A 55,715-nucleotide genomic window follows, 5' to 3' on the forward strand; every position below is an offset into this window, starting at 1 on the left:
AGATCATCATCGGCGACCCGTCGGCCGTGGCGCGCAAGATGTCGGCCGGCATCAAGCAGGTGCGCGAACACCGCCTGGCGCAGAAGGACTCGTTCTTCTTCAACTGGTCCATCGACATCCCGTGGGAGTACCAGCAGCCGTTCGAGCCCACGCATGAAGCGATGGCCGGACTGGACCTGCACCACGGCCGTGCCCCGCACGCCCTGGCGGCCGACCTGCGTCGCGCGTTCTCCGGCATCGTGGCCGGCAACGTGAAGGAAGACGGCATGCGCCGGATCGAGGAGTTCGGGCCGTTCCAGATCCATGGCGACGCCGACATGATGCAGGCGCTGGACGCGCTGCTGCGCGCCTTCGTCGACCAGCGCCGGATGAAGATCTCCGGCGAGTACAAGCCGTGCTACCAAGTGGTCACCTGACGGATCGGCAGGCAGGGTAGTGACGGCCGCTGGCCGTCATCCCTTGCCCCGGGTGGGTGACGACCGCTGGTCGTCACGTCTGTCGCCCTTGCGGCGCCGATCTTTTGACGCTTGTCGCCCCCGAATGACCGTTCGTCCTGCACCCTCTTGCGGGTGGCGTCGGCTTGCCTCATCGTGCCGACATCACGCTGGGGAGCGTCCCATGTCTTTACGCCTGTCCAAGGGCTTCACGCTGCTGGAACTGATGGTCACGGTTGCCGTCATGGCGATCATGGCCGCGCTTGCGTTTCCCAGCTTCCAAGGGACACTGCGGTCCAACCGCATGGCCACCACGTCCAACGAATTGATCGCCGCGTTGTCGCTTGCCCGCTCGGAGGCGATCAAGAATACCCGTGGGGCGGGCGTCTGTGCCTCCTCTGCCGGCACGTCATGCGACGGTGCATCCTGGGCCGGGGGCTGGATGGTGTTTGGCGACACGAACCGGAATGGAAGCTTCGACACTAATGAGCCTGTCCTTCGGGTTGCCGAGGGGCGTCCGCGCCTCCAGGGCGTAAGCGGCCAGGACCTGTCCATTGCCTTCGATGGCCGCGGTCGCAACCGTGCAAATGCGGCCCGGAACATCACCCTGCGTCCGGATGAATGCGGCGACCAGCCGCTCCAGCGCCACCTGGTCGTCTCTCCGACTGGCCAAGTCCGGCTCACCAAGGAAGCATGCGCATGAGCGTCAGCCCCCACCGGCCTGCGGGCCGACAACAGGGCGGATTCAGCCTGATCGAGGTGCTGATCGCGATTCTGGTGCTGGGCTTTGGCCTGCTCGGCTTCGCGTTGCTGCAGACGATGAATGTCCGCTACGTACAGAGTGCAAATTATCGTACCCAGGCCACCAACCTGAGCTACGAGCTACTTGACCAGATACGCATCAACCGCGTCGCAGCCAGTGAGTTCGTGGGCGATTACACGGCCACGGTCACCAACTGCGATCCGCCTACCGGCATCAACATCAGCAAGGACAGCTTCATGGGTGACTGGAGGTGCCGCATGGGCAAGGCACTGGGCGAGGCCGCGACGGCAACGGTTGCACAGAACGGCGCCGTTGTTACCGTCAGTGTCAGTTGGGGCGACGAACGCTGGAAAGCGGACGCCGAAGAGACGACGTTCACTGCGAGGACGAGGCTGTGAGCCGCCTGTCGCGCACTCGCCGTCAGATCACCGGTGTATCGTTGATCGAACTGATGATCGCCATGGCCATCGGGCTTGTCATCATGTTGGCGGTAATCCAGGTTTTCGCGGCCTCTCGTTCTGCCTATCAACTCTCCGCCGGTCTCGCCCGCGTTCAGGAGAACAGCCGTTTCGCCATGGATTCGCTGCAGCGTGAGTTGCGCATGGCCGGACATTTCGGCTGTGTCAACGATCAGGCCCATGCCCAGCAAGCAACAAATTCGTTGCACTCCACCTTGATCACCACCCATCCGGCGCTGGACTTCACCCGCTCCATCCAAGGCTATGAGGCCACAGATACCTCACCGGGCGACCCCCTTACCCTGGCGGCAACACCGGCAACCGGCGGCAACGCTTACAGTCCTGCGTTGCCCCCGCAGTACGCTGCGGCGATGACCAACCGGGTCAACGGCAGCGACATCGTGGCCCTGCGCTACCTGATGCCCGATGGCGTGCCGGTAATTTCCACCGGCGGCAGCGCGGACAAGCCGGTGTTCAACTTCGATGCTGCACGACTGTCCGTGCTGCAGAGCGGCTTGACCAATCCGGGCCTCTTCGGGGTGTCCGACTGCCTGTCTGCGACCGTGTTCCAAGCCAGCGCAGTCAGTAACTCAGCCGGCAGCGTCACCTTCAATACAGCGACCAACAATGCGACCAATTTTACTGCGCTGTACACCGCCGGCCAGGCAAATCTCTACCGTGCGGAAAGCGTGGTTTTCTACGTGGGGTATGACGCTGCAACACGCCAATCGCAGCTGTATCGCGTGCGTTTCACCGCCACCCCGGGCGGCGCGCTGACCGCCCAGCCACCCGAGGCGCTTGTCGAAGGAGTGGAGAACATGCAGCTGCTGTTTGGGCAGGACCGCCAACTGGCCGCCACGTCTCCCACCGGTTATATCGACCGACAAGGCACGGCCACAGCCGTGGAGGCATCGCTGGCGGACAAGTCCCAGGCATGGCGCCGCGTGGGTGCGGTGCAGCTGGGTCTGCTGGTTTCCAGCCCGGACCCGGCAGCGGCAAAGCGTCCTACCGGCGATGCGGAGCTCACCTCCCTCGGCGTGACATTCACGGTTCCCAACGACACCCGCATGCGCTCGGTCTACCAGACGACGATCGCGCTGCGTAACCGCCTTTACGGCAACTGAGGTGCCCATGTCTTCGTCCATCGCCCGCACACGCAACCGCTGGTCGCGGCCGAACCAACAGCGCGGTGCCGTGCTGTACGTGGCACTGATTGTGCTGATCCTGCTGGCATTGATCGGCATTGCGGGTATGCAGGTGACCAGCATGCAGGAACGCATGTCCGCCAATTACCTGCGCACCAACCAGGCATTCCAGAATGCAGAGGCTGATGCGAGGGGCGTCGAAACGAATATCGAGACCACCATCGCAGGGGGCGCGACATTCGCTTCGTCACAGGAAGAATGCAGCCCCAGTTATGACCCGCTGACCTGGTCGAACGGGGTGTCGGTGACCGCGTCCAGCTACACCCGCCGTGTCGACAAGTGCTTTGCGGCGTCGAGCCGGCGCGTTGGCGTGCTGTTGAGCGAGGAAACAGGAAACATCTATCAGGTCACGGCCCTGGCCAGTGACGACCCGACCAATGCCTCGGCCAGTGCCGTCATCGACACGATCTTCATCCCATGAACAGTGACCGTCGTCTTCTTCGTTTCTCCCCCTCAAGCTGGGCCCGCGCGGGCATTGCGCTGGCAGTACTGGGCGGTGTCGCCGCGTTGGTCATTCCATCGCGCGCTGCGGTCGGTGATTACGACGTTGCCCAGGAGCCGCTGTACAGCAAGCAGACGCAGCCGCCACTGATGATGATGGTGATGTCACGGGATGAGCAGCTCTTCAACAAAGCGTACAGCGACTACAGCAACCTCGACGAGGATGCCAACAATACACTCGAGACAACCTACCTGGACTCCTTCGAGTATGGCGGTTACTTCGATTCCAAGCTCTGCTATGGCGCCACCGCGACAGGCGACGGCGGGGTGTTCAAGGCGACGACCAAGGCATCCGGTGCCAATGGTCACAGCTGCTCCGGCCAGTGGTCGGGCAACTTCTTGAACTGGATCACCATGAGCCGCCTGGACGTCATGCGCAGCGTGCTCTACGGCGGCCAGCGTTATATCGACACTGACGACAGGACCGTGATCGAGCGCGCGCGTATCCCCAGCGATCTGCACGCATGGGTCAAGGTCTATTCCGGCGGCGACATCGGCAGCTTTGCACCGCTGTCGGGCACACAGTCGTTCTGCAACGTTACTGCAGGCACCGCCGCCGATGCGGTGCCGCGAATGCTGGTGTCGGGCGGCAACTGGTCTGAATGGGCATCAACCGCAGGCTTTCAATGTGGCGTAGGCCGCAGCGGCGAGGGCAGCTCGGACGTCCCGCGCTCGGCGACCACCTACGCGGTGCGTGCCGAGGTCTGCGCGCCCGGCGATAACGCGCTCCGTGAAAGCTATTGCCGCAAGTACAACGACGGTAACCAGGACCGCTACAAGCCCAGTGGTGTGCTACAGACCTACGGTGAAAGTGGGCGGCTGCGGTTCGGGCTGATTACCGGCACCTATGCCAACCCGCGCGATGGCGGCACTCTGCGGCGGAACATCGGGAAGATCGCAGGCAACAGCAGTGGCTTCTGCTCGGCGGGTGACGAAATCGACCTCGCCACGGGGCGATTCTGTTATCTGAAGGCCGGCGCCGCGGCAGGTGCGGAAGGGGTGATCAAGACCATCTCGACGTTCAAGATCGACCAGTGGAACGGCAGCAGCAACTGGAACGACTGCAATACCTACGGCATCCTCAACCGTCAGGACCAGGGCGGCAACGGCAATCTGGCCGACCCGGGTACCGGCGGACAAAAATGCAGCGCGTGGGGCAATCCGCTTGCCGAAATGTACGCGGAGGCGCTGCGGTACGTAACCGCAGGAACGCCTTTGTATGGAGATCTGGGCGACCTTTCTGGTCTGCCGACCGGTATCAAGTGGGCGGACCCGTACCGCCTGCCGGCCAATGGCGGCAACTCCTATTGCGCCACCTGCAACATCCTGGTGATGTCTTCGGGCCTGCCATCCTTCGACAGTGACAACATTGGCAGCGTTCCTAATCTTGCCTCGGCCACGGGCGCGACCGATGCCCTGGGCATCGCCGAGGGCCTGGTCGGAAAGTCGTTCATGGCTGGCCGTAACACGGCGACGCCACGCTACGCCTCGCTTGATACCCATGAAGACATCTGCGAGGGACAGAGGGTCAGCTCGTTGAGCACAGTGCGCGGCATCTGTCCCGACATTCCGTCGATGGAAGGCAGCTACATGCTGGCCGGGTTGGCCAAGGCGGCGGCGGAGACGGATCTGCGACCGGGTGTGCAGGGCAAGCCGTCCACCTACAAGGTAACAGCGACGACCTATACGGTCGCGATGGCCGAGAACCTGCCGAAGTTCGAGATCAACGTAGGTGGCGGCAAGATCGGCATTGCGCCTCTCTGCCAGGCCAACAACAACGGCAATGCCACTGCCGGTTCCAATGGCTGGCGTAGTTGCTTCCTGGGCGCCGTCGGTATCGGAACCAAGGTGTCAACTACGTCGCAGGCAAATGTATACGGGCGCCCCTACAAGGCCGACGGAACCGCGGGCAGCTTCTCGTTGGTATGGGAAGATTCGCTTTGGGGCAATGATCACGACAATGACGTGGTGGCCATGCTCAGCTACTGCGTCGGAGCAACCTGTACTGAGTCCAGCGGCTTCAACAATATCTGCTGGCGTGCGGATTCGCGGGTTTCCAAGAGCTACAGCGCAGCCAACACCAATACCGCAGTCTGCAATGGCGACAACAACGTCGGCACCTCGGTCAGGGGCACGGTGGCGGCTGATGAAGTGATGATCCGTATCGAGAACCTGTCTGCGTACGCAGGCAATGCCATGCTGTCTGGCTATACGATCACAGGCTCCAACTCGCCCAATACCGTGCAGCGGCTTGCGCTGCGTCCTGGTAACCAGAATGCCTCGGTGCTGACCTCGACCAACACCTACCCGAACACCTGGGACAAGCCGGTCGTCATCAAGTACAAGCTGTCTACAGGTGCGGCAGGGCAGCTGGAAAGTCCGCTGTGGTATGCGGCCAAGTACGGCGTGCCGGCCGGTGGCAAGAAGTGGGATAGCAAGAAGGCCGGCGTACCGGACAATTACTTCCTGGCGCGCAATCCGACCAAGCTGAAGGAAGCGCTGGAAGGGATCTTCGACAGCGCAGCTGCGGGGGATGCGCCGGTGGGTGGCAGCGGCACCGGTGCACGTATCACCACCGGCTCGTTCACGGTCAGCTCCAACTTCAAGGTGCCTGAAGGTTCCAATGACTGGACCGGAGACGTCGTCGGAACGGCAGTGACCTCCGACGGCACCGACGGGGCGGAACTGTGGCGCGCCTCGACACGCATCTCAAGCTCCACGCGCCGGATAATCATGGCGACCGCGCCGACCCGCACCAGCTCCGCCGGCGAGGTGACCGCCGTGACGGCGTCTGAGTTTGCAGGTACCAATGTGCCCGGTGCCAATCGCGCCGAGAAGCTCTCTGCACTCGGTTTCAGCAGCTCCATCCCGACCTGGTTCGGAACGCGTAGCGTAGACAGCCTGGTTGGTTACCTGAAAGGCGCGCCGGTCAGCGGTCTGCGTACCCGTTCCTCGCCGCTAGGGGACATCGTCAACTCGTCGACGCAGATCGTGTCCAACCGCGATGATTACGGCTATGGCTCCTGGAAAAACAGCGTCACGTCGTGGAAGCAGACACTGGGTACTGCCTATTCGAACTTCCTGGCCGCCAAGAAGGCTCCCGGCGGGGCGCCGACGGTGGTCTATGTGGGCGCCAACGATGGCATGTTGCATGGCTTCGATGCATCGACCGGTGGCTCTGCAGGCAACGAGGTGATGGCCTTCATACCCTCGGCGTCGCTGCAGCACATCGCCGAGCTCGCCAATCCGACCTACGGTCACCGCTACTACGTGGATGGGTCGCTGACCTCGGCCGACGTCTACTACGGAAACGCTTGGCACAGCGTCCTGGTGGGTAGTACCGGGGGCGGCGGCTCTAGCAAGGCGCCTAATGCGGCCAGCATAGGCAACGGTTCCGTGTTCGGCCTCAACGTGGACAGCCCCACCACCTTCGGTGCCTCCAACGTACTGTGGGAGGTATCGGGCCGGAGCGAATCGGACATGGGCTTCGTGCTCGGCAAGCCCGTCGTCGTGCCGGTAACCGGCGCCGCAGTGGGGGCCGCGCCGCGGTTCGTGGCGCTGTTCGGTAATGGTGTTAATTCAACCAGCGGCAAGGCGGTCCTGTTCGCCGTCGATATCCAGACCGGCAAGATACTGAAGCGGCTCAGTTCCAACAGCGCGACCTACACCGGTCGCAATGGACTGATCAACATTGCGCCGGTGGCGTTGAAGAACAGCGACGGCGTGACCGATACGGTGTACGGCGGGGACATGCAGGGCAACCTCTGGAAGTATGATCTGTCTGATCCCAATCCCGAGAACTGGAGCATCGCCCTCAATGGCGTCCCCTTGTTCACGGCCGTGCGCGACAATGCCAGGCAGCCGATCACCGGTGGTATCGAGGTAACCAGTGGACCCGGTGGCGGTGTCAGCCTGTTCTTTGGTACCGGCCAGTACTTCGCCGCGGACGACAATCAGGTCAATTCAGCATCGCCGGTGCAGTCGCTGTATGGCATCTGGGACGACCTGAAGACGTCGGTCAGCGGACGTACGCAGCTGGTCGCGCAGACGATCGGCAGCGCCGCGAACAGCAGCGGTTATGCAATCCGGACGGTCAGCCGCAACAGCGTCAGCTATACCACCAAGCGTGGCTGGTACGTGGACCTGGCGATCGGAAACGCCATCGAAGGCGAGAGATTCGTGGGCAATCCGAATATCCAGAACGGTATCGTGTTCTTCACCACGTACGTGCCGGGGACGTCCATCTGCGGCAGCGGCGGCGGGGTGAACTGGCTCTATGGTTTGAATCTGTTGTCAGGTGCCGGCAATATGTCCGGACTCAGTCCGAACCGCGGCGGCGATTCACTGTGCAGTGGCAATTGTGGTGGCATCGCGCTGACCAAGAATGGCGACCTCAGCAAGGGGCCGCCGGTGCGTGATACCAGCATCTTCGTTCCGCCACCGCCCACGCCGCTGGTGGGTTGCAAGCCGGGCGAACCCGGGTGCAGTGTCGATGAACGCATTGCACGCGAAGCCTGCACCTTCGTATTGCGCGCACCAGGTGCCGATGGCCTGTTCATGCCGCGACCGTGTGGCCGGCAGTCCTGGCGGCAGATCCGTTGATGAGGCAGGTAAGGGTACCCATGAGCACGATTTCCCAGCATAAGCGCAGCAGAGGCTTCACGCTGATCGAGTTGATGATCGTCGTGGCGGTGGTGGCGATCCTGGCCACGATCGCCATGCCGTCCTACCAGGAGCATGTCCGCAAATCGCGGCGTGCCCAAGCCAAAGCGGACCTGGTTGAGTTGGCCCAGCAGCTCGAGCGGCATCACACCGTACAGAATACCTACGCTGGATTGACCTTGCCGTTTACCCAATCGCCCCGTGATGGAACTGCACGTTATACGGTGTCCTACGCGGGTACTCCGGGCGCGTCCACCTTCACGCTTCAGGCAGTACCAGCCGATAGCCAGTCTGCTGACAAGTGCGGAACGCTGACGCTGGACCAGGCGGGTCGAAAGACCCCCGCTGCCGCGACGGTTGCGGACTGCTGGTAATCCGGCATGCAGGGCTTGCCAGCGCGTCACGTTCTTGGCTAGAATGCGCACCCCGCCCGAATAGCTCAGCCGGTTAGAGCACTTGACTGTTAATCAGGGGGTCGTTGGTTCGAGTCCAACTTCGGGCGCCAGATTCAGCAGAAGGCCGCGAGCGATCGCGGCCTTTTTGCTTTTCGGCTAGTTCAGGCAGCCATCGCTCTTGCGAGTAACCCGGCTGCGTACCCGCCCCGGTACGCTGACGACGACTTCGCTATGCAGGCGGTCGCCGATGTAGATGCAGATGGTCTGGGCAACGCCCGCACTGCGTCCGTCAGGACGGAACTGCATGCGCTGTCGCCACAGGCTGGTCCGGGCTTTGACGCTCGATGCAGCGTGCTGTTCCACCAGGAGGACCCCCTTCGGGGCCTTGCCCGGGCGCAGCGGCGTGTGCGGTGCGGGATACACCACCCAGCCCCGGGCCCAGTCGCGGCCGCAGGTGATGCCGTCGCTGCTGGGACAGGCTTCAATGCGCTGGCGGCGGGTGATGGCGGTGCTGCGTACGGTCGACAGCATCGCATGCAGCTGCATGCGCAGACTGTCTGCGCGTAGCCGCGCCAAGGTCCGTTGGAACGAGGGCAGGGCGGTCGCTGCCAGGGTGGCGACCAGCGCCAGCGCCATGCACAATTCAACCAGGCCGTAGCCGCGGGAACAAGGTGCAGGCAGGGTTGGATGTGGCATGCAAAGGTCCTCCGTGCCTGCATGGTCCGCCTTGTCCCGGTACCGGTCCGTCGCCAGAGCCGTCAACAGCAGGTAGCCGATTCCCTCAACCTGCCGTCACCGGCCTGCCCGCTATAATTGTTCCCCCCGGGACCTGGCAGCACCATGAGCGACCGTTTCCAACTCGTATCGCCGTATTCGCCGGCAGGCGACCAGCCCAACGCGATCGAGAAGCTGAGCAGCAACTTCGAAGCCGGCGTGGCCAAGCAGACCCTGCTCGGCGTGACCGGCTCGGGCAAGACCTACACCATCGCCAACGTCATCGACCGCATCCAGAAGCCGACGCTCATCATGGCGCCGAACAAGACGCTGGCTGCGCAGTTGTACGGTGAGTTCAAGGCGTTCTTCCCGCACAACGCGGTCGAGTATTTTGTCAGCTACTACGACTACTACCAGCCGGAAGCCTATGTGCCGTCCTCGGACACCTTCATCGAGAAGGACAGTTCGATCAACGAACACATCGAGCAGATGCGCCTGGCGGCGACCAAGACCCTGCTGTCACGGCCGGATGCGCTGGTGGTGGCCACGGTATCGGCCATCTACGGCCTGGGCGCGCCGGAAGACTACCTATCGCTGCGGCTGATCCTGTCCAAGGGCGAGCGCATCGACCAGCGCGACCTGATCAACCACCTGACCCAGCTGCAGTACACCCGCAACGAATACGAGCTGCATCGCGGCACGTTCCGCGTGCGGGGCGAAGTGATCGACGTGTTCCCCGCCGAATCGGACAGCGAAGCGCTGCGCATCGAGCTGTTCGATGGTGAAGTGGAGAAGATCACCCTGTTCGATCCGCTCACCGGCGAAACGCTGCGCAACATGATGCGCTTCACTGTCTACCCGAAGACCCATTACGCCACCACCCGCGAGCGCGTGCTGGCGGCGGTGGAAACCATCAAGGTGGAGCTGAAGGAGCGGCTGGAGCAGCTGTATGCGGAAAACAAGCTGGTGGAGGCGCAGCGCCTGGCCCAGCGCACCCAGTTCGACATCGAGATGATGGCCGAGGTGGGCTTCTGCAACGGCATCGAGAACTACTCGCGCCACCTGACCGGCAAGCCGGCCGGTTCGCCGCCGCCGACCCTGTTTGATTACCTGCCGCCGGACGCGCTGCTGGTGATCGATGAATCGCACGTCACCATTCCGCAGATCGGCGCGATGTACAAGGGCGACCGTTCGCGCAAGGAAACCCTGGTGGAGTTCGGCTTCCGGCTGCCTTCGGCGCTGGACAACCGGCCGCTGCGTTTCGAGGAATGGGAACAGCGTTGCCCGCGTGCCATCTACGTGTCGGCCACACCGGGTCCGTATGAGTACCGCGAGGCCGGCGAAGACATGGCCGAGCTGGTGGTGCGCCCGACGGGGCTGATCGATCCGGTGGTGGAGATCCGCCCGGTCGGCACCCAGGTTGACGACCTGATGAGCGAGGCCAACGAGCGCATCAAGATGGGCGACCGCGTGCTGGTTACCACCCTGACCAAGCGCATGGCCGAGAACCTGACCGAATATCTGAGTGAACACGGCATCCGCGTGCGCTACCTGCATTCGGACATCGACACGGTAGAGCGCGTGGAGATCATCCGCGACCTGCGCCTGGGCAAGTTCGACGTGCTGGTGGGCATCAACCTGCTGCGCGAAGGCCTGGACATGCCCGAGGTCTCGCTGGTGGCGATCCTGGACGCGGACAAGGAAGGTTTCCTGCGCTCCACCGGTTCGCTGATCCAGACCATCGGCCGTGCAGCGCGTAACGTGCGCGGCAAGGCGATCCTGTATGCGGACCGGATGACGCGGTCGATGCAGGCGGCCATCGATGAGACCGACCGTCGCCGCGCCAAGCAGGTGGAGTACAACGAAGAGCACGGCATCGTGCCCAAGTCGGTCGCCCGCCCGATCGTCGATGTGCTGGAAGGCGCGCGTTCGGAGGCGTACGACCGGGCCTCGCGCAAAGGCAAGGGCAAGGGAAAGATCGGAGCGGTCGAGATCGCCGAAGAGGGTGCCGATTACGCGACGCTGTCGCCGTCCCAGGTCGCCACCCGGCTCAAGTCGCTGGAGCAGCGGATGTACCAGCACGCCAAGGACCTGGAGTTCGAAGAGGCCGGGCGCGTGCGCGACCTGATCAAGCGCCTGAAAGAGGCCAGCCTGGGCTGATTGGGGCATCGGTAGCGCCGAACCTTGCTCGGCGAAATCCCGAAAGCAGCCACAAACGTCGCTTTCGAAGATTTCTTCACAAAAGTGTTGCACAACCCCGGTCTCCTCCGTAATATACGCGGCCTGCCCCGACGCAATCGCAACGCGGCAGGAAACGAAAAACGGGCGGTTAGCTCAGCGGTAGAGCACTACCTTGACATGGTAGGGGTCACAGGTTCGAACCCTGTACCGCCCACCACTTCCAGCGAAGTGGGAACGAAAAAAGCCAGCCATCGCGCTGGTTTTTTTGTGCCCGGAATTCGGGATTCGTGTTCGCTGGGAAGGTCCTGATCCGCATAGGGGTAGCCGCGCCTGGCCCGGTGATGACGTCTGTCCTTGGCGCTGCACGCAGCACTGCAACTGTTCCGTTGCCTGGCAACGCCCGCTGTCGTGAGATCAGGTAGCCGGGACTGCCGGCGTGGGAGAAACCCTATGACCTGTTTCAACAAGACGATGTTGCCGACCCTGCTGGCCGTTGCGTTCTTGGCCGTGACCCACAACGTCAGGGCAGGTAATGAATCGATCACCAGCACGCGGACGATCGTGGTGGACGCGCGATCCGCGGACGGCGCTGCCGCACGAGCCTGGATTGAAAGGAATTCGCCTGACTTCCGTCCACGCCTTGACGCGGAGCAGATGGAAATAAGCAGGACGGTGGTGGTCGGTTCGGATAACGTGCAGCGCACGCCGGGAGACAACCCGCCGATTCCGCTTCCTGCAAGCGGAAAGCCGGGCGAAGTGATCAGCTTCAGCAGCCAGCGCAATGGCGGCCTGGAGTCCTGGACCTACAAATGGCGGGCTGGTTCGAAGGGTGGCGGCAGCTGGAGTCTGATCGGCTACACGTTCAAGTACTTCGATGAGCAGGAGCGCTGATCGCAGCGCGCCTCCGTCAGCCTGCGGTGAACGCCTGCCGCAGGCTGCGCAGTGAATCCTGGCGGCAGCGGGTCGCGCAGTCTTCGCCCATCTTGAATTCCTGCAGGCGCATGCCGACCAGCGCCAGCGACAACGCATAGCCGCTACCGGAACCGTGGCGCGCATGGCTGATCGCATGGCGTGCCAGGGCATCAACATGGTCACGGTCAGGCAGCAGGCCGAGGAACGCGCGTTCGGCGCTGTCCAGGTCCGGCGCGGTCAGCACCACGCGCGGGTCGTTGGCGGAATTGAGCAGGGCGGGCGCGGGGCTGGCCGGGGGGAGGAAAGCGTCCATGGCGTCGTTCGGCTCGGTACAGAAGCGGTACGTGCACGATGCGTCATCAACATTGTCAGAACATTGCGCGGCCCCTGCGCCGCTTATCATCAGCGCTGGTTTCTGCTGCCCACCGGTTTCCCATGCGCATTCTGCTGGTCGAAGACGATCCTGACCTGTCCCGCGCCCTGCAGTCCGGGCTGGAACGCCAGGGCGTGGTCGCCGACGTGGTGGACACGCTCGCTGCGGCCGCCGCCGCGCTGCGCGATCCGGTGCACCAGCTGTTGCTGCTGGACCGCCAGTTGCCCGATGGCGACGGTCTGGCCTTCGTGGCCATCGCCCGTGCGCTGCGGCCCAGCCTGCCGGTCATCATGCTCACTGCCAAGGGCAGCCTGGGTGACAAAGTGGAAGGGCTGGATGTCGGCGCGGATGACTATCTGGTCAAGCCGGTGGCCATCGAAGAATTGATGGCGCGCATCCGCGCTGTGTCGCGCCGCCCGACCGAAATGGTCACCCCGGTGTTGCAGTTGGGTCGGCTGCGTTTCGATTTCGAATCGCTGCAGGCGCAGGTGGACGGCCATGCGCTGCCGCTGCCACGCCGCCAGCTGCTGGTGCTGCAGGCACTTGCCTTGCGCCAAGGCCGCACGGTCACCCGCAGTGGATTGGAAGAAGCGGTGTACGGCTTCGACGACGACATCCAGTCCAATGCCCTGGATGCGCATATTTCAAAGCTGCGCAAAGCGCTGCAGCAGGCCGGCGCAGGCGTGGAAATCCACGTCATCCGCGGGGTCGGTTACCTGTTGACCGAGGCATGAAAATGAACACCGATATCCGATCCATTTCACTCGGCCTGGCCTGGCGCGTCTGCCTGGCCCAGGTGTTCACCGTGTTGATCGCGGTGATGGCGCTGATCCTGACCTGGGGCGACCAGGAATCGGTGCAGATGGACATGTTCACCGCCGATGACGTGGTCGCTGCACTGCACAGCGATGGAACCACCCTTCGGCTGGATCGCGCGCGCTGGGACGTACTCAACGCCCAGGCGGGCGGCAACCTGTGGTTCGTCGCCACCGATGAGCGCGGCAATCGGCTGTCCGAAGGCGCCGTGCCGGATGTCCATCGCGAACTGCTGTCGCGGCTGGAGCGCGTCGGCTACAGCGAACTGGGATCACTGACCCCGCCATACCTGGATGCGGCGCGCATCGTGATCAGCAACGAGAATGGCAGGCGCTTGACCGCGATGGTCGGCGGCCAGCCCAAGCACGGACTGTGGGAAGGCGCGCTGATGGTGCTGCGGCTGATCGGTCCGTGGTTCTTTCTGCCGCTGATCGTAGTGACCCTGCTGGTGATGCCGCTGGTGATCCATCGCGCCATGCGCGGGGTGCGGCAGCTGGCGCGCGAGGCGCGACTGCTGGACATCGGCAAGGCCGGCGCGCGGCTGGATACGCAGCTGGTCAGCAGCGAGATCGCCCCGCTGGTCAGTGCTTTCAACGACGCCATCGGCAAGGTGCAGCAAGGCTACGCCGCGCGCGACAAGTTCCTGGCCGACGCCGCGCACGAGCTGCGGGTGCCGATCGCGGTGGTACAGGCACGGCTGTCGCAGTTGCCGCAGGGCGCCTTGAAGGCGCAGCTGTTGAACGACATCGCGCGGCTGGGCAACGTCGCCGAACACCTGCTGGACCTGCAGCGCCTGGACCGCAGCGTGGAGAAGCTGCAGCCGCTGGACCTGGCCGCATTGGCGCGCACGGCGGCGGCGGAACTGGCACCGCTGGTGATCGGCGCCGGCTACACCTTCGAGGTGGATGCGCCGGACGAGCCGGTGTGGATCGTCGGCGATGGCATCGCCCTGGGGCGCGTCATGGCCAACCTGGTGCACAACGCGATCGTACATGGCGGCGGCCGCGGCACCATCAGCGTGCGGTTGGAAGCCAACGCCACGCTGGAGGTCGCCGACCAGGGCGCCGGTGTCCCGGAAAACGACCGCGAGGCGATCTTTGAACCGTTCCACCGCCTGCGCGCGGCCGGCAGCGGCAGCGGGCTGGGCCTGCACCTGGTTAAGGAGATCATCCAGCACCACGAAGGCGCGGTGAGCGTAGGCGAGGCACCGGGCGGTGGCGCCAGCTTCCGCATCGCATTCAACCGTTCGGTCCGCCGCCCCGGCTGAAACCCGAGCCTGCACTGTGTGGAAAGCTGATGGCAGCCGCTGCGGCAGCAGGCCACGCTGCATGGCATGGGGGGACAGGCCTGCGATCATCTCGTCGTGTCGCCGGGCCTGTGGGGCAAGGCCAGTGCCGCCGCACTGGTGGCCGGTGCCACGGCATGCTGTCAAATGCCGGTACTGCCGCCGGCCGTGGCGGCCTGGCCGGCCCTGTTGCTGGGCATCGTCCTGTGGCTGGCCCAGTGGCGGGGGCGCTGGCTGGGCATGCTGCTGGTGGGCTTCAGCTGGGCGGGGCTGCACGGGCAATGGGCCTTGCAGGCGCAGCTTCCGCCGCAGCATCCACCGGTCGACCAGGTGCTGCGCGGCAGGGTGATCGATCTCCCCGAGCATCGCCCGTCCTACAGTCGTTTCCTGCTGCGTGTCGATGACGACCCGGCACTGCCCGAGGCTCTCCGCGGCCGGCGCGTCCAGGTCTACTGGAGCGCGCCATTCGCACGTGCCGGGTCCGGCAGCGCCGTGCCAGGATCAGGTCCTGGTGGTGTGCGGCACACCGTTGCCGCCGGATCACGCTGGCACCTTCCGCTGCGATTGCGGGCGCCACGCAGCCGGATCAATCCGGGAGGATTCGACGGTGAACGCCACGCGCTGATGCTCGGCATCGCCGCCAGCGGGCAGGTCCGCGCTGGCTCGGTCCCGCACCAGCTGGAAGGCCCTGCCGGGCTGGCGGCCTGGCGCGAACGCATGTCGCAGCGGATCCAGCAGGCGCTGCCCGGCGAAACGTCGCGGTTCCTGCGCGCCCTGGCGCTGGGTGACACGCGCGAGCTCAGCGATGCGGATTGGGAACAGTTGCGTGCACTGGGCCTGACCCACCTCATCGCGATCTCCGGGTTCCATGTCGGCTTGGTCGCCGGCGGCCTTGCGCTGCTGGTCGGCCTGCTGTGGCGCTGTATCGCGATGCTGCCCCGGCACGTGCCACGGCCAACCGCGGCCGCGCTGGCGGCGGCTGCGGGCGCGGTGGGCTACGCGCTGGTGGCCGGACTGGCACTGCCGACCGTGCGCACCGCGCTGATGATCGCGGTGGTGGCGCTGGCGCGCGCCAGCCGCCGGCGCATGCCGTGGGCCCAGTCGCTGGCGTTGGCGGCCTTCGCGACCCTGCTGGTCGCCCCGCTGTCGGTCCTGGCTGCCGGGTTCTGGCTCAGCTTTGGCGGTGTGCTGTGGCTGATGTGGTGCCTGCCCGGTGGACAGCGTGCCGAGCCCGGGCTGGCCGGCCTGCTCAAACCGTTCCTGGCCGCGCAGGGGATCGCCAGCCTGGCGCTGTTGCCGCTCGGCATCAGCCTGTTCGGCCAGGCCTCGCGCATTGGTCCGCTGGTGAACCTGCTGGCGGTGCCGTGGTGGAGCCTGGTGGTGGTGCCGCTGGCGCTGCTCGGCACGGCGCTGGAGGCGCTGCATGCCGGGCTGGGTGCCTGGTGCTGGCGACTTGGCGACGCTGCCTTCGCCGTCAGTTGGACCTGGCTGCAGCCGCTGGCCGCGTGGAGCGGGGCCGTGTGGTGGTTGCCGGAGGCGCCGCGCTGGACGCTGCCGTTGGCCCTGCTGGGGGTGTTCTGGTGGTTGCTGCCGCGCGGCCGTGGCGGCCTGCTCGCGGCACCCTTGTTATGCCTGCCGCTGCTCTGGCCGGATCGGCAACTGCCGCCGCCGGGGGCGGTGGAGGTGCTGGTGCTGGACGTAGGGCAGGGCACTGCGGTGGTGGTGCGGACCGCGTCGCGGCTGCTGCTGTACGACCTCGGGCCCCCCGGCGTCGGCACCGATTCCGGCGAGCGCGTCGTGCTGCCCGCGCTCCGCGCACTGGGTGCCGGCGTGCCTGACCGGGTGCTGCTCAGCCATGGCGATGCCGACCATGCCGGTGGCCTGCCCGGCATCCGCCGTGCCTTTCCGCAGGTGCCGGTGTGGGCGCCGGCAGGGTCGGGAGTCGACGGCGCATCGCCCTGCCATCGCGGCCAGCAGTGGCGATGGGATGGGGTGGATTTCGAGATCCTGCATCCGGCGCAGGGGCACCGGGAGCGCGGCAATGCGTCCAGCTGCGTGTTGCGCATCGCTACCGCGCGCGGGGTGATCCTGCTCGCCGGTGACATCGGCATCGCCGAAGAAGCCCAGCTGCTGCATTCCAGCCGCGCCGCGCTGAAGGCGGACGCGGCGCTGGTCCCGCACCATGGCAGTGCCGGTTCGTCCAGCGCGCCGTGGGTGGACGCGGTGGGGGCGCGGCTGGCACTGGTGTCGGCCGGGCACCGCAACCGCTTCGGCCATCCGCGCGCCGAGGTGGTGCAGCGCTGGGCAGCGTCCGGTGCCGAAGTACTGGGCACCGCCACCTCCGGCGCACTGCACGTGTGGCTGGGCGCGCAGGGGCTGCAGGTGCGCGAACAACGGGTGCATGCGGGTCGCTGGTGGAATGCTGCGGGCCGGGAGCGGGCGGCTGCTATCCTATCGGTGGACAAACAGGCGGCCGCTGGGCCGGAGGGTTGGAAACGTGTGGGAACTGGTCAAGGCCGGCGGTTGGCCGATGGTGCCGCTGCTGCTGCTGGGTGTACTGGCTTTGGCGATCGTCCTGGAGCGTTTCTGGTCCCTGCGCCGCAACGAAGTGCTGCCACCGGGCCTGGGCCAGGATGTGCGCAACTGGGCGGCACGCGGCAAGCTGGATCCGGCCCACCTGGCGACCCTGAGGGCCAATTCGCCGCTGGGCGCGCTGCTGGCGGCGGCGCTGGACGCCCGCAATCGTCCGCGCGACCAGATCCGTGAGCGCATCGAAGACACCGGGCGCTTCATCGTCCATCGCATGGAACGCTTCCTCAATACGCTGGGCACCATCGCTTCGGCCGGTCCATTGCTGGGCCTGCTCGGCACCGTGGTCGGCATGATCCAGATGTTCCTGGGCATCCTGGATCACGGCGTGGGCGATGTGAACCAGCTGGCCGGCGGCATCGGCAAGGCGCTGGTATGCACGGCCACCGGCATGATCGTGGCGATCCCCGCGCTGATGTTCCATCGCTACTTCAAGGGCCGCATCAACGGCTACGTGATCGAGATGGAACAGGAGGCCAGCGCGCTGCTGGATGCGCTGGATGGCCGTCCGGGTGTGATGGCCACCGCGCCGCGCCCGGCCAGCCAGGCTGCCGCCAACCCCGGCACCGCCGCCCCGGCCAAGGCCTGACGGATGCGCATCCGCAACGACCGCGCCGGCGATGAGCCGCATATCGACCTGGTGCCGCTGATCGACGTGATCCTGGTGCTGATCATCTTCTTCGTGGTCACCACCACCTTCGATGCGCGTTCCACCCTGCAGGTGCAGCTGCCGCACGCCAGCCAGCAGGCCAACAGCGAGCCCCCGCGCGCGCTGAGCATCCTGGTCAACGCCGATGGCCGGTACTTCGTCAACGACCAGGAAGTGCTGCGCACCGACGTGGAGTCGGTCAAGCAGACCATTGCCGCGGTCGCCGGTGAGGACCGCACCCAGTCCGTTCTGCTGCGTGCCGATGCGCGTACTCCCTACCAGGCCGTGGTCACCGCACAGGATGCCCTCGGCCAGCTCGGCTTCCGCCGGATTTCCATCGCAACCGCTCCTGAGGTGCGTCAATGAGTTCCAAACACGCGCCCGTCTGGCCGATCTACAAACGCCTGCTTGGCTACACCCGCGCCTACTGGGTGTTCATGGTGGCCGCGGTGGTGGCGATGGCCATCGAAGCCCTGGCCGGCTACTCCTTCACCCGCTTGATGGAACCGCTGGTCAACCGTGGCTTCGTCAACCCGGAGCCGCGCATGGCGGTGATCCTGCCGCTGACCATCCTGGGCCTGTTCCTGATGCGCAGCCTGGCCACGCTGGTCAGTGACTACACCCTGGCCCGCACCGGCCGCAGCGTGGTGCGCGACCTGCGTGAACAGGTGCTGGAGAAATACCTGCACCTGCCGTCGTCGCACTTCGATACCGAAGCCACCCCGGTGATGGTCAGCCGGTTGAACTTCGATACCGAACAGGTCACCCAGGCCAGCGCCGATGCGTTGAAAACGCTGGTCGCCGACACCCTGACCATCATCGCGATGCTTGTGGTGATGCTGCAGATGAGCGTCAAGGTCACCATGGCCATGCTGGTGGTGGTGCCGATGATCGGCTTGATCGTGTCCTACGTGGGCAAGCGCTACCGGCGCATCAGCCGCGGCATCCAGGACGGCATGGGCACCATGGCGGCCACGGCGGAGCAGTCGTTGTCCGCCCAGCAGGAAGTCAAGGTGCACGGCACCCAGCGGCATGAGATCGACCGCTATTCGCGGCTGGCCAACCGCATGCTGGGCCTGAACATGAAAGTAGAGACCACGCGCGCCTTCGCCTCCAGCACGGTGCAGTTCCTGGCTGCGCTGGCGCTGGCGGTGATCGTCTGGGTAGCCACCCGCGAAGCGCTGGTCGGCAAACTCAACGCCGGCCAGTTCATGGGCCTGATGACCTCGATGATGGCGATCATTCCGTCGCTGCGCCGGCTGACCAGCGTGCAGACCTCGATCTCGCGCGGTGTGGCCGCCGCCGAGCGGCTGTTCTCCATCCTGGACATGCCGGTGGAGCGTGACCAGGGCAGCAAGCGCATCGAACGGGCACGCGGTGAACTGGCTTTCGAGCATGTGATGCTGCGTTATCGCGAAGACGCCGGCATCGCGCTGGACGACATCAGCTTCGTTGCACGCCCCGGCACCGTGACCGCCGTGGTGGGGCGCTCGGGCAGTGGCAAGACCAGCCTGATCCGGCTGGTGCCGCGCTTCTATGAGCCCAGTGGCGGCCGCATCACGTTGGATGGCGTGCCACTGGACGATTACCCGCTGGCCGATCTGCGTCGGCAGGTGGCGATGGTGGGGCAGAAAGTGATGCTGTTCGACGATACCATCGGCTCGAACATCGCCTACGGCATGGATGCCAGCCAGGAGCAGATCCGCGCGGCGGCCGAGGCGGCCAACGCCTGGGAGTTCATCGCGCGCCTGCCGCAGCAGCTGGACACCCCGGTCGGCGAGAACGGGGCGCTGCTGTCCGGTGGCCAGCGCCAGCGCCTGGCGATCGCCCGCGCGATCCTGCGTGATGCGCCGATCCTGATCCTGGACGAGGCGACCGCCGCGCTGGACAACGAATCCGAACGGCTGGTGCAGGATGCGTTGCAGCGGCTGATGCCCGAGCGCACCACGCTGGTCATCGCACACCGGCTGTCCACCATCGAGCACGCCGACCAGGTGCTGGTGATGGACCAGGGCCGCATTGTCGAGCGCGGCACGCACCACGAACTGCTGGCCATGGGCGGCCTGTACGAGCACCTGTACAACATGCAGTTCCGCGAAAGGCAGGCCTGATGTCCGGCAAGGGTACCCAGACACCGGCCTACTGGTATGACGGCTCCACGGTGCCGCTCGGGATGCGCCTGCTCAGCCCGCTGTATGCGGCCGTGTCCGGCCTGCGGCGGCGCCTGTACCGGCGCGGCTGGCTGAAGCGGCACGCGTTGCCGGTGCCGGTGATCGTGGTCGGCAACATCACCGCCGGTGGCACCGGCAAGACCCCGCTGACCATCGCGCTGGTGCAGCAGTTGCGCGCAGCGGGCTGGAAACCCGGCGTTGCCAGCCGTGGCTATGGTCGCGAGCAGGCTGAAACTGGCCGCTGGGTGGACGCCGATACGCCGACCGCGCTGGGCGGCGACGAGCCGGTGCTGATTGCCTGGAAAACCGGTGCGCCGGTGCGGGTGGATGCCGATCGGGTAGCCGCCGGCAAGGCGCTGGTCGAAGCTGGCTGCGATGTGATCGTCTGCGATGACGGCCTGCAGCACTACCGCCTGGCGCGCGATATCGAGATTGAAGTCATTGACGCGCAGCGTCGTTACGGCAACGGCCGGCTGCTGCCTGCCGGACCGCTGCGCGAGCCGGTGGCCCGCGCCGGCGAATGCGATTTCCGCGTGGTCAACCAGGGCGCGGCCAGCGCGGAAAACGCGGCGGTGGCGTGTGGGTTCGGGCAATGGCCGATGCGCCTGCGCATCGACAGTGCCCAGCCGCTGGTGGGCGGCCGCCTGCGCGCGCTTTCGCACTTTGCCGGGCAGCGCGTGCACGCCGTGGCCGGTATCGCGCACCCGCAGCGCTTCTTCGACATGCTGCGCGCCGAACGCATCGGCGTGGTCCCGCATGCCTTCGCCGACCACCACGCCTACCAGCCGCAGGACCTGCGTTTTGGCAGCGAGCTGCCGATCCTGATGACCGAAAAGGACGCGGTGAAGTGCCGCGCCTTCGCCAACGACTGGCACTTCGCCATTCCCCTGCAGGCCGATCTGCCCGCCGCGTTCTGGGTGGCATTGACCGACCGCCTTGAGAAGCTGCGCGCGCGCTGAACCGCCTGCGCGCGTGGCCTGTAACCGGAGAACCCCATGACCGAGTTCGTCGTCGCCATTCCTGCCCGCTATGCCGCTTCGCGCCTGCCCGGCAAGCCGTTGCGCCTGCTCGGCGGCGAACCGCTGGTGCTGCACGTGGCGCGGCGCGCGGTGCAGGCGGGCGCGCGCGAAGTGTGGGTGGCCACCGACGATGCGCGCATCGCCGAGGCGCTGGCGGGGTTGGAGGACGTGCAGGTGGCCATGACCGATCCGGCCCATCCCTCCGGCACTGACCGGCTGGCCGAATGTGCCCGCCATGCCGGCTGGGCCGATGACACCGTGGTGGTCAACCTGCAGGGTGACGAACCGTTTGCACCGGCCGCCGGCATCCGTGCGGTGGCCAATGCGCTGGCCAGTGGCCGCGCCCCGATGTCCACGCTGTGCACGCCGGTGGAAGATGCGGCCACGCTGTTCGATCCCAACGTGGTCAAGCTGGTGCGCAACGCGCGCGGTGAGGCCATGTATTTCAGCCGCGCGCCGATCGCCTGGCACCGCGATGGCTTCGCGCGCAGCCGCGAGGTGTTGCCGGAAGGGGTCCAGTGGCTGCGCCACATCGGCATCTACGGCTACCGCGCAGGCTTCCTGCAGCAGTTCGCCGCGATGCCGCCCGGCAGCTTGGAACAGGTGGAAAACCTGGAGCAGCTGCGGGTGCTGGAGGCCGGTTACCCGATCAGCGCGGCGCTGTCGCCGGCGCCGTTCCCGGCCGGCATCGACACCCCCGAAGACCTGGAGCGGGCCGAACAGTTGCTGGCCAGCGGCCACGCCTGAGCGGGCCCGGAAAAAATCCGCGTGGCACAACGATTGCATGACGCGCGGTCCGGCATAATCAGGGTATGAACGCCCAACCCGTCCAGGACCTCCCCGAGTTCGCCACGTGGCTGAACGCCGCGCCCGCCACCCTGAGCGAGCTGCGCGGGCAACCGCTGGCCCTGCTGTTCGTCAATGCGGCGTCGGCATGGTGCGCGCAGCGCCTGGCCGAAGTGGCGAACTGGCAGTCGCGCCATCCCGGCCGGCTGCAGGTGCTGGTGCTGCAGGTGCCGCGTTTCGATTTCGAACGCGACGAAACGGCCAGCCTGAAGCTGCTGCGCCGCCAGGGCCTGCACTCGGTCGCGCTGCTGGACAGCGACTGGGACGGCTGGCGGCGCTTCGGGGTAACGGCCTGGCCGACGATGGTGCTGATGGATGTCTACGGCCGCGAAAGCAGCCGCCTGGTCGGCCTTAGCCAACCGGGCGAGCTGGACCGCGCGCTGAACGAGCTGTGCGGCAACCTGCAGCCGACACCGTTCGAAGCACTGCGCGAGCTGCGCCCCGAGCCACGCCTGCCGCTGTGTTTTCCCACCGGGCTGGCGGTCACCACGGAGCGGTTGTACATCGCCGACAGCGGCCACCACCGCGTGCTGGAATGCACCCACGGCGGGCGCGTGCTGCGCCAGTTCGGGCAGGGCACGCCGGACTTCATGGACGGCGGGGCGCAGGACGCGGCCTTCAACCGGCCGCAGGCGCTGGTGGTGGAACGCGAGTCGCTGTACGTGGCCGACACCGGCAACCATGCCCTGCGTCGCATCAACATCATCACCGGCCAGGTGGACACGCTGTGTGGCAATGGCCGGCCGGGCGAACCGCGCGACGGACAAGTCGACGACCCGCGCAGCGTGGCGCTGAACCACCCAGCAGGGCTGGCCCTGGCCGACAATGAACTGCACATGGCGATGGCCGGTGACAACCGGATCTGGAGCTACCATCTGGGCCAGCGACGGCTTACCCGGCGCGCCGGCAGCGGCGTCATCGACCAGCGCGATGGCAGTGGAAACGTGGCGGCCTTCGCCCAGCCGACCGGACTGGCCGTGGTGCAGCAGGCGCTGTACGTGGCCGATGCGCTGGCCTCTTCGATCCGCTGCGTGCAGCTGCGCGGCGACCTGGTGCAGACGCTGATCGGGCAGGGCGTGTGGAACCACGGCAGCGAAGACGGTCCGCGTGACCGGGCCAGCCTGCAGTTCCCGCAGGCCATCGCGCTCAGCCCGGATGCACCGCTGCTGTGGATTGCCGATGCCGGCAACGGCCGCCTGCGCACGCTGCGCCTGGGCGGCGGCGAACTGGTCACCCAGGCGTTGCCCCGCCGGCTGCACGGGCCGGCCGGCCTGGCGGTCGGATCCGGTGCGGTCTGGATCGCCGAAACCGATGCCCATGCCGTGCTGCGCTTCGACCCCGCCAGTGGCGTGCTGAGCGACGTGCCGATCACCGAATGAACGCTGTACCCGCTTTCGATGGCAAAGCCTTCGCGGCCGCGCTGAGCACCGCGCCTGGTGTGTACCGCATGTACGCCGCCGACGATGTGCTGCTGTACGTGGGCAAGGCGCGCGCACTGCGCAACCGTGTCGGCAGCTATTTCAACGGCAGTCCGAAGAACGCGCGGATCATGTCCATGCTGTCGCAGATCGTGCGCATGGACGTCACCGTGACGCGCTCGGAAAGCGAAGCGCTGCTGCTGGAAAACCAGCTGATCAAATCGCTGTCGCCGCGCTACAACGTGTCCCTGCGCGACGACAAGACCTATCCGCACGTGCTGCTGACCCGCGAGGCGTGGCCGCGCATCGCGCTGCACCGCGGGCCGCGCGCCGTGCCGGGCCGCTACTTCGGGCCGTATCCGGGGGTCACCGCGGTGCGCGAAACGCTGAACCTGATGCACAAGCTGTTCAAGCTGCGCAGCTGCGAGGACAGCGTGTTCAAGAACCGCTCGCGGCCGTGCCTGCAGTATCAGATCGGCCGGTGCAGCGCGCCCTGCGTGGATCTGGTGGCGGCCGAGGATTACGCCGAAGCAGTGCGCCGCGCCTCGATGTTCCTGGAAGGCAAGAGCGATGAGCTGACCCGTGAGCTGGGCGAGCAGATGCAGGCGGCCAGCGAGTCGCTGAAATTCGAGCAGGCCGCGCGGCTGCGCGACCTGGTCAAATCGCTGCGCAGCATGCAGACCCGGCAATACGTGGACGGCCGCGCCGCCGACCTGGACGTGCTGGCGGTGGCCACCCGCGGCGCGCAGGCCTGCGTGATGCTGCTGGCCTTCCGCGACGGCCGCAACATGGGCACGCGCCCGTTCTTCCCGCGCACCAATGGCGAAGACAGCCCGGAAGAAGTGCTGGGCGCGTTCGTGTCGCAGTACTACGTGGAATTCGAGCCGCCGCGCGAGATCCTGCTGGATCGCGAAATCCCGGATGCGACGCTGCTGGAGACCGCGTTTTCCGCGTCTTCCGAACGCCGCGTGCAGTTGAAATGGAACGTGCGTGGCGAACGCGCGGGTTACCTGGAACTGGCCAGCCGCAACGCGCAGCTGACCCTGGCCACCGAACTCAACAGCCGCGATTCCCAGCATGCGCGCAGCGAGGCGGTGCGCGAGATGCTGGGCCTGGCCGAGCCGGTCAAACGGGTGGAATGTTTCGACATCAGCCACACCATGGGCGAGGCCACGGTGGCCTCGTGCGTGGTGTTCGATGCGGCCGGGCCGGTGAAGGCGCAGTATCGCCGCTTCAACATCAGCGGCATCGAACCCGGCGATGACTACGCCGCCATGCGCCAGGCGATCGACCGCCGTTTCCGCCGGGCGGTGGAAGAGCAGGGCGTGCTGCCGGATGTGCTGCTGATCGATGGCGGCGCCGGGCAGCTGGCGCAGGCCCAGGCCGCACTGGCCGATCTGGGCGTGGAAGGCGTGCTGCTGGTGGGCGTTGCCAAGGGCGCCGAACGCCGCGCCGGGCACGAAGCGCTGGTGCTGCCGGACGGACGCGAGCTGCGCCCCGGCGCTGCTTCGCCGGCGCTGCAGTTCATCCAGCAGGTGCGCGACGAGGCGCATCGGTTCGCCATCACCGGGCATCGCGGCCGCCGCCAGAAGGCCCGCATGACCAGCAAGCTGGAAGATATCGCCGGTATCGGGCCGCGCCGCCGCGCCAGCCTGCTCAAGCATTTCGGCGGACTGGTGGGCCTGAAGGCGGCCGGCGAGGCGGAAATCGCCAAGGTGGAAGGCATCAATGCTGCCCTCGCTGCGCGTATCTACGCTAACCTTCATGGACTGCCCGAGCCGAATGCGGCGGGCGAGTAGAGATTACCGATGACGTTGACCCTCCCCACCTGGCTGACCCTGCTGCGGATCCTGATGATCCCGGTGCTGGTGCTGGTGTTCTATCTTCCCTACACGTGGACCAACTTCGCCTCGGCGGCGCTGTTCGGCCTGGCGGCGATCACCGATTGGCTGGATGGCTGGATCGCGCGGCGCTACCAACTGGAATCGGCGTTCGGCGCGTTCCTGGATCCGGTGGCCGACAAACTGATGGTGGCCGTGGCGCTGTTCCTGATCGTGCAGGGCCATCCCACGCCGTGGATGGCGTTCTGGGCGGCGGTGATCGTGGGTCGCGAAATCGCCGTTTCGGCACTGCGCGAATGGATGGCCGAACTGGGCCAGCGGGCGAAAGTGCGCGTGGCGGTCATCGGCAAGGTGAAGACCACCGCGCAGATGGTCGCGCTGCTGTGCCTGCTGTATTCAGTGGCGCCCAACACCCCGGTGGAGGACATCTGGATGGGCCCGCCGGTGTTCCACATGGGTGACTGGACGTTGGCGATCGCCGCAGTGCTGACCCTGTGGTCGGGCCTGCAGTACCTGCACGCGGCGTGGCCGAGCCTGCGCGCCGATGAGCGTGCGGCACGCGAACGCGCGCGCCTGAAGAAGGGCGGCTGAAAGCGGTTGACACCGATGTGAAGACAGGTAAAATGCCGCCTCCCAAGCGGGAATAGCTCAGTTGGTAGAGCGCAACCTTGCCAAGGTTGAGGTCGCGAGTTCGAGTCTCGTTTCCCGCTCCAGAATCTGAAAGGAGGCCGAAAGGCCTCTTTTTTTGTGCCGGCGGAAACAGCTGGCGTCCCTGCCGTCTCTTGACACCGGCGACAGGCCGTGTAGAATGCCGCCTCCCAAGCGGGAATAGCTCAGTTGGTAGAGCGCAACCTTGCCAAGGTTGAGGTCGCGAGTTCGAGTCTCGTTTCCCGCTCCAGGTTTTGAAGAAGAGGCCCGCGAGGTCTCTTTTTTTTGCCTGTATTCGAAGGTGCGCTGCGTGCGTGATTGCTGCGATCGGAGAGCTGAACAGGCTTGACGAGATGAAGGAATTTCGACACAATATCGCTTCTTCGGCGCAGGTCGAAGAGATTGCGGGAATAGCTCAGTTGGTAGAGCGCAACCTTGCCAAGGTTGAGGTCGCGAGTTCGAGTCTCGTTTCCCGCTCCAGTTTTACCGGGCCCCGGAAGGGGCTTTGTTTTTCTCCCGCACCGGCCGTGCGGGGCGATGCTTCCGGAAGGGAGTGGCGCAGCGGAAAAGCAGCGTTTTGAAGCGTGAAAACGCTGGTGTGGTCCCGGGTCTTCCGGTAGCATGTCGGCCTCACGCGGGAATAGCTCAGTTGGTAGAGCGCAACCTTGCCAAGGTTGAGGTCGCGAGTTCGAGTCTCGTTTCCCGCTCCAAATCCCGACAGGCCCCGACAGGGGTTTCGTCTTACCAGGATCGCATTCCTGGTAGCTGTACACCGGCCTGGTGGCAGAGTGGTTATGCAGCGGCCTGCAAAGCCGCGTACGCCGGTTCAATTCCGACCCAGGCCTCCAGTTGAAAAGCCCTGATTTATCAGGGCTTTTTTATATCTGGCGTTTGGTGGGCAGTTACGAAATCCCCTGATTTGGGGTCGAATCGACGCGCCGCCACGCAGTACGCAATCGCGCGCGCTATCCCGCGATCCCCTGGCACTGGAAGGAGGTCGCCCCGGACCACGTGGTGCAGGAGGACTACCAGGATCGCCACCGTCACCGCGCGTGACGGCGACGGCACCAGCAGCTTGACGACAGACGAGGAGTGAAAATGCGTGCTGTCGGACAGCTGGTCTTGCCGATTCCTTACAAGGATGTGCGGGTGCGAAGCGGGCGTGTCCTTGAGGCTGCACAAACCTGAGGTAGTTCGTGAAAGGCCGGGCGAGCCTCCGCCGCACTTCAACCCGATGGCTCGCCACGTTTTCGCTCTAGATGAAGAGAATACGAGCCCGTCCAGCGAAGAAGGGCGCGCCGCTGTAGTCGCTCTCGTGAAGTCGAGCAAAAGTTGGCCGGGAGCATGCAGCAGCCATACAGCCATGGATTTGTGGCGCTCCTTTCAGCATTTATTTTTTACTCGAGTGCACTTGACCTCGACAGGTTGCCGATCGTCCTTGGCTTGTTGAAGCCCGATCATTCCGTCTCGATGCGGGGTATTACAGGCTCAGTCAAGTCAGGCATGCTTGCTCGACATGGCGAGTTTGGTGCAGAGTCCTTGATGAGTCTTTATATCTCAGTGGACTGCTCTCACCAGCTAGTGCTGTAAGTGTCAAGAGATCGATGGGTCAACAACCCTGCATCTGCCGGCGCTGCCGCGTGGCCGCACGAAAATTTTGATCGCCACTTCAATGGAACTGCACAAAGCCCTCGTCGTTTACGTCGCGAAACTACAAATTGGAGCGAACTACGATGGCAGCATTGCTTGCGATGATTCAACTATTGCTTGTGCCTGTACTCCTCGTTCCCGCACTGGCTGTTCGGTTTGCGGGAAAATCGCGGCCCCTCAATATCGTCAACTACGCGCGAGTAAAGGACCCTTCCGCCCTTCACCGCTGGGCTGGGAATCGACTTGCTGTTCTTCCTCTGCTCTTCCTGATATCTGGACTGGTTTCGCTGCAGAAACCAAGTCTATCAGCGGCGCTTTTGACGCTGATGATAGTTACAACGCTGGTTGTTGGCGTATCAATTGCCGTAGGCGCTGAGAAGTTTCAAAGCGCGCCCTGACGTGAAGGCAGGTGCACCGCCGGCCGTTCTCTATTTCGGAACGACATCACCGGTGGCTGCGCCAGGCTATGGCCCTTAGGAAAGAGCCATAACGTCAACGGGCAGGTCATTCTGCGGATGAGGAAGGATGACGATCCCGTCTCCTTTGCGAAGCTTGTTATACCTAACGATGTGGAAACCAGCTCGAATCGGTCGGCTGGCAGTTGATTGACCAGGGTGCGGCCGTCCATGGGCTATTTGCCCATATGCGCGCCAGCGACACAACTTTACACAGCAAGTTTGAAGAGATTCTCGACGACGGTTACGGACCGTTCTGGCGCCCAATGGGCAGTTCATTTCCGAAGACGGGTACGAATATCCGGTGCTGAATGGAAGGATGCTAATCAATGCAGAAAGCCCCCCACTGGCGGGCTTCCTGCTACCTGCCCGAACCCACGCCCATCGCCAGCAGCGCCCGGCTGGTCCGCATGGTGCGGTCGGCCATGCCTTCCGGCGTGGCCTTGCTGGTGCTCGATCCCAGGTTGATCCGTCGGCTTACACCCAGCAGGTCATCGCGGTCGGCCAGTGCATTGAGGCCGGCATCTTGCCACCACGCCGCAGCAGCCAACGCACCCACTTCCGGCGATTCCAGCAGCTCTGGCTGTTCCTCCAGGGGCAGGCCGAGCAGTTCGCCGATGCGGCGATAGTTGTCGCGGCCGGTCAAGGCGATCGGCCCGCGGCCGCGGTAGCGATACCCATCGCCACTGGCCTCGTCGCGGTTGCCATTGCGGTTGGCGTATACGCGGTTGGCCAGCCGTTCCGGCTTACGCACATACTGCGGCTGCTCGGCCTCGGAAAGGCGCCGGCCGAATACTTCACCGATGCGTTTGCGGCTGTACGAAAGATTTTCCTGCAGATGCTGCAGGCTCTGACTTTCATGGCCGATCTGTGCCAGGAAATGCGCGATCCGCCGCGGGGTGATGATGTCGAAACGTTGCATCGCCTCGTTCAGCGGCGCGGTCCAGCGCTGGGCCAGCGCCAGGGGGCACATCAGGATCTGCGAGAGCAGGGCGGCGTTGATCATCAGTCACTCCACGGGCCGGGCATTGGAAGGTGTGCACCAGATGAACGCACCATCGCCCTGCAGTGGTCTGCAATCCAGTAGGGGCCGGCCGCGCGCTGCGCCGCAGGGGGCAGCCAATGCGCGGTCCGCAAACGGCCACGCGCATTACGCCATCGCGCGCGGGCCCCTTATGCGGCTGCTGTCGTCACAGCTGCGACGAATCCACGTAGTGGCGTCCTTCCTGGGTCAGGTCGATGTCGCCGTCTTCGCCCTGCGCGGCAAGTCCCGCTTCAACCGCCCAATTCGCGTCTTCCTGCGCAACCGGGCGGGTGGCCTGTATGTCTTCCAGAATGCGTTGCTGCTGCGCGGTCAACTGCATGCGCGTGTTCTCCGTCTGGCGATTGAAGGTTTCAGCCTACGCAAGCGCGGTGAGGAGCGCGTCGGGACACGTCGCAGGACGCCACACGGACGGGGCGATTGAGGTGAATGATTCAGTGAGGTTCGCGGACTGTGTCTGCTGTGTCATTGACGCGTAGACAAAAGCATGTCTAATTCATAGGCATCGTGTTGCCTCGCTGGATGCCCCCGCATCCCCGCTGCCACCGATTTCGTGGAGGTCGTACATGGATTACGGCAGACAGGACCTGGCCGACCAGGTTCGGGACGAGCTGCAGGACAGCTACCAGCGGCATGGATGCGGCCCGGAGTTCTGGAATACCTACCAGCAGGTGCTGGCGCGGCTGGTACCGGAGGGGCGTGAGCGCACCCAGGTGACCAACGACATGGCGTTGCTGATCGAACAGCTTGGCATCGTCCGGCGCGCCCAGCTGGTGCCGCCGGCGGACCCGCCATCGCGTTGATTCACCCCGCCAGCGCCCCACCCAGCACGATCAGTCCCAGCAGCAGGCTCAGCAGTCCGAGCAACGCAAGCGTCCGCTGTCGTATCCACTGCGGCCGATGTCCGGCCAGTCGCTGCGGGCTGATGTGCTGGATGAGTCCGGGGCCCAGCCCTGCCGCCCGCTGCGATTGCTCACAGGCCACCGCGCAGGCACCGCAGTCCAGGCAATCGGCCTGCGGGCCATCGCGCACGTCCAGCGTCATCGGGCAGGCCTGCACGCAGCGTCGGCAGTCGGTGCAGTCGCCCAGCCGATCATCGGCGAAACGGGGCATCGGTCCGGCCAGTTGCGGATGGGCCCAGCGGAATACGTAATCCTGGGCGGTGCCGGGATCGAGCAGGCCGCGTCCGCGCTGGGCGACGCTGCCACCTCCCGGCCGCCTTGGCCCGCGCGGCTCGCCACGAGGCGCCAGGTACAGCATGCGCGGCGTATGCCCATCGCGCAGCAGCGGCTGCAGACGCGCGAAGGGACACAGCAAGCGGCAGACATGCCGGCGCAGGAAACCAGCGTTTCCCCAGGTCGCCACGGTGTAGAAGACGATCCAGAACGATTCGAAGCCGTCCAGCCGCAGGGCAACGGCGCGGGCCAGCAGCGACTGGATGGGAGTGAACAGGCCGACGAAGCTCAACGCAGTCCACAGCGCGATGCCGATCCAGAGCGCATGGCGCGCGACCGGCTCTGCAGGGGACTTTCCAAGCAGGCGCCGCGTGCCGTGCTCCACCCAGGCGAACAGCGTGCTCCACACGGTCTGCGGACAGGCGTGCCCACACCACAGGCGGCCGGCCAGGTGCGTGCACAAGGCCAGCGTCACCGCCAGCACCGCCAGCGCCCCCAGCAACAGGCCGGCCTGGCTGGGCCACAGGGTCAGTCCGAACACATCGAAGCGGCGCTCCACCACGTCCAGCAGCACCGCCTGGCGGCCGTCCCAACGCAGCCACGGAAGGGCGTGGAAGCCGATCAGCAGTACGACCCGCAGGGCCGTTCGGGTCCATGACGGCAGCGTGGGCGGATTCATCCCAGCGGCACCTCGTCGTCGTCCCCACCCTGCGCCGATGCCGGCCGCAGCAGGTACCAGGTGGTGGCGCTGGACAGGCTGGTGATCCCCCAGAACATGAAGAACCCGAGTGTGTAGCCCAGCCCGCGGCTGATGCCGTGGCCGGGGAAGCTGATATCGCGCAGGCGCAGCGGATCGACGAAGGCGAAGAACACCGCGCACGCCAGCGCCGCGGTGATGAAGCCTGGCCAGAGGATCGCGCCCAGCGCGGGCAAGCGTCGCCCCGGGGGCGAACGGGCGTCGGTGGGGCACTGTCGGGGCATGGGTCACATTCCGGCAGGAGGGCGGTGGGGGCCGGCAGGAGCAGGGAGCGTCCCACCGGCAGCGGCCACTGTAGAAACCGCCCAGGCCGGCGTCCTTGATCCTGATCAAGCGGGCGTTGTGGAGCCCGGTGCGATCATGGGCCATCAGATCCGCGCCGATTCCATGGACACCCTGCCACTGCCGCTTCCCGTAGCCTCCCCCGACCTGTGCACCGAAGCGGAAGTGACCCGTCTGGTGCATGACTTCTATGCGCGCGTACGCGACGAACCCCGGCTGGGTCCGGTATTCACCGCGCACGTGCAGGACTGGCCGACCCACCTGGCCCAGCTGGTCGATTTCTGGTCGGCCCTGCTGCGCGGCACCCGGCGCTTCCAGGGCTCGCCGATGTCCAAGCACATGGCCATCGATGACATGGACCGCGATCTGTTCGACCGCTGGCTGATGCTGTTCCGGATGACCTCGGCGGAAAGTGGCAACCCGGACATGCAGCGGCTGGCCGATGACATCGCCGCGCGTATCGCCGATACGTTCTGGAAGCGCTACCGGATGCTGCGCCTGCCATCGATCGGCCTGCCGATCCTCGGCTGATCGGCCTGGATTGATCTGGGTCAAGGCGTCTGCGCGCGGGCGCAGGCACGCTGCAGGCATGGACACGTACTCACCTGTTGAAGGCGGCCTGGCCTGGTGTTTCGACGCAGCGACCCTGCGCCGGCACGACAAACCGGGGCCGCGCTACACCTCCTACCCGACCGCGCCGCATTTCCATGAGGCATTCGGTGAGACCGACTTCACCGCCGCCTTGGCACGCAGCAACGGGCAGGCACGCGCGTTGTCGCTGTACGTGCATGTCCCGTTCTGCAGCAGCCCGTGCTTCTACTGTGGCTGCAACCGGATCATCAGCCGCGACCGCAGCCGTGGCCACGCTTACGTGGCGCGGGTGCTGGCCGAGGCGGACCTGATCGCCTCGCACATCGAACCGTCCCGCGAGGTGATCCAGCTGCACCTGGGCGGCGGAACGCCCAATTTTCTCACCCGTGAGGCGATGACCGAACTGCTGCAGGGCCTGCGCAGGCGCTTCCGATTCAGTACCTCCGCGGCGCGCGATTTCTCCATCGAACTCGATCCGCGCTTCATCGACCGCGACGACGTGGCCCTGTTGGCCGAACTGGGATTCAACCGGGCCAGCCTGGGTGTGCAGGATTTCGATCCGGCGGTACAGGCATCGATCAACCGCCTGCAGGGGGTGGAGCAGACGCTGGATATCCTGCAGGCCTGCCGCGACCATGGCATGCGCTCGGTCAACGTGGACCTGATCTACGGCCTGCCAGGACAGAACGAACAGGGCTTCGGGCGCACGCTGGAGCAGGTGCTGGCGCTGCGCCCGGATCGGTTGGCAGTGTATGGCTATGCGCACCTGCCACAGCTGTTCCGCGCGCAGCGGCAGATCGACGAATCGCGGCTGCCGGCGCCGGAGCAGAAGCTGGCGCTGCTGGGGCTGGCGGTGGAGCGGCTGCTGCAGGCCGGCTACCAGTACATCGGCATGGACCATTTCGCGCTGCCGGAAGAAGACCTGTCGCGTGCCCAGCGCGCCGGCCAGCTGCACCGCAACTTCATGGGGTACACCACCCATGCCGATACCGATCTGCTGGGCCTGGGGGTGAGCGCCATCAGCACGGTGGCCAGCACCTACAGCCAGAACCCGCGTGATCTGCCGGCGTGGGAGGCGGCGGTGGATGCCGGGCATCTGCCGGTGTGGCGCGGCGTACAGCTCGACCAGGGCGACCTGCTGCGCGCGGAGATCATCCAGCAGCTGATGTGCCACGGCCGCGTCGATGCGGCGGCCGTGTGTGCCGCGCGCGGTATCGTCTTCGAAGCGTACTTCGCCGATGCGCTGATGCAGCTGCAGGCGCTGCAGGCCGACGGACTGGCCGAGCTGGACCAGGGAGTGGTGCGTGCCACCGAAGCGGGGCGCCCGCTGCTTCGCCTGCTGGCGATGTGCTTTGACCGCTACCTGTCGCGGCCGGGACAGCCGGCGCGTTACTCGCGTGCCCTGTGAGGCATCGGGGCGTGCTGGCAAGCGGATCTGGTGCCCGGAGCCGGGATCGAACCGGCAAGACCTTGCGGTCGGCGGATTTTAAGTCCGCTGCGTCTACCAGTTTCGCCATCCGGGCCGCGCGGCATAGGGTGCACCACGGGGCGCGAATTTGGAATGGCGGCGCGCATGCGAGGAACCGTGACCAGATGCGCGGTATGGGCCGCTCAGCTGTCAACAATGCGTTGTTCATGCCATATTCGGCTTTGTCAGGGGCCAGGGAGTGACCATGTCGTTGCACGCGATTGCCTACGTCAGCCAGGCCCGTCCGGAGCTGGCACCGCAGGAGCTGGATGCGCTGCTGGCCGATGCGACGGCGTTCAACCGGATGGCAGGTGTCACCGGCGTGCTGATGTTCGATGGCGAACGCTTCCTGCAATACCTGGAAGGCCCCCGTGATGGCCTGGATTCCGTCTACGGCAGGGTACTCAACGCCAGTCGCCACCATGGCGTACGGCAACTGGCCGCGGCAGTGGTGGGCACGCGCCGGTTCCCGCACTGGACCATGGCCAACCGGCGGATCGATCCGTCGACGATGAGCCATATCATCGACGCACCCTGGACGGGCATCAGTGCCGACCGGCCCACGGCCGAGCAGGGGCTGGCGCTGCTGCTGCGCAGCTGGACCGGCGGCGATGGCGAGCTGGAGCCTGCGGCGGTCAGCCTGGGCTCCTGATCACGGGCGTGGTCAGCGCCGGGCATGGCGGTTACCCTTGTGCCTCTTTGAGTTGGAGGCGGGTGCGCAATGGAACGATCGAGCCGCATCGCGCAGCAGGAAGGCTTCGCATGAGCGTCCCGGTTTCGGCGGCTGCGTCGCCGCGTCCTGCGATCATCGGCCTGGGATATGTCGGCCTGCCGCTGGCGGTCGCCTTCGGGCGGTTGTTCCCCACCCTGGGCTTCGACATCGATGCCGCGCGTGTTGCCGAACTGCAGCAGGGCCATGACCACACCCTGGAACTGGAAGACGGCGAGCTGGCGGGCGCATCGCTGCTGCGCTGTAGCGCCGATGCGGCCGAACTGGCGGACTGCAACGTCTACATCATCACCGTGCCCACGCCGATAGACGCACATGAGCAGCCCGATCTGGGGCCGCTGCGCTCGGCCAGTGAACGCGTGGCCAGCGTGCTGAAGGCCGGCGACCTGGTGGTGTATGAGTCCACCGTGTACCCCGGCACCACCGAGGAAGTCTGCATTCCCCTGCTGGAAGCGGGTTCGGGATTGCGCTTCAACCAGGACTTCTACTGCGGCTACAGCCCCGAACGGGTCAGCCCGGGCGACCGCAAGCGCCGGCTCGCTGACATCCGCAAGATCACCTCCGGTTCCACGCCGGAGGTCGCCGCGATCGTGGACGCGCTGTACCGCCGCATCATCACTGCCGGCACGTTCCCCGCACCGTCGATGCGCGTGGCCGAGGCCGCCAAGGTGGTGGAAAACATCCAGCGCGACGTCAACATCGCGTTGGTCAACGAACTGGCGCTGATCTTCGACAAGCTCGGCATCGATACCCAGGACGTGCTCGACGCGGCCGGCAGCAAGTGGAATTTCCTGCCATTCCGGCCGGGACTGGTGGGGGGCCATTGCATCGGCGTGGATCCGTATTACCTGCTGCACAAATCCGAGAGCGTGGGCTACCACCCTGACCTCATCCATACCGCGCGCCAGGTCAACAACCGGGTCGGCGCGCACGTGGCCGAGCGCGTTTTGTCGCTGCTGGCCGAACGCGGTCGCACCCCCGCCCAGGTCCGCATCCTGGTGCTCGGCGTGACCTTCAAGGAAGACTGCCCGGACCTGCGCAACAGCCGTGCGCTGGAACTGGCCGAACAGCTCCAGGCCAGTGGCGCGCGGGTGGACGTGCATGATCCGTGGGTGGGGCCGGCGGCATTGGCGGACACCGCGGTGCAGTGGGTGGCCCGTCCAGAACCCGGCGCCTACGATGCAGTGGTGCTGGCGGTGGCGCATGCCGCGTTCCTGGACATGGATGCGGCGCAGATCGCCGGCCTGCAGGCGCCGGGCGGCATCGTCTACGACGTCAAGTCGGCGTGGCCGCGGGCTTCGGTGGACGGCCGCCTGTAAGCGGCTGGCGCGGCGTCGACGCCGGCGCGGGTAGACTGGCTGCAGCCATCCCGAAAGGAACGCCATGCATCGCTACCTGGCCTACGTGCTCGCCATCGTCCTGTTTCCGGTCTGCCTGTGGCTGGCCACCTACTGGGTCGCCTGGTACTGGGGGGTCGGGCTGACGGCGGCACTGGTGGTGCTGGGCACCTGGGACCTGCTGCAGGCGCGCAGCACGCTGCGACGCAACTATCCGGTGCTCGCCCATTTCCGTTACGGTCTGGAATCGATCGGCCCGGAGATCCGCCAGTATTTCGTGCAGAGCGACCTGGAAGACGTGCCGTTCTCGCGCCAGCAGCGCGCGCTGATCTACCAGCGTGCCAAGAACGAGATGGACGTGGTGCCGTTCGGCACGCTGCGCAGTACCTACGCGGTGGACTACGAGTGGATCAACCACTCGCTGGCGCCCACCAGCATCGGCCACAGTGATTTCCGCGTGCTGATCGGACCCAACTGCGCCAAGCCCTATTCGGCCAGCGTGTTCAACATTTCCGCGATGAGCTTCGGCTCGTTGTCGGCCAATGCCATCCGCGCCCTCAACGAAGGTGCGCGCCGCGGCGGCTTCCACCACGACACCGGCGAAGGCTCGATATCGTCCTACCACCGCGAGAAGGGCGGCGACCTGGTGTGGGAAATCGGCTCGGGCTACTTCGGCTGTCGCGATGGCGATGGTAACTTCAGCGAAGAGCGCTTCGTCGCCAATGCGACCACCGATCAGGTCAAGATGATCGAGATCAAGCTTTCCCAAGGCGCCAAGCCGGGCCACGGGGGGGTGTTGCCGGCGGCCAAGGTAAGCGCGGAGATCTCCGAGACCCGCGGCGTGCCGATGGGCGTGGACTGCGTGTCGCCCTCGCGGCACTCCGCGTTCTCCACGCCGATCGAACTGCTGCAGTTCGTCGCCCGCCTGCGCGAACTGTCCGGCGGCAAGCCGGTCGGCTTCAAGCTGGCGATCGGCCATCCGTGGGAGTGGTTCGGCATCGCCAAGGCGATGAGCGAGACCGGCCTGTTGCCGGACTTCATCGTCGTCGATGGCGCCGAGGGCGGTACCGGCGCGGCGCCTGCCGAGTTCGTCGACCATGTCGGCGTGCCGATGCACGAAGCGCTGCTGCTGGTGCACAACACGCTGGTCGGCCTGGACCTGCGCGATCGCATCCGGCTGGGCGCGGCGGGCAAGATCACCAGCGCCTTCGACATCGCGCGCATCATCGCGTTGGGTGCGGACTGGTGCAATGCCGGGCGTGGTTTCATGTTCGCGCTGGGCTGCATCCAGTCGCTCAGCTGCCACAGCGACAAGTGTCCTACCGGTATCGCCACCCAGGATCCATCGCGCTGGCGCAGCCTGGACCCGACCGACAAGGCCGAACGCGTGCACAACTACCATCGGCATACCCTGCATGCGTTGAAGGAGCTGCTGTGCGCGGCCGGATTGAATGATCCGGCCGAGCTGGGGCCGGAACACATCCTGCGCCGGGTATCGCCGGTGGAGATCCGCTCGCTGGCCTCGCTGTACCGCTACCTGGCGCCGGGCGAGCTGCTGCGCCAGGTGCCGGACCATGCCGTATTCCACGATTACTGGGCCGATGCGCGCAGTGATTCGTTCCAGCCACCGGCACGGATCCAGGCGCTGCGAGCGAGCAAATCGCGGTGAGCGGGGAGGCGTTGCCGCGCTTCCGTGGCGGGCGCGCCGACGATGCGCCGGCGTTGTCGGATCTGCGCACGCGTTGCGTTCGTGAGTTGTGCCGAAGCCACTATCCGGCCGAGGTGATCGCACGCTGGTCGGCTTCGCCGCCGCCACCGCGTTATGCAGGGCTGATCGCGGAAGGGGGCTGCGTGGTGGCCCACGACGCGAAGGGACAGGTGCTCGGCTACGGGATTCTGGTGTTGCAGGAGAACGAAGTCGATGCGCTGTTCGTCGCCCCGGAGCAGGCCGGGAAGGGGCTGGGCCAGGCCTTGCTGCAACGGCTGCTGGCGCTGGCTGATCCGCAGCGCGACGTGCTGCTGTCGGCCTCGCTCAACGCGGTCGCGTTTTACCAGCGTGCCGGCTTCCTGGATGAAGGGGAGCAGGCGTACCCGCACCCCAGTGGCATCACGCTTGCAGCCAGGCGGATGCGCCGACCGGCGATGTCAGCGCGTCGCTAGCCAGTGGATCGCGCCGTCGGCTGCCCGTTTGGCGCTGGCATAGCAGGCGGTCAGCAGGTAGCCCCCGGTGGGGGCTTCCCAGTCCAGCATCTCGCCTGCGCAGAACACGCCCGGCAGTGCCTTCAGCATCAGTCCCGCATCCAGCGACGGCAGGGTCACGCCGCCGGCGGTGCTGATCGCCTCGGCCATCGGCCGCGGTCGCTGCAGGTGGATGGGCAGGCGCTTGAGCGTGGCGGCAACGGCGGCGATGTCCTGCCCGGCGTCCTTGCCCAGCACCTCGAACAGCAGCGATGCCTTCACCGCATCGACCCCGGTCTGCCGACGCAGGTGCTCGCCGAAGCTGCGGCCTTTGCGCGGGCGTGCCAGGTCGGTAGCCAGGCGGTCCTGCTCGCGTCCCGGCACCAGGTCCAGCCACAGGGTTGCGCTGCCGTTACGGTTGATCGTCTCGCGCAGGTCGGCCGATAGGGCGTAGACCAGGCTGCCCTCGATGCCGTATTCGCTCACCACGCATTCGCCTTGATGATGCCGCGGCGCGCCGTGCAGGTCGATCCAATGGGCCACCACGGATTTCAGCGGCGTGCCGGCGTGGCGCTGCACGAACCACGGGGTCCATGGCACATCGAAGCCACAGTTGGCCGGTTGCAGCGGCGCCAGGGTGACCCCACGCGACTGCAGCAGCGGCACCCAGGCCCCATCGGAGCCCAGCTGCGGCCAGCTGCCGCCGCCGAGCGCGAGCAGCGTGGCAGCGGCGTGCACCCGGTGCTCGCCGTTTTCGGTGGCGAAGCGCAGCGCGCCGTCGGCGTCCCACCCGTGCCAGCGATGCTGCACGTGGAATCGGACGCCTTGTTCCTTCAGCCGGCGTACCCAGCCGCGCAGCAACGGGGCGGCCTTGCGGTCCACCGGGAACACGCGCCCGGAACTGCCGACATAGGTCTCTACGCCAAGGCCGGCCGCCCAGCGGCGCAGCGAGTCGGCATCGAAGGCGTCCAGCCATCCGGCGACCGCATCGGCCTGTTCGCGGTAGCGGCTGTCGAACAGCGGACGCGCATCGGAATGGGTCAGGTTCAACCCGCCCTTGCCGGCGATCAGGAACTTCCGCCCGGGCGAGCCCTTGGCTTCGTACAGATCCACTGACAGTCCGGCAGCACACAGGTGCTCGGCGGCGAACAGGCCTGCCGGGCCGCCGCCAATCACCGCAACGCGCGCGGGCGGGGCGGATTCAGCGGGGCTGGACATCAAGCAGCTCGACGTCGAACACCAGCGAAGAGCCTGCGGGAATCGGCCCCACGCTGCGCTGTCCGTAGCCCATCTCCGGGGTGATCATCAGGGTGCGCTTGCCGCCTACCTTCATGCCGGCCACGCCTTCATCCCAACCCCGGATGACCTGGCCACCGCCGAGATCGAACGAGAACGGTTCGCCGCGGGTCACCGAGCTGTCGAAGGTCTTGCCATGCTTGTTTTCGGCGCGCTCGTCGTAGATCCAGCCGGTGTAGTGCACCGTGACCTTGCTGCCCGGCGTGGCGACCGCGCCGGTACCGGGCTGGGTATCGATGGTTTCAAAGGCGGCGATGGTGCCACCCGGCGGCGGGCCGGCCGGCGCGCACGCAGCAAGGGCCAGGGAAAGCAGCAGGGGAGCGAGCAGGCGGCGCATGGGCGGCATCCAAATCGAAGGGATGCAAGGGTAGCGCATCGCGCCGGAACGGAGGCCGCGCCGAGGCCGTCACTATCGCTCGCCGGAGGCGCCCGGTGCGCCGCCGCGCCGGCCCGGCACCACGACGTGGCCCAGGGTGACCAGGTGGAAACGTTCAAAACGCGGCACAACCGCATTGACCAGCGTGATGCCGTTGTCGAAGGTGTGGATCACGTTGTACCCGGCAATCAGCCCGTCTGCTTTCAGGGCCTGACCGAGTTGCTGCACCTGTGCCTCCACCGGCCCTGCCGGTCGGTCTTCCAACTGGACAACAATGTTCGGCTGGCTCGCCAGACGGTCTTCGATATCCATGCGCGCGCTGGGCTGCAGCCGCGGCCATTGCTGCAGCAACTGCACGGGATGGACGGAGGCCGCGCAACCGGCGCGTGCCGGGGCGGCATCGCTGGCAAGCGCCAGATGCGACTGCAGCAGCTCGTGCAGGGCCCGGCGTGCGGCGTGCGCAGGATTGAGCGAAGCGCCAGCGCCGTACGGGCGTGCGTGGTCATAGCAGAGGTGCGCGACGGCAAGGCAGCTGGTGATGCCTGGCGTGCTGGAAATGTCGAGCAGGCAGATGTCGGCATCCACGCACTGGCTGACCTGGCGATACAGATCGGCGACATCAGCGGGCAGGCCTGCAGGACTGACCACGCGCAGCGCGTCGTTGCCGGCGTGGAAGAAGTGGGCGAGCAGGAACATCGAGATGGCATCACGCTCGGCGCATTCGTTCAGTGCGTGCAGCAGCGCTTCGTCCAGACTGCCACCGATCGCCGTGCCGCTGTTGCTGGCATAGCGGCGCAGGGGAGCGTAGTCAAACGTGTCCGCGGCCAGTGGTGCATCGGCATAGGTGGGTGCGGAGAGCGCAACCGGATAGTGGAAGTCCGTCGCGCCGACCAGGCCGGTGTAGCAGCGCGTGGCGATCGTTTCCTCGATCTGGTCGAACAGCAGCGCGCCGGGCAGGAAGCCGGTGAGATCAGGACCGAGCAGCGCGATCAGGTCCTCCACCGGGCGCACCTCAGCCCCGTGCGCGGCGCGGCGATCCATCAACAGGTGCTCCATGGCCTCATACAGCGAGCCGACCGCTGCCGCCTCACGCGCGCCTTTCCCCCATCCGCCGGTCAACAGCACCCCATCGGCGTCGTGAAGTTCGGTCAACGCAGCGCACGGCGACTGCCCGGTAAAGCTGGTGACGGGCCGTAAATCGAGACTGTCGAACGCTGCCTGGATGCGCTGGGCAGCATCGGACAGGCTGAAATGTCGTTCCTCGGGAATGCTTGTGTTCATGGTCTGCACGCGTCCGCAGGAGGGGGCTGGTGGCGATACCGCTTGCGAACCGGCACCGCGCCTGCGGTCCAGTCCGGTGTCGATGTGACTGCGGGTGCGAAGGCTGCAGCCCGAAAGCGGGAGGGCTGCAGCGCTTTCACTCAGCCCGGGGTCAACCCAGCAGCGCGATTTCCTGCGCATTGAGCTGCAGGTCGGCGACCTGGATGGCGCCGGTGATCAGGAACGGAATATTGAAGATGCCCATGGTGTTTCCTTTGAAAGGATCGCCGCCGTTTGCGGCAAGGCAAGGGTCTCAACCCGGCAGCTGCACAGGCATCATCCGCTGCAGCGCAACGGCGTAGGAGTAGTCCGTGGCCTTATGATGGGCGCCATGTCGAAACTCCTGCTCAACCTGCGCCATGTCGGCGATGACGAATACCACGATGTCTGCACCTTGCTGGACCAGCATCGCATTGCCTGGTATCGCACTGAACCGAGCCCGTGGGGCATCTCCAACGGGGGCCTGTGGATCCGCGAGGACGAAGACCATCCACGTGCCCGCGAGCTGATGGGCGCCTACCAGGCGCAGCGCAGCGTGCGCATGCGCGCCGAGCGCGAGCAGGCCCTGCAGGACGGCAGCGCGGAAACCTTCGGCAGCCTGCTGCGGCGTCGGCCGGGGTTTGTCGTGCTGGTGCTGCTGGGCATGGGAGTGGCGGCCGCGCTGGTGCTGCTTCCATTCATCCTGCTGCGCGGCTGAGCGGGCGCGCAGCGGGTAAAATGGGCGGATGATCGCCAATACCGCTGCCTACCACTTCGTCTCCGTTGAAAACCCCCGGCAACTGGCCGACCAGCTGCTGGCGCGCGCCGAGGCCGCAGGGCTGCGGGGGAGCATCCTGGTGGCCGGCGAGGGGCTGAACCTGTTCCTGGCCGGGGCGCCGGCGGGAATCGACGGTTTCTATTCGGCCCTGCAGGCTGATGAGCGTTTCACCGGAATGCGGGTCAAGACCAGCTTCAGCGAGCACCAGCGGTTCGCCCGCCTGAAAGTGAAGGTGAAGGACGAGATCATCAGTTTCCGCCGCGATGATGGCCAGCCGCTGGAGTACCCGCGCGCCCCGGCGATCGACCCGGCCACCGTGCAACGCTGGTTGCGGCAGGGGCACGATGATGCCGGCAAGCCGGTGGTGATGCTGGATACGCGCAATCTGCAAGAGGTCGAATTCGGGACGTTCCAGGATGCCCTGGTGCTGCCGATCGAAAAGTTCACCGACCTTCCCGCTGCGCTGGCACCGCACCGCGACGCGTTGAAGGACAGCACCGTGGTCAGCTTCTGCACCGGCGGCATCCGCTGTGAGAAGGCCGCGCTGTGGATGCGCAACGACGGCATGGACAATGTGCTGCAGCTGGATGGGGGCATCCTGGGCTATTTCGAGGAAGTGGGCGGCGAAGGCTACGAAGGCCGCTGCTTCGTGTTCGACGAGCGGGTGGCGTTGGATGCACAACTGCGGCCCATGGTGGACCAGCCGCTGCCGGAGCCCAGGCCCAGCGCGTTCTGACTCTGCGCGGTAGCTCCGAGCCATGCTCGGCGTCTAGCGATGGGGCAACGTGGGATCCGAAGCAGGGGCCGCCGAGCATGGCCCGGCGCTACCGGGTTCACGGCATTGAGGGCCACGGGAATCAGCGTCCCGCCATCGGCACTGGCAAGCGTGTCCGGCCATCCCCATACCGTGGACATCTCCTCATGGAATGCCTGCCTGATGATTCCCTTGTCGATCCTCGACCTGGCCCCGGTCTGCGAGGGCAGTGACACCACCGCCGCCTTCGCCAACATGCTTGAACTGGCCCAACAGGCCGATGCGCTGGGCTACCGCCGCTTCTGGCTGGCCGAGCACCACAACATGCCGGGCATCGCCAGCGCCGCCACTGCGGTGCTGATCGGCCATGTCGCCGGTGGCACCCAGCGCATCCGGGTCGGGGCTGGCGGCATCATGCTGCCCAACCACGCCCCGCTGCAGGCCGCCGAACAGTTCGGCACGCTGGCCTCCTTGTATCCGGATCGCATCGACCTGGGGCTGGGCCGCGCGCCCGGTACCGACCAGCCCACCGCGCGCGCGCTGCGCCGTTACTTCGACAGCGCCGACCAGTTCCCGCAGGATGTCCGCGAGCTGCTGCATTACTTCGAACCGGCACAGCCCGGGCAGGCCGTGCAGGCAGTGCCGGGGGCTGGCCTGCGGGTGCCGGTGTGGATACTGGGCTCCAGCCTGTTCGGCGCGCGCCTGGCCGCCTCGCTGGGCCTGCCGTACGCCTTCGCTTCCCACTTCGCCCCCGATTCGATGGACGAGGCGCTGGCGGTCTACCGCCGTGATTTCCGTGAGTCGGCCACGCTCAAGCGGCCGCATGCGATGTTGGCCCTGAACGTGGTGGCCAGCGAAAGCGAAGCCGAATCGCGGCGGCTGTTCACCAGCCAGCAGCAGAGCTTCGTCAACCTGCGACGCGGCAATCCCGGCCGGATCCCGCCGCCGGTGGACGACATCGATACGTTCTGGCAGCCGCATGAAAAGGTAGGCGTGGAGCGTGCGCTGGCCTGCACCGTGCTGGGCGACGCGCAGCAGGTGGGCGAGGGCATCGCCGCCTTCGTCGATCGCCACCAGCCTGACGAACTGCTGCTGACCGCGAACATCTACGACCATCGCGCGCGCCTGCGTTCGTTCGAACTGGCCATGCAGGCCTGGCACGCGCGCCACGCTGCCTGAATGCCGCGCGTACGCCACCACGCGCGCTGAACATCCACCTCACGCGGCGTTGCACGGCGCTCGCGTGAGATGGAGCTCTACCAAGGAGCAACTCATGAACGCAGATCGCCAGAAGCACATCACCCAGCTCGCCGCCCTGATCAAGGATGTCGAGGTGGCGATGTTCACCACCACCGGCGTCGATGGCCGCCTGTACAGCCGCCCGCTGGGCACCCAGGAAGTGGAATTCGACGGCGACCTGTGGTTCGCCACCTCGGCCGACAGCCCGAAGGTGGCCGAGATCGCACTCAATCCGCGGGTCAACGTGGCCTATGCGTCGCCTTCCAAGAACAGCTACGTGTCCGTCGCAGGCACCGCGCGGATCGTCGACGACCGGGCGAAGATCGATGAATTGTGGTCACCGGCGATGAAGCTGTTCTTCCCGGAGGGCAAGGATGATCCGAATCTGCGGCTGATCCACGTCCAGGCCGAATCGGCAGAATACTGGGATGGCCCGGGCACGCTGCTGGGCAAGGCGCTGAGCTTCGTGCTGTCGGCGGTGCAGGATGAGCCGAGCCGGCTGGGCGACAACGGTTTCGTCGACCTGCGTTGATCCCGGGTCATGTCGAGCAAGCTCGATACTACGGTCTGTAGTGTCGAGCTTGCTCGACACCGCAGCCGGTCAGAACCAGCGCTGCAACAGTTCCGCTACGTACTCGACCAGCTGCCCGGAGCTGAAACCGAAGAACACCACCGCGACCACCGCAGCGATCCAGTTCACCAGCATCAGCACCCCGTCGCGTTCCAGCAGGGCCAGTGAGAACAGCAGCAGCTGGAAGCCGAACAGGTAGTTGGTGAAGGGAATCGGCAACGACAGCAGCACCCCCAGCAGCACCAGCAGCAGGCCACTGAAGGCATGCGCGGCGACAGGCTGCAGCAACTGCGGGCGGCGCGGCTTGAGCAGGCGGTCGAGCCGGCGCAGCGCGCCATCGATACGGTCCAGGAACCTGTGCATCGTGCCGCGCTTGGGTCCACGGCGGGCGATGAAACCCGGCACCCACGGCTTGCGCAGCCCGCACATCATCTGCGCGCCGATCAGGATGACCAGCGGACCGCTGAGGGCCCCACCCACGCCCGGAATCGGGATGAACGAGGGCAGGATGGCGATGAACAGGAACACGCCGAACGCACTCTGCTGGAGGTTCTGCAGGATCTGCCCGAGCTTCATGTGCTGGGCCGGGTCGCCGAACTCGAACATCGCCAACAGCGTGCGGATGCCTTCGTTGCGGTAAGTCGACCCGCTGTCTGCGGGGCACGCCTCGTCTGGCGGCAGGCCGGGATCAGGCGGTGAGTTCATCGGCCTGCTCGTCGGAAAGCGTGCGCAGCAGCAGTTTGTCCACCCGCGCACCGTCCAGGTCGATCACCTCGATGCGCCAACCGGCCCAGTCAAAGTATTCGCCCACGTGCGGAATGCGGCCGAAGAAGTGGATGCACATGCCGGCCAGCGTGTAGTAATCGCCGTCCTCGGCATCGGGCAGGTCATTGGTGCCCAGCAGCTCGCGCAGGTCTTCGATCGGCAGCGAGCCGTCCACCAGCAGCGAGCCGTCTTCGCGGGTCACCACCAGCGCGTCTTCGTCTGCGTTTTCGGTGGCCTGCAGACGGCCGACCACCGCGCCCATCAGGTCGCTGATGGTGACCAGCCCCTGGATTTCGCCGTACTCGTCCACCACCAGTGCGACCGACTGCTGTTCCTCGCGGAAGATCTCCAGCAGCTTCATCGCATGGGTGCTTTCAGAGACGTACAGCACCTCGCGCAGGTTCTGGAACAAGGCGTGGTCACCGCGCGCCATGCGCGTGGCCAGGCTCTTCATTTCAAGGATGCCGACCACGTCCGAGTCATTGTCCCGGTACACCGGATACCGCGAGAACTCGTTCTCGCTCATGATCTCCAGATTCTTCTCCAGCGCGCCCTGGGTGTCCAGCCAGGCAATGCGGTTGCGCGGGGTCATCAGGCTGTCGGCGGTGCGGTCGCCCAGCCGCATCACGCGGTTCATCATGTCGCGCTCGTGCGCGTCGATCACGCCGGCCTCGTGGCTTTCGGCCACCAGCATGCGGATCTCTTCCTCGGTGACGCTGGCCGCTTCATCCTTGCCCAGCCCGATCACCCGCAGCACCAGGCGGGTGCTGTGGGACAGCAGCCAGACGGCCGGGAAGGCGATCCGCGAAAGCCAGCCCATCGGCCAGGCAACCAGGCCGGCGATATCTTCCGAGCGGGTGATGGCAAGACGCTTGGGCACCAGCTCGCCGAAGATCAGCGTCAGGAAGGTGATCAAGGCCACCGCCAGTGCCTTGCCGACCTGGTTGGCGTAGGCGAAGCCGGGGAACAGGTCGTGCAGCCAGGCAGCGATGGCCAGCCCGATCGCCTCGCCACCGAACACACCGGTCAGGATGCCGATCAGGGTGATGCCGATCTGCACCGTGGACAGGAAGCTTTCCGGCTTTTCGGACAGTTCCAGTGCGCGTTCGGCGCGCTTGCTGGTGGCGGCCATCTGCTTGAGCCGGCTCTTGCGCGAGGTCATGACCGACATCTCGGACATGGCGAAGAAGCCGTTGAGCAGGATCAGGGCCAGGACAATAATCAGTTCAAACACGGGCATCGTCCCCGGTTGGTGGCAGGGAAGAAGGGTGTCTGCGATGGCGGCAGGCGCTGGGGACCGGGGTCGGGCGCGGCGGCGGGGGGTAAGGGTCGTCGTCCATAGGTGTGCGCCCGTAGGCGCGCTGGCATCTTAGCAAACAGAGGGCGGCGGGCGGCAAGTGCCCGTTCAGGTTGGGGGCAGATTCCGTCAGAAACGTCCGGGAGTACCCGCAACGGTCATCTAGCCGTCATAATTCCATCTGGTGCCGTCCTTCCCGTGACGGCGAACAGGTTTCTCAATGTTCTCTCTGCAGACCATTTTCGGCTCCGGCAAACAGTTCTACACCCTGCTTGATGAGGCCGCCGTCGCGGCCAGCGACAGCGCACGCGCCCTGCACGCGATGATGCGCGAGTCCGACCGCCAGCCTGCGCTGGATGCCTTCAAGCTTGCCCGTCTGCGTGAACGCGCCGCGTCGGACAAGATCAGCCAGGCGCTGGTGGACAGTTTCATGACCCCGATCGAGCGCGAGGACATCGAAGCGCTCGGCTCGGCGCTGTACAAGATTCCCAAGCAGGTCGAAAAGTTCGCTGACCGCTATTCGCTGGCCGTAGCCCACCTGGAGCACATCGACTTCGCCCCGCGCGCGGCGATGTTGGAACAGGCCGCTGCTGTGGTGGTGGAAATGGTGGCCGACCTTCGCCACATGAACCTGGACCGGATGACCGCGCTCAACGAAAAGCTGCGTGCGCTGGAAAACGAGGCCGACCGGCTGATGCTGGAGCTGTACCGCGACATCTACTCCGGTCGCCTGGACCACCTGCAGATGTTCCTGCTGAAGGAATTCTTCGAGATCCTGGAAAAGGCCATCGACCGCTGCCGCGAGGCGGGCGTGGTGGCGTACCAGATCGTCTTGAAGAACAGCTGACGGGCCGCACGGATGCTGACCCTTGTCCTGGTGGTGATTTTCGCCGCGCTCGTCTTCGAGTTCATCAACGGCTTCCACGATACCGCCAACTCCATCGCCACCGTGGTCGCCACCAAGGTGCTGTCGCCGGGTTGGGCGGTCATGCTGGCGGCCTTCATGAACCTCATCGGCGCATTGACCGGCACCGCCGTCGCGCTGACCATCGCCTCCGGCCTTCTCAACACCAACGTGGTCGACGTGACCCCGCAGGTGATCCTGTGCGCGCTGCTGGGCGGCATCATCTGGAACCTGATCACCTGGTGGAAGGGGCTGCCGTCCTCTTCCTCGCACGCGTTGATCGGTGGCCTGTGCGGTGCCGGCCTGGCCGCTGCCCACAACAACTGGGATGCGTTGATCTGGTCCGAGCGGCTGGGCAGCTGGGCGCAGAACAAAGGCCTGCTGTGGAAGGTGTTCGTGCCGATGATCACCTCGCCGGTGGCCGGCTTCCTGCTCGGCATCGTGGTGATGCTGCTGCTGTGGGCGATGATCGCCGGCCTGGCCAAGGTGGGCGGGGCGATCGGCCGGCTTGCCCGCCCGCGCTTCGTCAACATGTTCTTCGGCAAGGCGCAGATCGTTTCGGCCGCCTACATGGGCTTCGCGCACGGGCACAACGATGCGCAGAAGACGATGGGCATCATCGCCATGACGCTGATCGGCGCCGAGGCCACCGGTGCACTGGACAACCTGCCTTCGTTCCTGGCCTTCATGCATCCCGACGCGAGTGCTGGTGACGGCATCGCGATGTGGATCGTGCTGACCTGCGCGGTGGTGATGGCGGCCGGTACGGCGTCCGGTGGCTGGAAGATCATCAAGACGCTCGGCCACAAGATGGTCAAGCTTCACCCGATCCATGGCTTCGCTGCGGAAACCAGTTCGGCCACGGTGCTGACCGTGGCGGCGCACTTCGGCATGCCGGTGTCGACCACGCACAGCATCTCCACCGCGATCATGGGCGTTGGCTTTGCCAAGAACCCGCGTTCGCTGCGGTTGGGCGTGATCGAGCGCATCGTATGGGCCTGGATCCTGACCATCCCGGCGGCCGGTGGCTGTGCCTACCTGATCCTCAAGCTGTTCGAGATGGTGGGCTGGGCCTGACCGCCCGACGCCGCGCATCGGCATAAACAAACGCCGGCCCTTGGGGCCGGCGTTTTTTGTTGGTCAGGCTTCAAGCGACGCCAGGTCGCCCGCGCCGAGTGGACAACGCCGAGTCAATGAGGTTGGGGCCGTCGCCACGGCCCCGTGCAATGACGCGCCCGGGTCAGGCTTCCAGCGACGCCAGGTCGCCCTTGGTCTCCAACCAACCCTTCCGATCCGATGCACGCTTCTTCGCCAGCAGCATGTCCATCAGCGAATGGGTCTGCTCGCCATCGTCGATGGTCAGCTGGACCAGCCGGCGCGTATCGGGATGGATGGTCGATTCGCGCAGCTGCGGCGGGTTCATCTCGCCCAGGCCCTTGAAGCGGGTCACGCTGATCGCGCCCTTGATCTTCTCGCGCTCGATCTTGTCCAGCATGGTGCGCTTTTCTTCTTCATCCAGCGCGTAGAACACCTGCTTGCCCACGTCGATGCGGAACAGCGGCGGCATCGCCACGAACACGTGGCCGGCATCGACCAGCGCCGGGAAATGCTTCAGGAACAGCGCGGTGAGCAGGGTGGCGATGTGCAGGCCGTCGGAGTCGGCGTCGGCCAGGATGACGACCTTGCCGTAGCGCAGGCCACTGATGTCTTCCTTGCCCGGATCGCAACCGATGGCGATGGCCAGGTTGTGCACTTCCTCGGAGGCCAGCACGCTGTTGGAGGAGACCTCCCAGGTGTTCAGGATCTTGCCGCGCAGCGGCATGATGGCCTGGAAATCCTTGTCGCGGGCCTGCTTGGCGCTGCCGCCGGCCGAGTCACCTTCCACCAGGAACAGCTCGGTGCGGGACAGGTCCTGGCTGATGCAGTCGGCCAGCTTGCCGGGCAGGGCAGGGCCTTGGGTGACCTTCTTGCGCACCACCAGCTTTTCGGTCTTCAGGCGCGCGCTGGCGCGTTCGATGGCCAGCTGGGCGATGCGCTCGCCGATCTCCACGTTCTGGTTCAGCAGCAGGCTGAAGGCATCATGGGCGGCGCCTTCGACGAAGCCGGCGGCCTGGCGCGAGGACAGGCGTTCCTTGGTCTGGCCACTGAACTGCGGGTCGGTCATCTTGATCGACAGCACGAAGGCGACCCGGTCCCAGACATCTTCCGGCGCCAGCTTGACGCCGCGTGGCAGCAGGTTGCGGAAGTCGCAGAACTCGCGCAGCGCCTCGGTCAGGCCGGTACGCAGGCCGTTGACGTGGGTGCCGTGCTGGGCGGTGGGGATCAGGTTGACGTAGCTTTCCTGCACCAGCTCGCCTTCGGGCATCCAGGCCACGGCCCAGTCGGCGATCTCGTTTTCCTTCTTGACGTGGCCGACGAACAGATTGCCCGGCAGCATCTCGCGTTCGCCGAGTTCCAGCTTCAAGTAGTCGCGCAGGCCGTCTTCGTAATGCCAGGTGTCCACTTCGCCGGTGGCTTCATCGGTCAGCTTGACCGTCAGCCCGGGGCACAGCACCGCCTTGGCGCGCAGCAGGTGCTTGAGCGCGCGCACCGCGAACTTGGGCGTATCGAAGTACTTCGGATCCGGCCAGAAGCGCAGCCGGGTGCCGGTGTTCTTCTTGCCCACGCTGCCGACCACTTCCAGCGGCGAGGCGAGGTCGCCATTGCGGAAGGTGATGCGGTGTTCGGCGCCTTCGCGCTTGATGTGCAGTTCCACCAGGGTGGACAGCGCGTTGACCACGCTCACGCCCACGCCATGCAGGCCGCCGGAGAAGGTGTAGTTGTTGTTGTTGAACTTGCCGCCCGCGTGCAGGCGGGTCAGGATCAGTTCCACGCCGGGGATCTTTTCTTCCGGGTGGATGTCCACCGGCATGCCACGGCCGTCATCGCTGACTTCCACGCTGCCGTCCTTGTACAGGGTGATCTCGATGGAGCGCGCGTGGCCGGCCAGCGCTTCGTCCACCGAGTTGTCGATCACTTCCTGCGCCAAGTGGTTCGGGCGGGTGGTGTCGGTGTACATGCCGGGGCGGCGCTTGACCGGGTCAAGGCCGGACAGGACTTCGATATCGGCGGCGTTATAGCGGGTGTTCATCTATGTTCAAAGCGTTGGAGCGACGCGCAAGTGTGCGGTCTGGGCAGGGATTTTGCACGCCTGCGGTTCATCTGCCGGGCCATCGGCGGCGCTAAAATGGCCACAGCTGGGAAACCGACCCCAGCGCCCCCATGTTCAGGGTCGTTACCGCGAGGAGGACTCCATGAAGAAGCTGCTCACTATCGCCATCGTTGCCGCTGCCGTGGTCGCCGTGCCGCTGGCGCTGGCCCAGAACGCCGGCCAGTCGACGCCGCAGCAGGGCGACCAGGCCAATCCGGCGCAGGCCGAAGCCGATGCCAAGGCCAAGCGCCGCGCGCAGGCCAACGCCGAGCTGAAGGCCAACGGCCAGCAGGCGCCGCAGCGCGAGGAAGAAGAGGAAGAAGCCCGCAAGAAGCGCTGATCTGCCGCGCTTGCGTGCCCGGGCCCCGGTTCTGCCGGGGCCTTCTTTTTGCCCGATTGTCGGCTGCCCCTTGGGCTTGGGGCCTTCAATCTGTAAACTATCGCTTTCCGGGAGTAGTGCGTGTCCACCATCAGCGATTGGACTGGCAAGGCCATGCGTGGCAGCCAGCAAGGCTGGGCGCAGGTGACGGTCTCCACGACCGGCACGGCCAAGCTGACCTCGCTCGCTGGCCACCGCCTCACCTCCCTCCTCGCCGCCTCGGCGAGTCGCCAACCCCCCTTTCTGCCTACCCCCCGCCCGTTGGGCCGGAGGGGCGTGGCCGTTCCTCAATTCAATACAGGATGCTTGCAGCCATGACTCCCTTGATTTTCGTAACCGGCGGCGTGGTGTCCTCGCTCGGCAAAGGCATTGCCGCCGCGTCACTGGCCGCAATCCTCGAAGCCCGTGGCCTGAAGGTCACGATGATGAAGCTCGACCCGTACATCAACGTCGACCCGGGCACCATGAGCCCGTTCCAGCACGGCGAGGTGTACGTCACCGATGACGGCGCCGAGACCGACCTGGACCTGGGCCACTACGAGCGTTTCGTGCGCACCCGCCTGAGCCGCAAGAATTCGGTCACCACCGGGCGCATCTACGAGAACGTGATCCGCAAGGAGCGCCGCGGCGACTACCTCGGCGCCACCGTGCAGGTGATTCCGCATATCACCGATGAGATCCGCCGCTGCATCGACGAAGCCACCGAAGGCTTCGACGTGGCGCTGGTGGAAATCGGCGGTACCGTCGGCGACATCGAGTCGCTGCCGTTCCTGGAAGCGATCCGCCAGGTGCGTACCGAGCGCGGCCCTGAGAAGGCGTTGTTCATGCATCTCACCCTGGTGCCGTACATCAGCGCCGCCGGCGAGCTGAAGACCAAGCCGACCCAGCATTCGGTCAAGGAACTGCGCTCGATCGGCATCCAGCCGGACGTGCTGCTGTGCCGTTCCGAGCAGGCGGTGCCGGACTCGGAGCGTCGCAAGATCGCCCAGTTCACCAATGTCTCCGAGCGCGCGGTGATCAGCGTGCCGGACGTGGACGTGCTGTACAGCATCCCGATGGGCCTGCACGCGCAGGGCCTGGATGACATCGTGGTGAATCAGTTCAAGCTGGCCGACAAGGCCGGCCCGGTCGACCTGTCGATGTGGGAAGACGCGGTGGACGCCACGCTCAACCCGCTCGATGCGGTGACCATCGCGGTGGTCGGCAAGTACGTGGACCACCAGGATGCGTACAAGTCGGTGGGCGAGGCGCTCAAGCATGGCGGCCTGCGCCAGCGCACCAGGGTCACCCTGAAGTGGCTGGAAGCGCAGGAGCTGGAAGGCAGCGACATGTCCGCGCTGGCCGATGTCGATGGCATCCTGGTGCCCGGTGGCTTCGGTGATCGCGGCTTCGAAGGCAAGGTGCTGACCTCGCAGTACGCCCGCGAGCACAAGGTGCCGTACTTCGGCATCTGCTACGGCATGCAGGCCGCGGTAGTGGATTACGCCCGCCACGTGGTCGGCCTGGAAGGCGCCAACAGCACCGAGAACGACCGCCAGTCGCCGGATCCGGTGATCGGCCTGATCACCGAATGGCGCACCGCCACCGGCGACGTGGAGAAGCGTGACGACAAGAGCGACCTTGGCGGCACCATGCGCCTGGGCCTGCAGGAGCAGCGCCTGAAGCCGGGCACGCTGGCCCGCGAGCTGTACGGCAAGGACGTGGTCGAAGAGCGCCACCGCCACCGTTACGAGTTCAACAACCGCTACCGCACCCAGCTGGAAGATGCCGGCCTGGTGATCGCCGGCAAGTCGATGGATGACACCCTGGTGGAAGTGGTCGAACTGCCGCGCAGCGCGCACCCGTGGTTCCTGGCCTGCCAGGCACACCCGGAGTTCCTGTCCACCCCGCGTGCCGGCCACCCGTTGTTCATCGGCTTCATCCGTGCCGCGCGCGAGCGCAAGGCGGCGGGCCAGCCGCTGGCCGACGCCGTTGCCTGACTTGCAGTGGGGGCGTGCAGCCCCCATGTTCCGCGCTTGAACCCCTGATGCCTGCCGGCCCGCGCCGGCGCCGCGCCACAACAAGGAAACGCCATGAAACTGTGTGGATTCGAGGTCGGGCTGGACCAGCCCCTGTTCCTGATCGCCGGCCCCTGCGTGATCGAGTCGATGCAGCTGCAGCTCGACGTCGCCGGCCGCCTGAAGGAAATCACCGGCCGGCTCGGGGTGAATTTCATCTTCAAGTCCAGCTTCGACAAGGCCAACCGCACCTCCGGTACCGCCTTCCGTGGCCCGGGCATGGAAGAAGGCCTGAAGGTACTGGCCGAAGTGAAGAAGCAGATCGGCGTGCCGGTGCTGACCGACGTGCATGAGTACACCCCGATGGACGAAGTGGCCTCGGTGGTCGATGTGCTGCAGACGCCTGCGTTCCTGGTCCGGCAGACCGATTTCATCACCAAGGTCTGTGCCGCCGGCAAGCCGGTGAACATCAAGAAGGGCCAGTTCCTGTCCCCATGGGACATGAAGCCGGTGGTGGAGAAGGCCAAGGCGACCGGCAACGAGCAGATCATGGTCTGCGAGCGCGGCGCCAGCTTCGGCTACAACAACCTGGTCAGCGACATGCGCTCGCTGTCGGTGATGCGCGATACCGGCTGCCCGGTGGTGTTCGATGCCACCCATTCGGTGCAGCTGCCGGGCGGGCAGGGCACCAGCTCCGGTGGCCAGCGCGAATTCGTGCCGGTGCTGTCGCGTGCTGCGGTCGCGGTCGGTGTGTCCGGCCTGTTTGCCGAAACCCATCCCGACCCGTCCAAGGCGCTGTCCGATGGCCCCAATGCCTGGCCGCTGGATCGGATGGAAGAACTGCTGGAGACCCTGATGGAGCTCGATGCGGTGACCAAGAAGCACGGCTTCTCCCGCTTCGCATGAGTCTCGACCCGTGGGCGGCGCTGGATGCGCGCCGCCAGCGGCGGCAGTGGCGCCACTGGCCATGGGGCTGGACGGCGCTTGGCCTGTCTCTGGCGGCATGGGCCAGCGTGTTCATGCTGGCCTTCCTGGTGCTCGCCAGTGTCGGCATGCCCGGCGATGGCGACCATGCCCTGCGGGCGACCCGCATTCCCCTGCTGATCACCCTGTCCATCGGCGTGCTGGTGACCATCGGCTGCCTGGTGGCCAGCGTGCTGTCGCTGCGGCTGCCGCAACGGCCGGCCGCAGGCATCGCAGCGCTCGCGCTGCTGGCCCTGCTGGTGGCCTGCCTGCTGTTGCCGCGCCTGTTCTAGTCGCACCGCTGCAGGCGTGGCGGCACGAGATTCAGCAACCGATTTGGCAATGGGCGGCCGTGCGGGGATAATCACGCGGCATTCGTTTTTGTCGCCTTCCTCTACAGACAGGTAACCGGCCAGCCCATGAGTACGATCCGCAGCATCCACGCCCGTGAAATCCTCGACAGCCGTGGCAACCCCACGCTGGAAGCCGACGTCATCCTGGAGGACGGTTCGTTCGGTCGCGCCGCAGTCCCCTCCGGCGCCTCGACCGGCACCAAGGAAGCGGTGGAACTGCGTGACGGCGACAAGACCCGTTACCTCGGCAAGGGCGTGCGCAAGGCCGTGGAGAACATCAACGGCGCCATTGCCGGCGCACTGGCCGGCTTCGATGCCGCCGACCAGGAAGGCCTTGACCGCCGCCTGATCGACCTCGATGGCACCGAGAACAAGGGCCGCCTGGGCGCCAACGCGCTGCTGGGTGTTTCGATGGCCGCCGCGCATGCCGCCGCCGCATCGAACAAGCAGGCGCTGTGGCAGTACCTGGCTGGCAAGACCGGTGTTTCACCGTCGCTGCCGGTGCCGATGATGAACATCATCAACGGTGGCGCGCATGCGGACAACAACGTGGACTTCCAGGAGTTCATGGTGCTGCCGGTGGGCTTCAGCTCGTTCTCCGAAAGCCTGCGCGCCGGTACCGAAATCTTCCATTCGCTGAAGTCGGTGCTGAAGGGCCATGGCCTGAGCACCGCCGTGGGCGACGAAGGCGGCTTCGCCCCGGACTTCCGCAGCAACGTCGAAGCGCTCGACACCATCCTGGAAGCGATCGGCAAGGCCGGTTACACCGCCGGTGACGACGTGCTGCTGGGCCTGGACGTGGCCTCCAGCGAGTTCTACGAGAACGGCAAGTACAACCTGGTCGGCGAGAACAAACGCCTGACCTCCGAGCAGTTCGTCGACTTCCTCGCTGACTGGTCGAACCAGTACCCGATCATCACCATCGAAGACGGCCTGGCCGAGAACGACTGGGCCGGCTGGAAGCTGCTGACCGACCGCATCGGCAAGAAGGTGCAGCTGGTCGGCGACGATCTGTTCGTCACCAACCCGAAGATTTTCAAGGAAGGCATCGATTCGGGCACCGCCAACGCGATCCTGATCAAGGTCAATCAGATCGGCACCCTGAGCGAAACGCTGGAAGCGATCGCCATGGCCGACCGCGCCGGTTACGCGGCCATCGTGTCGCACCGTTCGGGCGAGACCGAAGACACCACCATCGCCGATATCGCCGTTGCCACCACGGCAACCCAGATCAAGACCGGTTCGCTGTGCCGCAGTGATCGCGTGGCCAAGTACAACCAGCTGCTGCGCATCGAAGAAGCGCTGGGTGCCGGCGCACGTTACGCCGGTCGTGATGCCTTCGTCTCGTTGAAGCGCTGATCCCATGCGCAACTGGCGGTGGGCGCTGTTGGCCTTGGCCCTGCTGCTGGCATGGTTGCAGTACCGTTTCTGGTTCGGCCCGGGCAATTCAGGCGAAGTGATGACCTTGGAAGCCCAGGTCGAGCACCAGAACCGTGACAACGATGGCCTGCAGCAGCGCAATGATGCGCTGGCTGCCGAAGTGCAGGATCTGAAGGAAGGACAGGCGGCCATCGAAGAGCGCGCGCGCAGCGAACTGGGCATGATCAAGCCCGGCGAGAAGTTCTACCGCGTGGTCGAAGATGCGCCGGTGGCCCCGGTGCGTGCCCCTGTGGCCGCGCCGACGCCAGCCGATCACCCGGCCGACGTGCCATGAGCGCGGCGATCTGGGTGATCGTGCCCGCCGCCGGTCGTGGCAGTCGTTTCGGCGCCCCGGTGCCGAAGCAGTACCTGCAGGCAGGCGGCCGGACCCTGTTGGCCCACACCCTGGATGCCCTGCTGGTGCACCCTGCGGTGGCCGGTGCGATGGTGGTGATCAGTGCCGACGATGCGGATTGGCCGGGCTGGACCGAATGGTCCGGCAAGCCCGTCCTGACCTGCCACGGCGGCGAGACGCGGGCGGCGTCGGTGCTGGCCGGGCTGCTCGCGTTGCCCGACAGCGTGCGCGCCGA

General features: G+C 65.9%; 52 protein-coding genes, 8 tRNA genes and 1 pseudogene (2 of these 61 only partly in view). 48 read left to right on the forward strand and 13 right to left on the reverse strand.

Going from position 1 to position 55,715, the window contains the following annotated elements; genetic code table 11:
* From ppnN to SOM47_RS15760, 8 genes are all read left to right on the forward strand, one after another.
* Positions 1-416: the final stretch of a nucleotide 5'-monophosphate nucleosidase PpnN gene (ppnN, locus tag SOM47_RS15725; RefSeq protein WP_042614179.1), read on the forward strand. Its footprint begins 976 nt before the window's first position; only the last 416 of its 1,392 coding nucleotides appear in the window; its start codon lies off the left edge, out of view; its stop codon occupies positions 414-416.
* Between the two features lie 202 nt (positions 417-618).
* The gene (locus SOM47_RS15730; RefSeq protein ID WP_320506117.1) at positions 619-1,137 is read left to right on the forward strand and encodes a GspH/FimT family pseudopilin; all 519 of its coding nucleotides are present in this window, start codon (positions 619-621) and stop codon (positions 1,135-1,137) included.
* Positions 1,134-1,595, forward strand: coding sequence for a type IV pilus modification protein PilV (pilV, locus tag SOM47_RS15735; RefSeq protein WP_320506118.1), 462 nt, complete (start codon positions 1,134-1,136; stop codon positions 1,593-1,595). Before SOM47_RS15730 ends, pilV begins: the two co-directional genes overlap by 4 nt.
* A complete protein-coding gene (locus tag SOM47_RS15740) occupies positions 1,592-2,779 on the forward strand; it encodes a PilW family protein (RefSeq protein WP_320506119.1) in 1,188 nt (395 codons plus the stop codon). The genes pilV and SOM47_RS15740 overlap by 4 nt, the downstream gene beginning before the upstream one ends.
* A 7-nt stretch (positions 2,780-2,786) precedes the next feature.
* The gene (locus SOM47_RS15745; protein ID WP_320506120.1) at positions 2,787-3,281 is read left to right on the forward strand and encodes a pilus assembly PilX family protein; all 495 of its coding nucleotides are present in this window, start codon (positions 2,787-2,789) and stop codon (positions 3,279-3,281) included.
* A complete protein-coding gene (locus SOM47_RS15750; protein WP_320506121.1) occupies positions 3,278-7,963 on the forward strand; it encodes a pilus assembly protein in 4,686 nt (1,561 codons plus the stop codon). The genes SOM47_RS15745 and SOM47_RS15750 overlap by 4 nt, the downstream gene beginning before the upstream one ends.
* A gap of 20 nt (positions 7,964-7,983) precedes the next feature.
* On the forward strand, positions 7,984-8,397 hold the full coding sequence (locus SOM47_RS15755) for a type IV pilin protein (protein WP_320506122.1): 414 nt from the start codon (positions 7,984-7,986) through the stop codon (positions 8,395-8,397).
* 54 nt (positions 8,398-8,451) lie between these two features.
* Positions 8,452-8,528: transfer RNA gene (locus tag SOM47_RS15760), tRNA-Asn, on the forward strand.
* 46 nt (positions 8,529-8,574) lie between these two features.
* Here the strand turns inward: SOM47_RS15760 and SOM47_RS15765 are convergent.
* Positions 8,575-9,114: a GspH/FimT family protein gene (locus SOM47_RS15765; protein WP_320506123.1), complete on the reverse strand. Its 540-nt coding sequence runs from the start codon at positions 9,112-9,114 to the stop codon at positions 8,575-8,577.
* Positions 9,115-9,258: 144 nt separating this feature from the next.
* Here SOM47_RS15765 and uvrB point away from each other — a divergent pair, with 144 nt between their 5' ends.
* From uvrB to SOM47_RS15780, 3 genes are all read left to right on the forward strand, one after another.
* Positions 9,259-11,292 carry an excinuclease ABC subunit UvrB gene (gene uvrB / locus SOM47_RS15770; RefSeq protein ID WP_042614186.1) on the forward strand — a complete coding sequence of 678 codons (2,034 nt, stop codon included), beginning with the start codon at positions 9,259-9,261 and terminating at the stop codon, positions 11,290-11,292.
* Positions 11,293-11,455: 163 nt separating this feature from the next.
* Positions 11,456-11,530, forward strand: a tRNA-Val gene (locus SOM47_RS15775).
* A gap of 254 nt (positions 11,531-11,784) precedes the next feature.
* On the forward strand, positions 11,785-12,204 hold the full coding sequence (locus SOM47_RS15780; protein ID WP_192083875.1) for a hypothetical protein: 420 nt from the start codon (positions 11,785-11,787) through the stop codon (positions 12,202-12,204).
* 16 nt (positions 12,205-12,220) lie between these two features.
* On the opposite strand, the gene SOM47_RS15785 is transcribed toward SOM47_RS15780, so the two are convergent.
* Entirely contained in the window at positions 12,221-12,538 is a 318-nt protein-coding gene (locus tag SOM47_RS15785; protein ID WP_320506124.1) for a hypothetical protein, read from the reverse strand.
* A 122-nt stretch (positions 12,539-12,660) separates the two neighbouring features.
* Here SOM47_RS15785 and SOM47_RS15790 point away from each other — a divergent pair, with 122 nt between their 5' ends.
* The 17 genes and pseudogenes from SOM47_RS15790 to SOM47_RS15870 all read left to right on the forward strand — a co-directional run bounded on the left by SOM47_RS15790 (position 12,661) and on the right by SOM47_RS15870 (position 27,928).
* Positions 12,661-13,332, forward strand: a complete 672-nt coding sequence (locus SOM47_RS15790) for a response regulator transcription factor (protein WP_320506125.1) — start codon at positions 12,661-12,663, stop codon at positions 13,330-13,332.
* A gap of 2 nt (positions 13,333-13,334) precedes the next feature.
* Positions 13,335-14,681 (forward strand): sensor histidine kinase, encoded by a 1,347-nt coding sequence (locus tag SOM47_RS15795; protein ID WP_042614190.1) that lies wholly within the window; start codon positions 13,335-13,337, stop codon positions 14,679-14,681.
* A 66-nt stretch (positions 14,682-14,747) separates the two neighbouring features.
* Positions 14,748-17,189: pseudogene (locus SOM47_RS15800) on the forward strand (DNA internalization-related competence protein ComEC/Rec2); the annotation flags it as partial.
* A 7-nt stretch (positions 17,190-17,196) separates the two neighbouring features.
* On the forward strand, positions 17,197-17,877 hold the full coding sequence (locus tag SOM47_RS15805; protein WP_042614191.1) for a MotA/TolQ/ExbB proton channel family protein: 681 nt from the start codon (positions 17,197-17,199) through the stop codon (positions 17,875-17,877).
* 3 nt (positions 17,878-17,880) lie between these two features.
* Positions 17,881-18,303: an ExbD/TolR family protein gene (locus tag SOM47_RS15810; protein WP_042614192.1), complete on the forward strand. Its 423-nt coding sequence runs from the start codon at positions 17,881-17,883 to the stop codon at positions 18,301-18,303.
* Complete coding sequence (gene msbA, locus SOM47_RS15815; RefSeq protein ID WP_042614193.1) at positions 18,300-20,048, forward strand: lipid A export permease/ATP-binding protein MsbA; 1,749 nt, start codon at positions 18,300-18,302, stop codon at positions 20,046-20,048. The genes SOM47_RS15810 and msbA overlap by 4 nt, the downstream gene beginning before the upstream one ends.
* Positions 20,048-21,067: a tetraacyldisaccharide 4'-kinase gene (gene lpxK, locus SOM47_RS15820; RefSeq protein WP_042614194.1), complete on the forward strand. Its 1,020-nt coding sequence runs from the start codon at positions 20,048-20,050 to the stop codon at positions 21,065-21,067. Before msbA ends, lpxK begins: the two co-directional genes overlap by 1 nt.
* 36 nt (positions 21,068-21,103) lie before the next feature.
* Positions 21,104-21,874 carry a 3-deoxy-manno-octulosonate cytidylyltransferase gene (gene kdsB / locus SOM47_RS15825; protein WP_320506126.1) on the forward strand — a complete coding sequence of 257 codons (771 nt, stop codon included), beginning with the start codon at positions 21,104-21,106 and terminating at the stop codon, positions 21,872-21,874.
* A gap of 65 nt (positions 21,875-21,939) precedes the next feature.
* Positions 21,940-23,352, forward strand: coding sequence for a hypothetical protein (locus tag SOM47_RS15830; RefSeq protein WP_320506127.1), 1,413 nt, complete (start codon positions 21,940-21,942; stop codon positions 23,350-23,352).
* Entirely contained in the window at positions 23,349-25,190 is a 1,842-nt protein-coding gene (gene uvrC / locus SOM47_RS15835) for an excinuclease ABC subunit UvrC (protein ID WP_320506128.1), read from the forward strand. The genes SOM47_RS15830 and uvrC overlap by 4 nt, the downstream gene beginning before the upstream one ends.
* 9 nt (positions 25,191-25,199) lie before the next feature.
* Positions 25,200-25,823 (forward strand): CDP-diacylglycerol--glycerol-3-phosphate 3-phosphatidyltransferase, encoded by a 624-nt coding sequence (gene pgsA, locus SOM47_RS15840; RefSeq protein ID WP_042614198.1) that lies wholly within the window; start codon positions 25,200-25,202, stop codon positions 25,821-25,823.
* 46 nt (positions 25,824-25,869) lie between these two features.
* Positions 25,870-25,945 (forward strand) — tRNA-Gly (locus SOM47_RS15845).
* A gap of 109 nt (positions 25,946-26,054) precedes the next feature.
* Positions 26,055-26,130, forward strand: a tRNA-Gly gene (locus tag SOM47_RS15850).
* Between the two features lie 154 nt (positions 26,131-26,284).
* Positions 26,285-26,360: transfer RNA gene (locus tag SOM47_RS15855), tRNA-Gly, on the forward strand.
* Positions 26,361-26,514: 154 nt separating this feature from the next.
* Positions 26,515-26,590 (forward strand) — tRNA-Gly (locus SOM47_RS15860).
* A gap of 64 nt (positions 26,591-26,654) precedes the next feature.
* Positions 26,655-26,728: transfer RNA gene (locus tag SOM47_RS15865), tRNA-Cys, on the forward strand.
* Between the two features lie 885 nt (positions 26,729-27,613).
* Positions 27,614-27,928 carry a hypothetical protein gene (locus SOM47_RS15870; RefSeq protein ID WP_320506129.1) on the forward strand — a complete coding sequence of 105 codons (315 nt, stop codon included), beginning with the start codon at positions 27,614-27,616 and terminating at the stop codon, positions 27,926-27,928.
* Positions 27,929-28,346: 418 nt separating this feature from the next.
* Here the strand turns inward: SOM47_RS15870 and SOM47_RS15875 are convergent, their stop codons facing one another.
* Both SOM47_RS15875 and SOM47_RS15880 read right to left on the reverse strand, forming a co-directional pair.
* Entirely contained in the window at positions 28,347-28,991 is a 645-nt protein-coding gene (locus SOM47_RS15875) for a glycoside hydrolase family 19 protein (protein WP_320506130.1), read from the reverse strand.
* A gap of 184 nt (positions 28,992-29,175) precedes the next feature.
* On the reverse strand, positions 29,176-29,349 hold the full coding sequence (locus SOM47_RS15880) for a hypothetical protein (RefSeq protein ID WP_200888406.1): 174 nt from the start codon (positions 29,347-29,349) through the stop codon (positions 29,176-29,178).
* 244 nt (positions 29,350-29,593) lie between these two features.
* Here SOM47_RS15880 and SOM47_RS15885 point away from each other — a divergent pair, with 244 nt between their 5' ends.
* A complete protein-coding gene (locus SOM47_RS15885; RefSeq protein ID WP_042613007.1) occupies positions 29,594-29,830 on the forward strand; it encodes a hypothetical protein in 237 nt (78 codons plus the stop codon).
* 1 nt (position 29,831) lies between these two features.
* Here the strand turns inward: SOM47_RS15885 and SOM47_RS15890 are convergent, their stop codons facing one another.
* Together SOM47_RS15890 and SOM47_RS15895 are read right to left on the reverse strand one after the other, a co-directional pair.
* On the reverse strand, positions 29,832-30,881 hold the full coding sequence (locus SOM47_RS15890) for a 4Fe-4S dicluster domain-containing protein (protein ID WP_320506131.1): 1,050 nt from the start codon (positions 30,879-30,881) through the stop codon (positions 29,832-29,834).
* A complete protein-coding gene (locus SOM47_RS15895) occupies positions 30,878-31,183 on the reverse strand; it encodes a hypothetical protein (RefSeq protein ID WP_320506132.1) in 306 nt (101 codons plus the stop codon). Before SOM47_RS15895 ends, SOM47_RS15890 begins: the two co-directional genes overlap by 4 nt.
* 136 nt (positions 31,184-31,319) lie before the next feature.
* Between SOM47_RS15895 and SOM47_RS15900 the strand changes: the two genes are divergently transcribed.
* On the forward strand, positions 31,320-31,772 hold the full coding sequence (locus SOM47_RS15900) for a group III truncated hemoglobin (RefSeq protein WP_414715821.1): 453 nt from the start codon (positions 31,320-31,322) through the stop codon (positions 31,770-31,772).
* A 58-nt stretch (positions 31,773-31,830) separates the two neighbouring features.
* Positions 31,831-33,240: an oxygen-independent coproporphyrinogen III oxidase gene (hemN, locus tag SOM47_RS15905; protein WP_320506133.1), complete on the forward strand. Its 1,410-nt coding sequence runs from the start codon at positions 31,831-31,833 to the stop codon at positions 33,238-33,240.
* Between the two features lie 28 nt (positions 33,241-33,268).
* Here hemN and SOM47_RS15910 read toward each other — a convergent pair.
* Positions 33,269-33,355: transfer RNA gene (locus tag SOM47_RS15910), tRNA-Leu, on the reverse strand.
* Between the two features lie 150 nt (positions 33,356-33,505).
* Between SOM47_RS15910 and SOM47_RS15915 the strand changes: the two genes are divergently transcribed.
* From SOM47_RS15915 to SOM47_RS15930, 4 genes are all read left to right on the forward strand, one after another.
* Positions 33,506-33,952, forward strand: coding sequence for a BLUF domain-containing protein (locus SOM47_RS15915; protein WP_192083857.1), 447 nt, complete (start codon positions 33,506-33,508; stop codon positions 33,950-33,952).
* 110 nt (positions 33,953-34,062) lie between these two features.
* On the forward strand, positions 34,063-35,349 hold the full coding sequence (locus SOM47_RS15920) for a nucleotide sugar dehydrogenase (RefSeq protein ID WP_320506134.1): 1,287 nt from the start codon (positions 34,063-34,065) through the stop codon (positions 35,347-35,349).
* A gap of 64 nt (positions 35,350-35,413) precedes the next feature.
* Positions 35,414-37,036, forward strand: coding sequence for an FMN-binding glutamate synthase family protein (locus SOM47_RS15925; RefSeq protein ID WP_320506135.1), 1,623 nt, complete (start codon positions 35,414-35,416; stop codon positions 37,034-37,036).
* Positions 37,033-37,527 (forward strand): GNAT family N-acetyltransferase, encoded by a 495-nt coding sequence (locus SOM47_RS15930; RefSeq protein WP_414715822.1) that lies wholly within the window; start codon positions 37,033-37,035, stop codon positions 37,525-37,527. Before SOM47_RS15925 ends, SOM47_RS15930 begins: the two co-directional genes overlap by 4 nt.
* On the opposite strand, the gene SOM47_RS15935 is transcribed toward SOM47_RS15930, so the two are convergent.
* The 3 genes from SOM47_RS15935 to SOM47_RS15945 form a co-directional block, all read right to left on the reverse strand.
* The gene (locus tag SOM47_RS15935; RefSeq protein ID WP_320506136.1) at positions 37,513-38,763 is read right to left on the reverse strand and encodes a TIGR03862 family flavoprotein; all 1,251 of its coding nucleotides are present in this window, start codon (positions 38,761-38,763) and stop codon (positions 37,513-37,515) included. The genes SOM47_RS15930 and SOM47_RS15935 overlap by 15 nt on opposite strands.
* Entirely contained in the window at positions 38,747-39,178 is a 432-nt protein-coding gene (locus tag SOM47_RS15940) for an FKBP-type peptidyl-prolyl cis-trans isomerase (RefSeq protein ID WP_320506137.1), read from the reverse strand. Before SOM47_RS15940 ends, SOM47_RS15935 begins: the two co-directional genes overlap by 17 nt.
* Before the next feature lie 72 nt (positions 39,179-39,250).
* Positions 39,251-40,498, reverse strand: coding sequence for a YcaO-like family protein (locus tag SOM47_RS15945; RefSeq protein WP_320506138.1), 1,248 nt, complete (start codon positions 40,496-40,498; stop codon positions 39,251-39,253).
* A gap of 370 nt (positions 40,499-40,868) precedes the next feature.
* On the opposite strand from SOM47_RS15945, the gene SOM47_RS15950 reads away from it, so the two are divergent.
* From SOM47_RS15950 to SOM47_RS15965, 4 genes are all read left to right on the forward strand, one after another.
* On the forward strand, positions 40,869-41,234 hold the full coding sequence (locus SOM47_RS15950) for a DUF6164 family protein (RefSeq protein WP_320506139.1): 366 nt from the start codon (positions 40,869-40,871) through the stop codon (positions 41,232-41,234).
* 28 nt (positions 41,235-41,262) lie between these two features.
* Complete coding sequence (locus tag SOM47_RS15955) at positions 41,263-42,030, forward strand: sulfurtransferase (RefSeq protein WP_320506140.1); 768 nt, start codon at positions 41,263-41,265, stop codon at positions 42,028-42,030.
* A 201-nt stretch (positions 42,031-42,231) separates the two neighbouring features.
* Positions 42,232-43,227, forward strand: a complete 996-nt coding sequence (locus SOM47_RS15960) for an LLM class flavin-dependent oxidoreductase (protein WP_042613017.1) — start codon at positions 42,232-42,234, stop codon at positions 43,225-43,227.
* Positions 43,228-43,321: 94 nt separating this feature from the next.
* Positions 43,322-43,819, forward strand: coding sequence for a pyridoxamine 5'-phosphate oxidase family protein (locus SOM47_RS15965; protein WP_320506141.1), 498 nt, complete (start codon positions 43,322-43,324; stop codon positions 43,817-43,819).
* Positions 43,820-43,888: 69 nt separating this feature from the next.
* Here the strand turns inward: SOM47_RS15965 and SOM47_RS15970 are convergent, their stop codons facing one another.
* Together SOM47_RS15970 and SOM47_RS15975 are read right to left on the reverse strand one after the other, a co-directional pair.
* Complete coding sequence (locus SOM47_RS15970; RefSeq protein WP_414715823.1) at positions 43,889-44,563, reverse strand: exopolysaccharide biosynthesis protein; 675 nt, start codon at positions 44,561-44,563, stop codon at positions 43,889-43,891.
* Positions 44,547-45,857 (reverse strand): hemolysin family protein, encoded by a 1,311-nt coding sequence (locus SOM47_RS15975; RefSeq protein ID WP_101100132.1) that lies wholly within the window; start codon positions 45,855-45,857, stop codon positions 44,547-44,549. The genes SOM47_RS15970 and SOM47_RS15975 overlap by 17 nt, the downstream gene beginning before the upstream one ends.
* Before the next feature lie 283 nt (positions 45,858-46,140).
* Here SOM47_RS15975 and SOM47_RS15980 point away from each other — a divergent pair, with 283 nt between their 5' ends.
* Positions 46,141-46,767, forward strand: coding sequence for a DUF47 domain-containing protein (locus SOM47_RS15980; RefSeq protein ID WP_042613020.1), 627 nt, complete (start codon positions 46,141-46,143; stop codon positions 46,765-46,767).
* Between the two features lie 12 nt (positions 46,768-46,779).
* Positions 46,780-47,901 carry an inorganic phosphate transporter gene (locus SOM47_RS15985; RefSeq protein WP_101100052.1) on the forward strand — a complete coding sequence of 374 codons (1,122 nt, stop codon included), beginning with the start codon at positions 46,780-46,782 and terminating at the stop codon, positions 47,899-47,901.
* Between the two features lie 163 nt (positions 47,902-48,064).
* On the opposite strand, the gene parE is transcribed toward SOM47_RS15985, so the two are convergent.
* A complete protein-coding gene (parE, locus tag SOM47_RS15990; protein ID WP_042613022.1) occupies positions 48,065-49,954 on the reverse strand; it encodes a DNA topoisomerase IV subunit B in 1,890 nt (629 codons plus the stop codon).
* A gap of 163 nt (positions 49,955-50,117) precedes the next feature.
* Here parE and SOM47_RS15995 point away from each other — a divergent pair, with 163 nt between their 5' ends.
* From SOM47_RS15995 to ispD, 7 genes are all read left to right on the forward strand, one after another.
* Positions 50,118-50,354, forward strand: a complete 237-nt coding sequence (locus tag SOM47_RS15995; RefSeq protein WP_042613023.1) for a hypothetical protein — start codon at positions 50,118-50,120, stop codon at positions 50,352-50,354.
* 353 nt (positions 50,355-50,707) lie between these two features.
* Entirely contained in the window at positions 50,708-52,372 is a 1,665-nt protein-coding gene (gene pyrG / locus SOM47_RS16000; RefSeq protein WP_042613024.1) for a CTP synthase, read from the forward strand.
* 93 nt (positions 52,373-52,465) lie between these two features.
* The gene (gene kdsA / locus SOM47_RS16005; protein ID WP_101100055.1) at positions 52,466-53,296 is read left to right on the forward strand and encodes a 3-deoxy-8-phosphooctulonate synthase; all 831 of its coding nucleotides are present in this window, start codon (positions 52,466-52,468) and stop codon (positions 53,294-53,296) included.
* Positions 53,293-53,646 (forward strand): hypothetical protein, encoded by a 354-nt coding sequence (locus SOM47_RS16010; RefSeq protein ID WP_192083845.1) that lies wholly within the window; start codon positions 53,293-53,295, stop codon positions 53,644-53,646. The genes kdsA and SOM47_RS16010 overlap by 4 nt, the downstream gene beginning before the upstream one ends.
* A 126-nt stretch (positions 53,647-53,772) precedes the next feature.
* Positions 53,773-55,065: a phosphopyruvate hydratase gene (gene eno, locus SOM47_RS16015; RefSeq protein ID WP_192083844.1), complete on the forward strand. Its 1,293-nt coding sequence runs from the start codon at positions 53,773-53,775 to the stop codon at positions 55,063-55,065.
* A gap of 4 nt (positions 55,066-55,069) precedes the next feature.
* On the forward strand, positions 55,070-55,420 hold the full coding sequence (ftsB, locus tag SOM47_RS16020; RefSeq protein WP_042613028.1) for a cell division protein FtsB: 351 nt from the start codon (positions 55,070-55,072) through the stop codon (positions 55,418-55,420).
* Positions 55,417-55,715, forward strand: partial view of a 2-C-methyl-D-erythritol 4-phosphate cytidylyltransferase gene (gene ispD, locus SOM47_RS16025; protein ID WP_042613029.1) — the 5' end (the start) only. The gene runs 400 nt beyond the window's last position; only the first 299 of its 699 coding nucleotides appear in the window; its start codon is at positions 55,417-55,419; the stop codon falls past the right edge of the window. Before ftsB ends, ispD begins: the two co-directional genes overlap by 4 nt.

The sequence above is a fragment of the Stenotrophomonas sp. CFBP8980 genome, assembly GCF_034046095.1.
GTDB classification, from domain to species: domain Bacteria; phylum Pseudomonadota; class Gammaproteobacteria; order Xanthomonadales; family Xanthomonadaceae; genus Stenotrophomonas; species Stenotrophomonas lacuserhaii.

Bases quoted from the DNA above. Each gene is read 5' to 3' on its own strand.
- SOM47_RS15935 (WP_320506136.1), bottom strand. From the start codon at position 38,763: ATGTCCAGCCCCGCTGAATCCGCCCCGCCCGCGCGCGTTGCGGTGATT.
- SOM47_RS15885 (WP_042613007.1), top strand. From the start codon at position 29,594: ATGGATTACGGCAGACAGGACCTGGCCGACCAGGTTCGGGACGAGCTG.
- pyrG (WP_042613024.1), top strand. From the start codon at position 50,708: ATGACTCCCTTGATTTTCGTAACCGGCGGCGTGGTGTCCTCGCTCGGC.
- SOM47_RS15880 (WP_200888406.1), bottom strand. From the start codon at position 29,349: ATGCAGTTGACCGCGCAGCAGCAACGCATTCTGGAAGACATACAGGCC.
- SOM47_RS15965 (WP_320506141.1), top strand. From the start codon at position 43,322: ATGAACGCAGATCGCCAGAAGCACATCACCCAGCTCGCCGCCCTGATC.
- SOM47_RS15795 (WP_042614190.1), top strand. From the start codon at position 13,335: ATGAACACCGATATCCGATCCATTTCACTCGGCCTGGCCTGGCGCGTC.
- SOM47_RS15730 (WP_320506117.1), top strand. From the start codon at position 619: ATGTCTTTACGCCTGTCCAAGGGCTTCACGCTGCTGGAACTGATGGTC.
- parE (WP_042613022.1), bottom strand. From the start codon at position 49,954: ATGAACACCCGCTATAACGCCGCCGATATCGAAGTCCTGTCCGGCCTT.
- SOM47_RS15995 (WP_042613023.1), top strand. From the start codon at position 50,118: ATGAAGAAGCTGCTCACTATCGCCATCGTTGCCGCTGCCGTGGTCGCC.
- kdsA (WP_101100055.1), top strand. From the start codon at position 52,466: ATGAAACTGTGTGGATTCGAGGTCGGGCTGGACCAGCCCCTGTTCCTG.
- SOM47_RS15765 (WP_320506123.1), bottom strand. From the start codon at position 9,114: ATGCCACATCCAACCCTGCCTGCACCTTGTTCCCGCGGCTACGGCCTG.
- SOM47_RS15755 (WP_320506122.1), top strand. From the start codon at position 7,984: ATGAGCACGATTTCCCAGCATAAGCGCAGCAGAGGCTTCACGCTGATC.
- SOM47_RS15960 (WP_042613017.1), top strand. From the start codon at position 42,232: ATGATTCCCTTGTCGATCCTCGACCTGGCCCCGGTCTGCGAGGGCAGT.
- SOM47_RS15945 (WP_320506138.1), bottom strand. From the start codon at position 40,498: ATGAACACAAGCATTCCCGAGGAACGACATTTCAGCCTGTCCGATGCT.
- SOM47_RS15925 (WP_320506135.1), top strand. From the start codon at position 35,414: ATGCATCGCTACCTGGCCTACGTGCTCGCCATCGTCCTGTTTCCGGTC.
- SOM47_RS15810 (WP_042614192.1), top strand. From the start codon at position 17,881: ATGCGCATCCGCAACGACCGCGCCGGCGATGAGCCGCATATCGACCTG.
- SOM47_RS15750 (WP_320506121.1), top strand. From the start codon at position 3,278: ATGAACAGTGACCGTCGTCTTCTTCGTTTCTCCCCCTCAAGCTGGGCC.
- SOM47_RS15970 (WP_414715823.1), bottom strand. From the start codon at position 44,563: ATGAACTCACCGCCTGATCCCGGCCTGCCGCCAGACGAGGCGTGCCCC.
- SOM47_RS16010 (WP_192083845.1), top strand. From the start codon at position 53,293: ATGAGTCTCGACCCGTGGGCGGCGCTGGATGCGCGCCGCCAGCGGCGG.
- SOM47_RS15920 (WP_320506134.1), top strand. From the start codon at position 34,063: ATGAGCGTCCCGGTTTCGGCGGCTGCGTCGCCGCGTCCTGCGATCATC.
- SOM47_RS15890 (WP_320506131.1), bottom strand. From the start codon at position 30,881: ATGAATCCGCCCACGCTGCCGTCATGGACCCGAACGGCCCTGCGGGTC.
- SOM47_RS15950 (WP_320506139.1), top strand. From the start codon at position 40,869: ATGTCGAAACTCCTGCTCAACCTGCGCCATGTCGGCGATGACGAATAC.
- SOM47_RS15870 (WP_320506129.1), top strand. From the start codon at position 27,614: ATGGCAGCATTGCTTGCGATGATTCAACTATTGCTTGTGCCTGTACTC.
- ftsB (WP_042613028.1), top strand. From the start codon at position 55,070: ATGCGCAACTGGCGGTGGGCGCTGTTGGCCTTGGCCCTGCTGCTGGCA.
- SOM47_RS15895 (WP_320506132.1), bottom strand. From the start codon at position 31,183: ATGCCCCGACAGTGCCCCACCGACGCCCGTTCGCCCCCGGGGCGACGC.
- SOM47_RS15875 (WP_320506130.1), bottom strand. From the start codon at position 28,991: ATGATCAACGCCGCCCTGCTCTCGCAGATCCTGATGTGCCCCCTGGCG.
- SOM47_RS15780 (WP_192083875.1), top strand. From the start codon at position 11,785: ATGTTGCCGACCCTGCTGGCCGTTGCGTTCTTGGCCGTGACCCACAAC.
- msbA (WP_042614193.1), top strand. From the start codon at position 18,300: ATGAGTTCCAAACACGCGCCCGTCTGGCCGATCTACAAACGCCTGCTT.
- SOM47_RS15790 (WP_320506125.1), top strand. From the start codon at position 12,661: ATGCGCATTCTGCTGGTCGAAGACGATCCTGACCTGTCCCGCGCCCTG.
- SOM47_RS15900 (WP_414715821.1), top strand. From the start codon at position 31,320: ATGGGCCATCAGATCCGCGCCGATTCCATGGACACCCTGCCACTGCCG.
- pilV (WP_320506118.1), top strand. From the start codon at position 1,134: ATGAGCGTCAGCCCCCACCGGCCTGCGGGCCGACAACAGGGCGGATTC.
- SOM47_RS15830 (WP_320506127.1), top strand. From the start codon at position 21,940: ATGAACGCCCAACCCGTCCAGGACCTCCCCGAGTTCGCCACGTGGCTG.
- kdsB (WP_320506126.1), top strand. From the start codon at position 21,104: ATGACCGAGTTCGTCGTCGCCATTCCTGCCCGCTATGCCGCTTCGCGC.
- lpxK (WP_042614194.1), top strand. From the start codon at position 20,048: ATGTCCGGCAAGGGTACCCAGACACCGGCCTACTGGTATGACGGCTCC.
- SOM47_RS15955 (WP_320506140.1), top strand. From the start codon at position 41,263: ATGATCGCCAATACCGCTGCCTACCACTTCGTCTCCGTTGAAAACCCC.
- SOM47_RS15940 (WP_320506137.1), bottom strand. From the start codon at position 39,178: ATGCGCCGCCTGCTCGCTCCCCTGCTGCTTTCCCTGGCCCTTGCTGCG.
- eno (WP_192083844.1), top strand. From the start codon at position 53,773: ATGAGTACGATCCGCAGCATCCACGCCCGTGAAATCCTCGACAGCCGT.
- uvrB (WP_042614186.1), top strand. From the start codon at position 9,259: ATGAGCGACCGTTTCCAACTCGTATCGCCGTATTCGCCGGCAGGCGAC.
- SOM47_RS15915 (WP_192083857.1), top strand. From the start codon at position 33,506: ATGTCGTTGCACGCGATTGCCTACGTCAGCCAGGCCCGTCCGGAGCTG.
- SOM47_RS15785 (WP_320506124.1), bottom strand. From the start codon at position 12,538: ATGGACGCTTTCCTCCCCCCGGCCAGCCCCGCGCCCGCCCTGCTCAAT.
- pgsA (WP_042614198.1), top strand. From the start codon at position 25,200: ATGACGTTGACCCTCCCCACCTGGCTGACCCTGCTGCGGATCCTGATG.
- uvrC (WP_320506128.1), top strand. From the start codon at position 23,349: ATGAACGCTGTACCCGCTTTCGATGGCAAAGCCTTCGCGGCCGCGCTG.
- SOM47_RS15985 (WP_101100052.1), top strand. From the start codon at position 46,780: ATGCTGACCCTTGTCCTGGTGGTGATTTTCGCCGCGCTCGTCTTCGAG.
- hemN (WP_320506133.1), top strand. From the start codon at position 31,831: ATGGACACGTACTCACCTGTTGAAGGCGGCCTGGCCTGGTGTTTCGAC.
- SOM47_RS15980 (WP_042613020.1), top strand. From the start codon at position 46,141: ATGTTCTCTCTGCAGACCATTTTCGGCTCCGGCAAACAGTTCTACACC.
- SOM47_RS15745 (WP_320506120.1), top strand. From the start codon at position 2,787: ATGTCTTCGTCCATCGCCCGCACACGCAACCGCTGGTCGCGGCCGAAC.